This window comes from Janthinobacterium sp. NKUCC08_JDC (assembly GCF_019345575.1).
GTDB classification, from domain to species: domain Bacteria; phylum Pseudomonadota; class Gammaproteobacteria; order Burkholderiales; family Burkholderiaceae_D; genus Janthinobacterium; species Janthinobacterium aestuarii.
Genome location: NZ_JAHKQW010000018.1, coordinates 1 through 55,217 on the forward strand (window position 1 = coordinate 1; position 55,217 = coordinate 55,217).

At 59.7% G+C, this 55,217-nt stretch carries 61 protein-coding genes and 1 pseudogene (1 of these 62 running past the window's edge); 57 read left to right on the plus strand and 5 right to left on the minus strand.

The window, feature by feature from the left end; translation table 11 throughout:
- The 4 genes from KO538_RS26430 to KO538_RS26445 form a co-directional block, all read left to right on the plus strand.
- Positions 1-667, plus strand: a 667-nt coding sequence (locus KO538_RS26430) for an EF-Tu/IF-2/RF-3 family GTPase (protein WP_257620602.1), incomplete at its 5' end; no start/stop codon positions are given.
- A gap of 179 nt (positions 668-846) precedes the next feature.
- Positions 847-1,164 (plus strand): 30S ribosomal protein S10, encoded by a 318-nt coding sequence (gene rpsJ / locus KO538_RS26435; protein WP_010394389.1) that lies wholly within the window; start codon positions 847-849, stop codon positions 1,162-1,164.
- A gap of 474 nt (positions 1,165-1,638) precedes the next feature.
- Complete coding sequence (locus tag KO538_RS26440) at positions 1,639-4,374, plus strand: TonB-dependent siderophore receptor (protein ID WP_235194247.1); 2,736 nt, start codon at positions 1,639-1,641, stop codon at positions 4,372-4,374.
- A 144-nt stretch (positions 4,375-4,518) separates the two neighbouring features.
- Positions 4,519-5,364, plus strand: a complete 846-nt coding sequence (locus KO538_RS26445; protein WP_219330154.1) for a DUF817 domain-containing protein — start codon at positions 4,519-4,521, stop codon at positions 5,362-5,364.
- Positions 5,365-5,385: 21 nt separating this feature from the next.
- Here KO538_RS26445 and KO538_RS26450 read toward each other — a convergent pair whose 3' ends face one another.
- Positions 5,386-5,931, minus strand: coding sequence for a tetratricopeptide repeat protein (locus KO538_RS26450; RefSeq protein ID WP_219330155.1), 546 nt, complete (start codon positions 5,929-5,931; stop codon positions 5,386-5,388).
- Positions 5,932-6,097: 166 nt separating this feature from the next.
- On the opposite strand from KO538_RS26450, the gene creB reads away from it, so the two are divergent.
- From creB to dsbD, 33 genes are all read left to right on the plus strand, one after another.
- On the plus strand, positions 6,098-6,829 hold the full coding sequence (creB, locus tag KO538_RS26455) for a two-component system response regulator CreB (protein ID WP_219330156.1): 732 nt from the start codon (positions 6,098-6,100) through the stop codon (positions 6,827-6,829).
- Complete coding sequence (gene creC, locus KO538_RS26460) at positions 6,826-8,247, plus strand: two-component system sensor histidine kinase CreC (RefSeq protein WP_219330157.1); 1,422 nt, start codon at positions 6,826-6,828, stop codon at positions 8,245-8,247. The genes creB and creC overlap by 4 nt, the downstream gene beginning before the upstream one ends.
- An 86-nt stretch (positions 8,248-8,333) precedes the next feature.
- A complete protein-coding gene (creD, locus tag KO538_RS26465) occupies positions 8,334-9,725 on the plus strand; it encodes a cell envelope integrity protein CreD (RefSeq protein WP_219330158.1) in 1,392 nt (463 codons plus the stop codon).
- Between the two features lie 242 nt (positions 9,726-9,967).
- Entirely contained in the window at positions 9,968-10,156 is a 189-nt protein-coding gene (locus KO538_RS26470) for a hypothetical protein (protein WP_070305273.1), read from the plus strand.
- A gap of 325 nt (positions 10,157-10,481) precedes the next feature.
- A complete protein-coding gene (gene rplC, locus KO538_RS26475) occupies positions 10,482-11,138 on the plus strand; it encodes a 50S ribosomal protein L3 (RefSeq protein WP_010394393.1) in 657 nt (218 codons plus the stop codon).
- Between the two features lie 3 nt (positions 11,139-11,141).
- Positions 11,142-11,762: a 50S ribosomal protein L4 gene (gene rplD / locus KO538_RS26480; RefSeq protein ID WP_034753197.1), complete on the plus strand. Its 621-nt coding sequence runs from the start codon at positions 11,142-11,144 to the stop codon at positions 11,760-11,762.
- A complete protein-coding gene (rplW, locus tag KO538_RS26485; RefSeq protein ID WP_010394398.1) occupies positions 11,759-12,076 on the plus strand; it encodes a 50S ribosomal protein L23 in 318 nt (105 codons plus the stop codon). The genes rplD and rplW overlap by 4 nt, the downstream gene beginning before the upstream one ends.
- On the plus strand, positions 12,076-12,903 hold the full coding sequence (rplB, locus tag KO538_RS26490; RefSeq protein ID WP_034753198.1) for a 50S ribosomal protein L2: 828 nt from the start codon (positions 12,076-12,078) through the stop codon (positions 12,901-12,903). The genes rplW and rplB overlap by 1 nt, the downstream gene beginning before the upstream one ends.
- Positions 12,904-12,913: 10 nt before the next feature.
- Positions 12,914-13,189: a 30S ribosomal protein S19 gene (gene rpsS / locus KO538_RS26495; protein ID WP_008444295.1), complete on the plus strand. Its 276-nt coding sequence runs from the start codon at positions 12,914-12,916 to the stop codon at positions 13,187-13,189.
- Positions 13,186-13,518, plus strand: a complete 333-nt coding sequence (gene rplV, locus KO538_RS26500) for a 50S ribosomal protein L22 (protein ID WP_170840583.1) — start codon at positions 13,186-13,188, stop codon at positions 13,516-13,518. The genes rpsS and rplV overlap by 4 nt, the downstream gene beginning before the upstream one ends.
- A gap of 9 nt (positions 13,519-13,527) precedes the next feature.
- Entirely contained in the window at positions 13,528-14,352 is an 825-nt protein-coding gene (gene rpsC, locus KO538_RS26505; RefSeq protein WP_034753199.1) for a 30S ribosomal protein S3, read from the plus strand.
- A gap of 2 nt (positions 14,353-14,354) precedes the next feature.
- Entirely contained in the window at positions 14,355-14,774 is a 420-nt protein-coding gene (gene rplP / locus KO538_RS26510) for a 50S ribosomal protein L16 (RefSeq protein WP_034753201.1), read from the plus strand.
- A gap of 12 nt (positions 14,775-14,786) precedes the next feature.
- Positions 14,787-14,978 (plus strand): 50S ribosomal protein L29, encoded by a 192-nt coding sequence (gene rpmC, locus KO538_RS26515; protein WP_010394412.1) that lies wholly within the window; start codon positions 14,787-14,789, stop codon positions 14,976-14,978.
- Positions 14,975-15,247: a 30S ribosomal protein S17 gene (gene rpsQ, locus KO538_RS26520; protein WP_010394415.1), complete on the plus strand. Its 273-nt coding sequence runs from the start codon at positions 14,975-14,977 to the stop codon at positions 15,245-15,247. The genes rpmC and rpsQ overlap by 4 nt, the downstream gene beginning before the upstream one ends.
- Positions 15,248-15,500: 253 nt before the next feature.
- Positions 15,501-15,869: a 50S ribosomal protein L14 gene (gene rplN, locus KO538_RS26525; RefSeq protein WP_008444317.1), complete on the plus strand. Its 369-nt coding sequence runs from the start codon at positions 15,501-15,503 to the stop codon at positions 15,867-15,869.
- Between the two features lie 9 nt (positions 15,870-15,878).
- On the plus strand, positions 15,879-16,193 hold the full coding sequence (rplX, locus tag KO538_RS26530; protein WP_034753204.1) for a 50S ribosomal protein L24: 315 nt from the start codon (positions 15,879-15,881) through the stop codon (positions 16,191-16,193).
- Positions 16,194-16,199: 6 nt separating this feature from the next.
- The gene (gene rplE / locus KO538_RS26535; protein ID WP_010394421.1) at positions 16,200-16,739 is read left to right on the plus strand and encodes a 50S ribosomal protein L5; all 540 of its coding nucleotides are present in this window, start codon (positions 16,200-16,202) and stop codon (positions 16,737-16,739) included.
- 2 nt (positions 16,740-16,741) lie between these two features.
- Positions 16,742-17,047, plus strand: coding sequence for a 30S ribosomal protein S14 (rpsN, locus tag KO538_RS26540; protein ID WP_010394423.1), 306 nt, complete (start codon positions 16,742-16,744; stop codon positions 17,045-17,047).
- A 14-nt stretch (positions 17,048-17,061) separates the two neighbouring features.
- Positions 17,062-17,457 carry a 30S ribosomal protein S8 gene (rpsH, locus tag KO538_RS26545; protein ID WP_034753208.1) on the plus strand — a complete coding sequence of 132 codons (396 nt, stop codon included), beginning with the start codon at positions 17,062-17,064 and terminating at the stop codon, positions 17,455-17,457.
- Positions 17,458-17,467: 10 nt separating this feature from the next.
- Positions 17,468-18,001: a 50S ribosomal protein L6 gene (gene rplF / locus KO538_RS26550; protein WP_034778281.1), complete on the plus strand. Its 534-nt coding sequence runs from the start codon at positions 17,468-17,470 to the stop codon at positions 17,999-18,001.
- A 13-nt stretch (positions 18,002-18,014) separates the two neighbouring features.
- Entirely contained in the window at positions 18,015-18,377 is a 363-nt protein-coding gene (gene rplR / locus KO538_RS26555) for a 50S ribosomal protein L18 (RefSeq protein ID WP_010394431.1), read from the plus strand.
- A 9-nt stretch (positions 18,378-18,386) separates the two neighbouring features.
- Positions 18,387-18,905 carry a 30S ribosomal protein S5 gene (gene rpsE, locus KO538_RS26560; RefSeq protein WP_010394433.1) on the plus strand — a complete coding sequence of 173 codons (519 nt, stop codon included), beginning with the start codon at positions 18,387-18,389 and terminating at the stop codon, positions 18,903-18,905.
- Positions 18,906-18,915: 10 nt separating this feature from the next.
- Complete coding sequence (gene rpmD, locus KO538_RS26565) at positions 18,916-19,095, plus strand: 50S ribosomal protein L30 (RefSeq protein ID WP_010394435.1); 180 nt, start codon at positions 18,916-18,918, stop codon at positions 19,093-19,095.
- Between the two features lie 30 nt (positions 19,096-19,125).
- Complete coding sequence (rplO, locus tag KO538_RS26570; protein WP_034753211.1) at positions 19,126-19,557, plus strand: 50S ribosomal protein L15; 432 nt, start codon at positions 19,126-19,128, stop codon at positions 19,555-19,557.
- 32 nt (positions 19,558-19,589) lie between these two features.
- The gene (secY, locus tag KO538_RS26575; RefSeq protein WP_010394438.1) at positions 19,590-20,924 is read left to right on the plus strand and encodes a preprotein translocase subunit SecY; all 1,335 of its coding nucleotides are present in this window, start codon (positions 19,590-19,592) and stop codon (positions 20,922-20,924) included.
- A gap of 18 nt (positions 20,925-20,942) precedes the next feature.
- A complete protein-coding gene (gene infA / locus KO538_RS26580) occupies positions 20,943-21,161 on the plus strand; it encodes a translation initiation factor IF-1 (protein WP_005663428.1) in 219 nt (72 codons plus the stop codon).
- A 42-nt stretch (positions 21,162-21,203) separates the two neighbouring features.
- The gene (gene rpmJ / locus KO538_RS26585; RefSeq protein ID WP_010394471.1) at positions 21,204-21,317 is read left to right on the plus strand and encodes a 50S ribosomal protein L36; all 114 of its coding nucleotides are present in this window, start codon (positions 21,204-21,206) and stop codon (positions 21,315-21,317) included.
- Positions 21,318-21,331: 14 nt separating this feature from the next.
- Positions 21,332-21,697 carry a 30S ribosomal protein S13 gene (rpsM, locus tag KO538_RS26590; RefSeq protein ID WP_046681666.1) on the plus strand — a complete coding sequence of 122 codons (366 nt, stop codon included), beginning with the start codon at positions 21,332-21,334 and terminating at the stop codon, positions 21,695-21,697.
- 17 nt (positions 21,698-21,714) lie between these two features.
- Complete coding sequence (gene rpsK, locus KO538_RS26595; protein WP_010394475.1) at positions 21,715-22,119, plus strand: 30S ribosomal protein S11; 405 nt, start codon at positions 21,715-21,717, stop codon at positions 22,117-22,119.
- Positions 22,120-22,377: 258 nt separating this feature from the next.
- Entirely contained in the window at positions 22,378-23,001 is a 624-nt protein-coding gene (rpsD, locus tag KO538_RS26600) for a 30S ribosomal protein S4 (RefSeq protein WP_010394478.1), read from the plus strand.
- Between the two features lie 111 nt (positions 23,002-23,112).
- Positions 23,113-24,090, plus strand: coding sequence for a DNA-directed RNA polymerase subunit alpha (locus KO538_RS26605; protein WP_008444343.1), 978 nt, complete (start codon positions 23,113-23,115; stop codon positions 24,088-24,090).
- A 135-nt stretch (positions 24,091-24,225) separates the two neighbouring features.
- Complete coding sequence (gene rplQ / locus KO538_RS26610) at positions 24,226-24,618, plus strand: 50S ribosomal protein L17 (RefSeq protein WP_034753219.1); 393 nt, start codon at positions 24,226-24,228, stop codon at positions 24,616-24,618.
- Between the two features lie 171 nt (positions 24,619-24,789).
- Positions 24,790-26,736, plus strand: a complete 1,947-nt coding sequence (dsbD, locus tag KO538_RS26615; RefSeq protein WP_257620603.1) for a protein-disulfide reductase DsbD — start codon at positions 24,790-24,792, stop codon at positions 26,734-26,736.
- Between the two features lie 95 nt (positions 26,737-26,831).
- Here the strand turns inward: dsbD and KO538_RS26620 are convergent, their stop codons facing one another.
- The gene (locus tag KO538_RS26620) at positions 26,832-27,365 is read right to left on the minus strand and encodes a Spy/CpxP family protein refolding chaperone (protein ID WP_161781502.1); all 534 of its coding nucleotides are present in this window, start codon (positions 27,363-27,365) and stop codon (positions 26,832-26,834) included.
- 185 nt (positions 27,366-27,550) lie between these two features.
- Here KO538_RS26620 and KO538_RS26625 point away from each other — a divergent pair, with 185 nt between their 5' ends.
- The 5 genes from KO538_RS26625 to KO538_RS26645 all read left to right on the plus strand — a co-directional run bounded on the left by KO538_RS26625 (position 27,551) and on the right by KO538_RS26645 (position 35,172).
- On the plus strand, positions 27,551-28,279 hold the full coding sequence (locus KO538_RS26625) for a response regulator (protein ID WP_034753223.1): 729 nt from the start codon (positions 27,551-27,553) through the stop codon (positions 28,277-28,279).
- Positions 28,276-29,634 (plus strand): ATP-binding protein, encoded by a 1,359-nt coding sequence (locus KO538_RS26630; protein WP_034753225.1) that lies wholly within the window; start codon positions 28,276-28,278, stop codon positions 29,632-29,634. The genes KO538_RS26625 and KO538_RS26630 overlap by 4 nt, the downstream gene beginning before the upstream one ends.
- 90 nt (positions 29,635-29,724) lie before the next feature.
- Entirely contained in the window at positions 29,725-30,897 is a 1,173-nt protein-coding gene (locus KO538_RS26635) for an efflux RND transporter periplasmic adaptor subunit (protein WP_219330159.1), read from the plus strand.
- Positions 30,894-34,004 carry an efflux RND transporter permease subunit gene (locus tag KO538_RS26640; RefSeq protein WP_219330160.1) on the plus strand — a complete coding sequence of 1,037 codons (3,111 nt, stop codon included), beginning with the start codon at positions 30,894-30,896 and terminating at the stop codon, positions 34,002-34,004. The genes KO538_RS26635 and KO538_RS26640 overlap by 4 nt, the downstream gene beginning before the upstream one ends.
- Before the next feature lie 280 nt (positions 34,005-34,284).
- Positions 34,285-35,172 (plus strand): hypothetical protein, encoded by an 888-nt coding sequence (locus tag KO538_RS26645; protein ID WP_235194248.1) that lies wholly within the window; start codon positions 34,285-34,287, stop codon positions 35,170-35,172.
- A gap of 76 nt (positions 35,173-35,248) precedes the next feature.
- Here the strand turns inward: KO538_RS26645 and yihA are convergent, their stop codons facing one another.
- Positions 35,249-35,992, minus strand: a complete 744-nt coding sequence (gene yihA / locus KO538_RS26650) for a ribosome biogenesis GTP-binding protein YihA/YsxC (RefSeq protein ID WP_034753234.1) — start codon at positions 35,990-35,992, stop codon at positions 35,249-35,251.
- Positions 35,993-36,178: 186 nt separating this feature from the next.
- Between yihA and KO538_RS26655 the strand changes: the two genes are divergently transcribed.
- From KO538_RS26655 to KO538_RS26675, 5 genes are all read left to right on the plus strand, one after another.
- Entirely contained in the window at positions 36,179-36,850 is a 672-nt protein-coding gene (locus KO538_RS26655) for a cytochrome c (RefSeq protein ID WP_219330161.1), read from the plus strand.
- A gap of 184 nt (positions 36,851-37,034) precedes the next feature.
- Positions 37,035-39,131 (plus strand): cytochrome c biogenesis protein ResB, encoded by a 2,097-nt coding sequence (locus tag KO538_RS26660; RefSeq protein ID WP_219330162.1) that lies wholly within the window; start codon positions 37,035-37,037, stop codon positions 39,129-39,131.
- A 64-nt stretch (positions 39,132-39,195) separates the two neighbouring features.
- Positions 39,196-40,347 (plus strand): c-type cytochrome biogenesis protein CcsB, encoded by a 1,152-nt coding sequence (ccsB, locus tag KO538_RS26665; RefSeq protein WP_070305283.1) that lies wholly within the window; start codon positions 39,196-39,198, stop codon positions 40,345-40,347.
- 192 nt (positions 40,348-40,539) lie between these two features.
- On the plus strand, positions 40,540-41,517 hold the full coding sequence (gene msrP, locus KO538_RS26670) for a protein-methionine-sulfoxide reductase catalytic subunit MsrP (protein WP_219330163.1): 978 nt from the start codon (positions 40,540-40,542) through the stop codon (positions 41,515-41,517).
- Positions 41,518-41,526: 9 nt separating this feature from the next.
- Positions 41,527-42,180, plus strand: coding sequence for a sulfite oxidase heme-binding subunit YedZ (locus tag KO538_RS26675; RefSeq protein WP_219330164.1), 654 nt, complete (start codon positions 41,527-41,529; stop codon positions 42,178-42,180).
- Here the strand turns inward: KO538_RS26675 and KO538_RS26680 are convergent.
- Positions 42,177-42,359, minus strand: coding sequence for a lipoprotein (locus KO538_RS26680; protein ID WP_034753244.1), 183 nt, complete (start codon positions 42,357-42,359; stop codon positions 42,177-42,179). The genes KO538_RS26675 and KO538_RS26680 overlap by 4 nt on opposite strands.
- A gap of 40 nt (positions 42,360-42,399) precedes the next feature.
- On the opposite strand from KO538_RS26680, the gene cyaY reads away from it, so the two are divergent.
- Positions 42,400-42,729, plus strand: coding sequence for an iron donor protein CyaY (gene cyaY, locus KO538_RS26685; RefSeq protein ID WP_034753246.1), 330 nt, complete (start codon positions 42,400-42,402; stop codon positions 42,727-42,729).
- 66 nt (positions 42,730-42,795) lie between these two features.
- On the opposite strand, the gene KO538_RS26690 is transcribed toward cyaY, so the two are convergent.
- Entirely contained in the window at positions 42,796-45,141 is a 2,346-nt protein-coding gene (locus KO538_RS26690; RefSeq protein ID WP_219330165.1) for a penicillin-binding protein 1A, read from the minus strand.
- A gap of 303 nt (positions 45,142-45,444) precedes the next feature.
- Between KO538_RS26690 and pilM the strand changes: the two genes are divergently transcribed.
- The 9 genes and pseudogenes from pilM to nrfD form a co-directional block, all read left to right on the plus strand.
- Entirely contained in the window at positions 45,445-46,077 is a 633-nt protein-coding gene (gene pilM / locus KO538_RS26695; protein WP_070305287.1) for a pilus assembly protein PilM, read from the plus strand.
- Positions 46,078-46,082: 5 nt separating this feature from the next.
- On the plus strand, positions 46,083-46,634 hold the full coding sequence (locus KO538_RS29780; RefSeq protein WP_219330166.1) for a PilN domain-containing protein: 552 nt from the start codon (positions 46,083-46,085) through the stop codon (positions 46,632-46,634).
- Between the two features lie 15 nt (positions 46,635-46,649).
- Complete coding sequence (locus KO538_RS26705) at positions 46,650-47,687, plus strand: pilus assembly protein PilP (protein ID WP_219330167.1); 1,038 nt, start codon at positions 46,650-46,652, stop codon at positions 47,685-47,687.
- Positions 47,688-47,779: 92 nt separating this feature from the next.
- A pseudogene (locus KO538_RS26710) lies at positions 47,780-49,105 on the plus strand (type IV pilus secretin PilQ); the annotation flags it as partial.
- 70 nt (positions 49,106-49,175) lie between these two features.
- Positions 49,176-51,395 (plus strand): Ig-like domain-containing protein, encoded by a 2,220-nt coding sequence (locus tag KO538_RS26715; RefSeq protein WP_257620604.1) that lies wholly within the window; start codon positions 49,176-49,178, stop codon positions 51,393-51,395.
- Positions 51,396-51,434: 39 nt separating this feature from the next.
- The gene (gene aroKB / locus KO538_RS26720) at positions 51,435-53,054 is read left to right on the plus strand and encodes a bifunctional shikimate kinase/3-dehydroquinate synthase AroKB (protein ID WP_166446223.1); all 1,620 of its coding nucleotides are present in this window, start codon (positions 51,435-51,437) and stop codon (positions 53,052-53,054) included.
- Between the two features lies 1 nt (position 53,055).
- Positions 53,056-54,192 (plus strand): deoxyguanosinetriphosphate triphosphohydrolase, encoded by a 1,137-nt coding sequence (locus KO538_RS26725; protein ID WP_034753254.1) that lies wholly within the window; start codon positions 53,056-53,058, stop codon positions 54,190-54,192.
- 218 nt (positions 54,193-54,410) lie between these two features.
- Complete coding sequence (gene dsrO / locus KO538_RS26730; RefSeq protein WP_219330169.1) at positions 54,411-55,121, plus strand: sulfate reduction electron transfer complex DsrMKJOP subunit DsrO; 711 nt, start codon at positions 54,411-54,413, stop codon at positions 55,119-55,121.
- Positions 55,122-55,124: 3 nt separating this feature from the next.
- Positions 55,125-55,217, plus strand: the beginning of a protein-coding gene (gene nrfD, locus KO538_RS26735) for an NrfD/PsrC family molybdoenzyme membrane anchor subunit (RefSeq protein WP_219330170.1). The gene runs 1,014 nt beyond the window's last position; 93 of the gene's 1,107 nt are visible here — the first part of the coding sequence; it begins with the start codon at positions 55,125-55,127; its stop codon lies off the right edge, out of view.

Sequence of the window (55,217 nt, forward strand, 5' to 3'; positions counted from 1 at the left end):
ACGTATGGCGCTGGAAGGCAAAGAAGGCGAAATGGGCGTTGACGCAGTGCTGCGTCTGGCCGATGCGCTGGATGCTTACATCCCAACGCCAGAGCGCGCTGTTGACGGTGCATTCCTGATGCCAGTGGAAGACGTGTTCTCGATCTCGGGTCGTGGTACCGTTGTGACCGGTCGTATCGAGCGCGGCATTGTCAAAGTCGGCGAAGAGATCGAAATCGTCGGTATCACCGATACCGTCAAAACGACTTGCACCGGCGTGGAAATGTTCCGCAAGCTGCTGGACCAAGGTCAAGCTGGCGACAACGTTGGTCTGCTGCTGCGCGGCACCAAGCGTGAAGACGTGCAACGTGGTCAAGTTCTGGCCAAGCCAGGCTCGATCAAGCCGCATGCCCACTTCACCGGCGAGATCTATGTTCTGTCGAAAGACGAAGGCGGCCGTCATACGCCATTCTTCAACAACTATCGTCCACAGTTCTACTTCCGTACGACGGACGTAACTGGTTCGATCGAGTTGCCAGCAGACAAAGAAATGGTCATGCCAGGCGATAACGTGTCGATCACCGTCAAGCTGATCAACCCGATCGCGATGGAAGAAGGTCTGCGCTTCGCTATCCGCGAAGGCGGCCGTACCGTCGGCGCTGGTGTTGTTGCAAAAATCCTGGCTTAATTCTTAAGCCTGCATAAAAGAAGACGCGTCGTCGCCCGGCGCCCTTCTTTTTATTCAACTGCCGGGGTTGGCAAGCATTTTGGTGCTATCATGTCGACCCTGACGGTTGTTGCGTCAGAAATTCCCGTATGACCTCATTGCCGTGCAAACCGCGCGGTTCGTTCTTTTAAGGAAATATCATGTCGGCACCAAACCAAAAAATCCGTATCCGCCTGAAAGCTTTCGATTACAAACTGATCGACCAGTCCGCTCTGGAAATCGTTGAAACCGCGAAGCGCACCGGCGCTGTCGTCAAAGGCCCAGTACCACTGCCTACCCGTATTCAACGTTTCGATGTGCTGCGTTCCCCGCACGTCAACAAAACTTCGCGCGATCAGTTCGAGATCCGTACGCACCAACGCCTGATGGACATCGTTGACCCAACGGACAAAACCGTTGACGCGCTGATGAAGCTGGACCTGCCAGCTGGTGTTGATGTCGAAATCAAACTGCAATAATCGGTTTTAAGAAGGCTGGCGGGGTATCCCGCCGCCTGATGATGGGGCCGGGCCTGCTCACGATCGTGAGTGCGCCCGGCCCCATTGCTATTGGTGCCATGCCTTTGGCGGGGGCTTCCGTCCTGTCTTCATCCTACTCCATCCCATTTTCTTCTTTTCACCTCTCATCACCGGGATTGCCTGCCAGCGCAATGCGCGCCAGCTTGATTCCAGCAAAGAGCTCGGTCTATAAAGTGGGGTTAAAACAACAATTGTTAATTGTTTTCTTTCGCGTGCGCGTCGAATGTGAGAAATTTGTAACATGCGTGAGAATGTGTGATTATTTTACAAAAATGATCAGTGCAACGCATCGATTTATAAAACGAAAACAATATTTGAGGAGTAGTTTTGAAAAGTACAGTGATGAGCAATACCCCCCGTTTGAAGAAAAGCACCCTTGCAATAGCATTGACACTGGCCTTCTCCCAATACGCTGTGGCACAAGAAGCTGCCGCACCTGCAGAAAAGCTGCAACGCGTCGAAGTCACCGGCAGCAGCATCAAGCGCACCGAAGCTGAAACAGCTGGCGCACTGCAAGTGCTGACCCGCGATGACATCGAGCGCACCGGCCAGACCACGGCGCTGGGCATCTTGAGTTCCTCCTCCGCCATCAGCACCTCGATCGATTCGTCGAGCAGCAGCTCCGGCAGCTTCGCCACGGGTTCCTCGGGCGTGGGCATGCGCGGCCTGGGCAAGGTCGCGACCCTGGTGCTGGTCAACGGCCGTCGCATTGCACAATACGGCCTGGCCGATGGCGCACAACAGAATTTCACCAACCTAGACGCGATCCCGGCTGCCGCCATCGAGCGCATCGAAATCCTGAAAGATGGCGCATCGGCAATCTACGGTTCCGACGCCATCGCTGGCGTGATCAACATCATCCTGCTGAAAAACTTCGAAGGCGCCAAGATCACTGGCAACTACAAGGAAACGGACCGTTTCAAAGACCAGCGCAGCCGCAACGTGTCGGGCATCGTCGGTTACGGCGATATCGACAAGGATGGTTTCAACACCTATCTGACGTACGAATCCTACAAGAACGACGGTTACACCGCTGGCGACCTGCGCGGCCACTACCCTGAATGGCACCGCCAGACCCCGGGCCGTTCGACCTGGGACGCCATGAGCGCGTTCTCGCCAACCGGCAACTACTTCCTGAGCAGCACGAACATCGTTGCCGCGCCAGGCTGCCCGGCCGACAAGATCGATGCCAAGGACAAGCTGTGCAAGATGGATATCTTGCCGTACACGGGCTTGACCACCAATGCCAAGCGCTATGCGGTGGCCAGCAACACGCACTTCCGCATTGGCAAGAGCATCGACGCCAACTTCGAGATCACCAATGCCGGCGCCAGCAACGATTATATCGTTGCTCCGTTCAACGTCAGCAATGGCAGCGCCACCACGTCGTCGAGCACCTGGTACGACGCGATCAACGGTAAGATGGTTGGTCCATACTTCTATCCAAAATTACCTGTTGGCCACGCCAACAACCCTTACGGCGTACCGGTGGAATACCGCGCCCGCATGATGGACACCGGCGACGGCTTCAACTTCAACCGCACCGAATCCGATCAGACGCGCGTCATGCTGAGTCTGAACGGCGACATCGGCAATTTCGATTGGAAATCCGCCGTCGGCTACATGAACTCGAAAGCCAACAAGGCCACCCGTGCCGTGAGCGCTACTGGTTACACCAATGCCATCGTCAACGGCACCTACAAGTTCGGCCAGCAAAACGATGCCGCGCTGCTGGAATCGATGTTCCCGGTACGTACCACCAAGGGTGAATCGAAAATCACCTTCGTCGACGCGACCGTGTCCGGTGAAGTGGCGCAATTGCCAGCCGGTCCTTTGAGCGTGGCGTTCGGTACCGACATTCGTCGCGAAAAGTATGAAATGGCCAGCTCGGACAACGTGCTGAGTGGCGACCTGGTCGGCATCGCCGGCCTGCAAGTCAAAGACACCATGGATCACTACGCGCTGTTCGCCGAAGCGACCATCCCGGTGGTCAAGCGTGTGGAAGTGAGTGCCGCAGTGCGTGCCGACAAGTCCACCAACAGCGACGTGCACTTCTCGCCAAAGCTCGGCTTGCGCGTCAACGCCACCGACACTCTGTTGCTGCGCGCCACGGCCGCTGGCGGCTTCCGTGCGCCTAACATCGTTGAAACCGGTAACGGCCTGGGCCGCAGCTCGTTTGCCACCGATGTCAGCGATCCACGTCGTTGCGCAACCGCCAGTGCCTTGAACAAGCTGGTGCAGAACAATCCGGCCGCCACCAGCGTCGACAAGGCTCAGGGCAATACCTTCCAGAACAGTGATTGCAAAGGCGGCGTGCCTAGCTTCGTGTCGGCGAACAAGGACCTGAAACCGGAAACCTCGCGTTCGATCACCGCTGGTTTCGTTTTCGAACCGGTCAAGAACTGGACCGTGGCACTGGACTACTACCATATCGAACGCAAGGACGAAATCGGTACCCGTGGCGTGGCTGATATCCTGCGCGGCGAAGCTGGCCTGCCAGCCGGACAGCTGGTGCGTGTCGATAACTCGGCTTCCGATGCGCAATTCCTGGCACTGGTAAAAAAATACGCACCTGGCAATACCACCAACTTCGGCGGCGTTGGCGCGATCGGCCTGCTGTACAACCCATATGTCAACAGCGGCAAGACCCGTGCTTCGGGCTTCGACTTTGATGCGGGTGGCCGTTTCAACACCGGCATCGGCCAGGTTCGCCTGAAACTGGAAGGTACTTACCTGTGGAAATACCAGGAATTCAGCGTGACCGACAATGCCTATGACACCAACCTGGCAGGTAACTATGACATGGGTTCGCGTCTGAAAGCCAAGCTGCGCGCCAGCCTGAAGGCCGGCTCGTTTGACCACGGCATGACCCTGAACTACGCCAGTGGTTTCAGCAACGACAGCCAGACTTCGCCGACCTACTGCGTTACCAACAAGGTTTCGGCTGAGAACATGGATGCTTGCTCGCGCGTAGGCAGCAACACCACGGTCGATTACAACCTGTCATTCAGCGGTATCAAAAATACCCGTCTGAGCCTTTACATCGACAATCTGTTCGACAAGGCCGCACCGGTGCAGTGGCGCAGAGGCTACGCCGAATCGTTCCAGTTCCGTCGTATTGGCGTATCGGCCAGCTACACCTTCCTCTGATCATCGTCAGTTGATACCCCCACCGTCCGGCAGCAATGCCCGACGTGTCAAAGACCAGGCCGCGTGCCTGGTTTTTTTTGCCCCGCCATCGATGCATGGGGGATATCGCTTTACAGTGCCGCGGCCGGCCGATAAAGTTGCTGCATGCTTAACGCCCTCGATACCCATCTGTTAAATGCCGCTCCCCGTGAGCGCCTGCGCGGCTGGCCGCGCTTCCTGACCGAATTCTTGTATTTCGGCATCAAGGAGGCGAGGTCGTGCCTGTTTGTGGGGCTGTTTTTTGCCGCCGTCTTCCTGGTGCCGCGCGTTGGCCTGTTCGGCCTGCCGCGCTATGACGTGCTGCTGCTGGTGGCGCTGGCGATCCAGGGCGCGATGCTCTGGAGCGGGCTCGAGACGTGGGATGAATTGAAAGCCATCTGCCTGTTTCATGCGGTCGGCTTCGCGCTGGAAGTGTTCAAGGTGTCGGGGACGATCCAGTCGTGGAGCTATCCCGACTTCGCCTACACCAAGGTGTTCGGCGTACCCCTGTTTTCCGGCTTCATGTATGCGGCCGTCGGCAGCTATATCATCCAGACCTGGCGCCTGCTCGACATGCGGATCCGCCACCATCCACCGTACTGGATGGCGGTGCTGATCGCGCTGCTGATCTACGCCAACTTCTTTACTCACCACTACATCGGCGACTACCGCTGGTATCTGGCCGCCTGTGCGCTGGGCCTGTACGCGCGCACCACCGTGGTGTTCCGCCCGCTCGACCGCGACCGCAGCATGCCCTTGCTGCTCGGTTTCGTGCTGGTCGGCTTCTTCATCTGGCTGGCTGAAAACATCAGCACCTTCTGGGGCGTGTGGCGCTATCCGAACCAGCTAGGCGCGTGGTCGGTCGTGCACGTCAGCAAATGGAGCTCATGGTCGCTGCTGGTGGTGATGACGTTCACCATCGTGGCGCACCTCAAGCACATCAAGGCCAGCATCCACGTCGCCCAGCCTTAGGCCGGGCTTCGGGACGGCTTGCTACAAGCTGGCCGCCACCACGTCGAAGCGCGCGCCCAGCGCCGCTTGCGGGCCGCCTTGCAGTTGCTTCGCGTATTGGCGCAGCACTTCCGCCGAATACGTGCGCGAGGCGGGCGACAGCTTCGGCAGCAGCGGCAGCACGCGTTCCAGATAGCCCGTGCCTTCCTGCCACTTGCCTTGCGCGGCCAGGGCCGACGCCAGTTCCACCATGCGGCGGCCGACGCGCGCATCGCTGCGCGGCTGCGCCGCTTCTTCCGTGGCCAGCGCTTGCCGGTACAGTTGCTCCGCCTCCGCATTCTTGCCCTGCAGGCGCTTGATGCGGCCCAGGTTGTACTGGCGCTGCGAGAGGATGTCCGCGCTGGCCCCGGCCTGCTCGGCACTGCGCAGCGCCTGTACGCAAGCCAGTTCCGCTTCGCCAAACTGGCCTTTGAGTTCGGCCGCGTTGCAGGCATCCTGCTGTTCATTGGAGGTGGTGAGCGTCGCTGGTGCCGCGCAGGCGGCCAGCAGGCTGGCGGCGCATAGCAGGCTGATGGTATGGGTCTTCATAGTCTCCTCGGACGGGTGTCAAACACGGTGTATCGGTGGAGTCATGCCGTAATAAATATACTATAAGTTTTTTGGGGTAGGGTGGCTTTTCGCCAGCCCGCGCGATTGACGCCGCTTGCGTGCTTCAGGGATACTCCGGGCTTGTCCATTAATGCGTGCCGCCGCCATGTCCAAGACTGTCCTGATCGTGGAAGATGAACAGGCGATTGCCGACAGCATCGCCTATGCCTTGCGCACGGACGGCTTTACGCCGCGCCATGTGATGCTGGGCGAGCACGCCCTGGCCGCGCTGCGCCCCATGCCCGGCGAAGCGGCGCAGATGCCCGTTCTCGTGGTGCTCGACGTGGGCTTGCCCGACATGAGCGGGCTGGAAGTGTGCCGCCAACTGCGCCAGTTTTCCGACGTGCCGGTGATCTTCCTGACGGCCCGCAGCGACGAGATCGACCGCATCGTCGGTCTGGAAATCGGCGCTGACGATTACGTCACCAAACCGTTTTCGCCGCGCGAACTGGTGGCGCGCATCCGCGTCATCCTGCGCCGCACGGGTGTCGCTCAAGTGCCGCGCGAGACTGGCATGACGATAGCCGCGCCTGTCGCCGCGACCGCGCCGGCGCGCTTCGAGTTGCGCGCGCTTGAGGCGCGGGTGCTGTTCCACGGCCAGCCGCTGGACCTGACCCGCTATGAATACCTGCTGCTGAAAACCCTGCTCGAGCATCCGGGCCACGTGCTGTCGCGCGCGCAACTGATGGAGCGCGTGTGGAGCGGGGCGCCCGACACGCTCGAGCGCACCGTCGACGCGCACGTCAAATCGCTGCGCGCCAAGCTGCGCGCCGTCGATGCGCAGGTCGACCCCATCCACACCCACCGTGGCCTCGGCTACAGCCTGGCCGGCGCATGAAGATCGGCCTGCGCATCCTGCTCGGCTACTTCCTGATCGTCGGGCTGGCCGCGTGGTTCCTGCTGAATGTCTTCATGGAGCAGGTCAAGCCGGGCGTGCGCTCGACCCTGGAAGACACGCTGGTCGATACCTCGCAGCTGCTGGCCAGCCTGGTGGCGCCCGACGTGAAGGCGGGCACGCTGGCGCAGTCGCCCGTGGCCGAGCGCATGCAGGATTACGCGCGCCATGGCGTGGACGTCAATATCAATGGCGTGCGCAAGCGCACGCTCGATTACCGCATCACTATCACGGACCGGCACGGCATCGTGCTGTTCGATTCCAGCGGGCGCGACGTGGGGCGCGACTATTCGCGCTGGAATGACGTGTACCTGACCCTGCAGGGCAAGTATGGCGCGCGCAGCACGCGCAGCCAGCCGGACGACGAGATGTCGACGGTGATGCACGTGGCCGCGCCGATTCGCGACGGCAATGAGGTGATCGGCGTGCTGACGGTGGCCAAGCCGAATGCCAGCGTGCAAGCGTTTGTTGAGCGCAGCCAGCGCAAGATATTGCAGCGTGGCGCCATCCTGTTGCTGCTGTCGCTGCTGATCGGCCTGGCATTCGCCTGGTGGCTGCACCATGCGCTGGGCAAGCTGATGCATTACATCGGCGACGTGGAGGCAGGGCGCAAGGTGGCGCTGCCGGCGCTGGGCAAGAACGAGATCGGTACCCTAGGGCGGGCGCTGGAGGCGATGCGCACGCGCCTGGAAGGCAAGGAATACGTGGAGCAACTGATGCACACCCTGGCGCATGAATTGAAAAGCCCGATCGCCGCCATCCAGGCCTCGGCCGAGCTGCTGCAGGAAGACATGCCGCCGGCCGAGCGCCGCCAGTTCCTGGCCAGTATCCTGGAACAGAATGCGCGCCAGCGGCAACTGATCGACAAGCTGCTGGCCCTCGTGCGCGTGGAAAAGCAGCAACGGCTGGATCACCCCGAGCGCATCGCGCTGGCGCCCCTGCTGGTGCAAGTGGCGCAGGACGCGGCTGCCACCCTGGCGGCGCGCGGCGTGCGCCTGCAACTCGATACCGACGAGCTGCTTGTCGCCGGCGATGCCTTGCTGCTGCGCCAGGCGCTGGGCAATTTGCTCGACAACGCGGCCGGCTTTGCGCCACCGGGCAGTTGCATCGACCTGACGGCGCGGCGCCACGGCAGTCAGGTGGAAATTGCCGTGCGCGACCGTGGCGCGGGCATCCCCGCGTATGCGCTGGAACGCGTCTTCGAGCGCTTTTATTCCCTGCCGCGCCCGAGCGCCGGCAAAAGCACGGGCCTGGGCCTGCCCTTCGTGCGCGAGGTCGCCTCCCTGCATGGCGGCACGGTCGAGGTGCTCAATCATGCGGAGGGCGGCGCCTGCGCGCGCCTGTCCCTGCCGCTAGCCTAGCGCACTTTATTTGTCCGCTTCACACAGACTGCATCGTCAGCGCATACAGCTTTTTTACACTGGCCGCCTTACTTCAAGGATGCGCCATGCAAAAAAACCTCTTAGTCAAAGCGTTGATCGTGTTCGGCCTGATGTTGCTGATCGGCCTGCCTCTGCTGATGATTCAGGAAACGATCAAGGAGCGGATGGAATTCCGCCAGGAAGCCGTCAACAGCATCGCCGCCGATTCGGTGCGCGAACAAACCATCATCGGTCCCATCCTCGTGATCCCGTATGTGGAGCAATATGACGAGCGGGTCGAGATCGCCGTCGACAAGGAGCAGAAAGGCAGCGTGCCGGCGCAGACGCAGGTGCAGCGCCGCGTCATGCAGCGCCGCTTGCTGGTGTACCCGAACCTCTTGCTGCAGGAAGGCACCATCGAGACCGACCGCCGCTACCGTGGCATCCACCAGGTGCTGGTGTACAGCGGCCAGCATGCGTTCAAGGGCGACTTCACGGTGCCCAGTCTTGAGCAGTTGCCGCGCAAGACGCCGGACGCGCGCGTGACCCTGGGCGAGCCGTTTGTTGCCTTGTCCATCGAGGACGTGCGCGGCATCCGCAACATCCCGAAAATCGACTGGGGCGGGCGCCAGATCGAATTCGAACAGGGCACCGACCTGTTTGCCTTCCGCAGCGGCCTGCATGCACCCCTGGGCGCCATGCCGCTGGCGCAAGCGCAGCAGGTGAAATTCAGTTTTGAGCTGGGACTGGATGGCATCGAACGCCAGCATTTCGTGCCGGTGGCGAAAAACAGCCAGATCAGCATCAAGTCGAACTGGCCCCATCCGCAGTTTGGCGGGCGCTTCCTGCCGTCGCCGAAACACCGCCAGATCAATGCCGATGGCTTTCAGGTCGAGTGGAATATCTCGTCGCTGGCCAGCAATGCGCAAACGCAGCTGAGCACGATCGAGGGCGAGTTCAAGGTGCCCGACAGCGCACCGCTGGGCCAGGTGGACCGTTTCAGCGTCGGCTTCATCGAGCCGATCAATGTGTATTCGCAGTCGGACCGGGCCACCAAGTATGGCTTGCTGTTTGTGGCGCTGACGTTTGCCGCCTTCTTCATCTTCGAGATCCTGAAGAGTCTGCCGATCCATCCCGTGCAATATCTGCTGGTGGGCCTGTCGCTGGTGATCTTCTTCCTGCTGCTGGTGGGCCTGGCCGAGCACATCGCCTTCCTGGCCGCCTACCTGATCGCCAGCGCCGCCTGTATCGCGCTGACCAGTTTTTACCTGGCGCATGTATTGCACAACGCCTGGCGCGGCATCGGCTTCGGCGTGGCGCTGACCATGCTCTATGGCGCCCTGTACGGATTGCTGAACTCGGAAAACAATGCGCTGGTGATGGGCAGCATCCTGTTGTTCGCCGTGCTGGCCGTCATCATGGTGGCAACGCGCAAGGTGGACTGGTATCAGATTGGCAAAGGAGCACCGCAAGAGTAAGGACCAGCCAGGCGCCATGCGCCGCCTTACAGCCAGCCCGGACGGTGATTTGTCCGGGCTGGCTTTTTTTATTTGATTGGCAGGCACGCGGCATCGTTAATTGGTAGTTGGTTGGTATTGTTTACGGTATTCTATTGGCATTGCTTTTTAAGTAATGGCGGACGCCCTGGCGTCTGCCCGGGGCGGTGCGAGGATGGCGTGGCGTCCTGGTTGTTCTTCCATCTGATAAACGGAGATGAAATATGATCAAGAAGACGATGGCTTTCCTGTTTGCGCTGGGCCTGAGCGCCTCGTATGCGTTTGCTGCCGGCGATGTCACGCAGTGCTATAGCGAGTGCGGACAAAAAGTGGCCAATTGCCGGGCGCACCTCGGTGGCAGCCCCATCTGCGAGGACCTGTACCAGCATTGCCTGATCAACTGCCAGCAATAAGCTTTTTCGGGCGGCACGCCCGGGATGAGAAGAGCAGGGCGCGCCTACCATGGCGCGCCCTGTGTGTTTCTGCCATCGCCCGCCAGGCCGCATGCCGCCGTGCTTTGCGCCCGCCAAGTTGCCTTGCGGCAGCGTTTTTCAGGCGCGCCGACAACTCCCGCAGGGGCGCCGCGCAACACTTTGACATACCTCGTGTTAACTTGTTGCGTCAAGGGTTTTTGTGCTATATACTAGCCGGCTTCGGTATGGATTCGTCTTTTTTGAGTCCTACGTTACTTTGTAGTTAAACAAGCCCCGCCCAATCGCAGGTGGGAATGGAGAAAAAATGAGCCTAGGCCTTCTCGGTCGCAAGGTTGGTATGATGCGCATTTTCACGGATGAAGGGGATTCGATCCCGGTCACCGTGTTGGACGTATCGAACAACCGTGTTGCGCAAATCAAAACCCCTGAAACAGATGGTTACTCCGCTGTTCAGGTCGCATTCGGTCAACGTCGCGCTTCCCGCGTGACCAAAGCTGTTGCTGGTCATCACGCTAAAGCTGGTGTTGAAGCCGGTACTCTGTTGAAAGAGTTCCGTGTCGACGCTGCCAAAGCCGCTGAACTGAAAGCTGGCGATGTTGTCGCTGCTTCCCTGTTCGAAGTCGGTCAAAAGATCGACGTGCAAGGCGTTACCATTGGTAAAGGCTATGCAGGCGTTATCAAACGTTACCACTTCGCTTCTGGCCGTGCAACGCACGGTAACTCGCGTTCGCATAACGTTCCAGGTTCCATCGGTATGGCACAAGATCCAGGTCGCGTTTTCCCTGGTAAGCGCATGACCGGTCATCTGGGTGACGTTAACCGTACGATCCAGAACCTCGTGATCGCCCGTATCGATGCCGACCGTCAGCTGCTGCTGGTCAAAGGCGCGATTCCAGGTGCGAAAAATGGCCAGGTAGTTGTCTCGCCAGCCATCAAAACCAAAGCCAAGAAGGGAGCTTAAACGATGGAACTCAAGCTTCTGAATGCGCAAGGTCAAGCCGCCTCGAACGTTGCTGCAGCCGATACGATTTTCGGCCGTGACTACAATGAAGCGCTGATCCACCAAGTCGTCATCGCTTATCAAGCGAATGCACGTAGTGGTAACCGCAAGCAAAAAGACCGTGAAGAAGTTCACCACACGACGAAAAAGCCATGGCGCCAAAAAGGTACCGGCCGCGCTCGTGCTGGTATGTCGTCGTCGCCACTGTGGCGCGGCGGTGGTCGGATTTTCCCGAACTCGCCTGACGAAAACTTCACCCACAAAGTGAATAAAAAAATGTATCGCGCAGGTATCTGCTCGATCCTGTCGCAGCTGGCTCGCGAAGAGCGCCTGATCGTCATCGACGATCTGACGATCGACGCGCCAAAAACCAAGCTGTTGTCGCAAAAATTGAACGGCCTGGGCTTTGATTCGGTTCTGATCATCACCGACGTTCTGAACGAAAACCTGGAACTGGCATCGCGCAACCTGCCTAACGTACTCGTCGTTGAGCCACGTCACGCAGACCCGATGTCCCTGGTGTTCTACAAGAAGATCCTGGTCACCAAAGCTGCATTGGCCAAGATTGAGGAGATGCTGGCATGAGCGCGATTTTGAAACATAGCGAAGAACGCTTGATGAAGGTGCTGTTGGCGCCCGTGATTTCCGAAAAGGCCACCATGGTCGCGGAAAAGAACGAGCAAATTGTATTCCGCGTACTGCCGGATGCAACCAAGCCTGAAATCAAGGCAGCGGTCGAACTGCTGTTCAAGGTTGAAGTTCTGTCCGTGCAAACTGCAAACCGCGAAGGTAAGCAAAAGCGCACCGGCAAGTTCAACGGTCGTCGTAACCATACCAAGCGTGCTTTCGTGTGCCTGAAGCCTGGCCAGGAAATCAACTTCTCCGAGGAGGCTGCATAATGGCACTCGTTAAGATGAAACCAACCTCGCCAGGCCGTCGCGGCATGGTGAAGGTGGTGAATGCCGACCTGTACAAAGGTCGTCCGTTCGCTGCCCTGGTTGAAAAGAAATCCAAGACCGCTGGTCGTAACAACAACGGTCACATCACCACCCGTCATATCGGTGGTGGTCATAAGCAACACTACCGCTTGATCGACTTCAAGCGCACCAAAGATGGTATTCCAGCGAAAGTGGAACGTATCGAATACGATCCAAACCGCACCGCGAATATCGCTCTGTTGTGCTACGCCGACGGCGAACGTCACTACATCATCGCAACCAAAGGCATGGCCGTTGGCGACAGCGTGATGAACGGTTCGGAAGCACCGATCAAATCGGGTAACTGCTTGCCAATCCGTAACATCCCAGTCGGTACCGTGATGCATTGCGTCGAAATGCTGCCAGGTAAAGGTGCCCAAATGGCACGTACCGCCGGCGCTGGCGTTGTGCTGATGGCACGTGAAGGTACCTACGCTCAAGTGCGTCTGCGCTCGGGTGAAGTACGTCGCGTGCACATCGAGTGCCGTGCAACGGTTGGTGAAGTCGGCAATGCCGAGCACAGCCTGCGTAAAATCGGTAAAGCTGGTGCGATGCGCTGGCGCGGTGTTCGTCCTACCGTTCGCGGTGTGGTCATGAACCCGGTCGATCACCCGCACGGTGGTGGTGAAGGTAAAACAGCAGCTGGTCGTCATCCAGTTTCGCCTTGGGGCCAACAGACTAAGGGTAAGAAGACACGCAGCAACAAGCGTACTACTTCCATGATCGTCTCGCGCCGCGGCAAGAAATAAGGGGTAGCACATGACACGTTCATTGAAAAAAGGGCCGTTCTGTGACGCCCACCTGGTGAAAAAAGTTGAAGCCGCGCAAGCAGCCAAAGACAAAAAGCCAATCAAAACCTGGTCGCGTCGTTCGACAATCATGCCTGACTTCATCGGCCTGACGATCGCGGTTCATAACGGCAAGCTGCACGTGCCGGTTTATGTTTCCGAAAACATGGTTGGTCACAAGCTCGGCGAATTCGCACTGACCCGTACGTTCAAGGGCCATGCAGCTGACAAAAAGGCTAAGAAATAATGGAAACTAAAGCTATCCTCAAAGGTGTGCGCCTGTCGGACCAAAAGGGCCGCCTGGTTGCTGACCTGATCCGTGGCAAGAAAGTTGACGCTGCACTCAACATCTTGCAATTCAGCCCGAAAAAAGGTGCTGCGATCATCAAACGCGTTCTGGAATCCGCTATTGCGAATGCCGAGCACAATGATGGTGCGGACATCGACGAATTGTTCGTGAAAACGATCTACGTCGAAAAGGGCCCCGTCCTGAAGCGCTTCACCGCGCGTGCAAAAGGCCGTGGCGACCGTATTTCGAAACAATCCTGTCACGTTTACGTGACTGTCGGTAACTAAGGAGCCACGATGGGTCAGAAAATTCATCCAACCGGTTTCCGTCTGGCGGTCACCCGTAACTGGGCTTCGCGCTGGTATGCAGGCAACGGTAATTTCGCTGCCATGCTGAACGAAGACTTGAAAGCACGTGCTTACCTGAAAAAGAAACTGAAGAACGCATCCGTTGGCCGCATCGTTATCGAGCGCCCAGCCAAGAACGCGCGCTTCACGATCTACAGCTCGCGTCCAGGCGTGGTCATTGGTAAAAAAGGCGAAGACATCGAAGTACTGAAGTCGGCGCTGACCAAGATCATGGGCGTACCTGTTCACGTGAACATCGAAGAAATTCGCAAGCCAGAAATCGACTCGCAACTGATCGCCGATTCGATCGCTCAGCAGCTGGAAAAACGGATCATGTTCCGCCGCGCCATGAAGCGTGCAATGCAAAATGCAATGCGCCTGGGTGCTCTCGGTATCAAGATCATGTCCTCCGGCCGTCTGAACGGTATCGAAATCGCACGTAAAGAGTGGTACCGCGAAGGCCGCGTGCCTCTGCATACCCTGCGCGCCGATATCGACTACGGTACCAGCGAAGCGTCGACCACCTACGGCATCATCGGTGTCAAGGTGTGGGTATACAAAGGTGACCGCGCGCCTAACGGCGATGCACCAGTCATCGATACCCCAGCTGACGAGAAGAAAAGCCGCGGCCCACGCCGTGACGATGGCAAGCCAGCTGGCCGTCCACGTCCAGCCGGTGCCGGTGCGAAACCATCCACAGCACCAGGTGCACGTGTGCGTACCGCCGCTAAACCGGCCGCCGCAGCAGCACCAGCTGAGAAAGCAGGAGAATAATCATGCTGCAACCAGCACGCAGAAAGTATCGTAAAGAGCAGAAAGGCCGTAATACCGGTATTTCGCACAGCCGCGGCACCGCCGTGTCGTTTGGCGAATTCGGTCTGAAGGCAGTTGCGCGCGGTCGTATCACTGCGCGTCAAATTGAAGCGGCGCGTCGTGCAATGACGCGTCACATCAAGCGCGGTGGCCGTATCTGGATCCGTATCTTCCCGGACAAACCGATTTCGAACAAACCGGCTGAAGTCCGTATGGGTAACGGTAAAGGTAATCCTGAGTACTACGTCGCTGAAATTCAGCCAGGCAAAGTACTGTACGAAATGGATGGCGTTGATGAAGCGCTGGCACGGGAAGCATTCCGTCTTGCCGCCGCTAAACTGCCACTGGCGACGACGTTTGTCATCCGCCAAGTCGGCCAATAATTGGAGTTGTATATGAAAGCATCTGAACTCCGCGGCAAGGACCAGCCAGCTCTGCAAAAAGAGCTGAATGACCTGTTGAAGGCACAGTTCGGCCTGCGCATGCAAATCGCTACGCAGCAGCTGAGCAACACTTCGCAGCTCAAGAAGGTACGCCGCGATATCGCGCGTGTGAAGACGGTAATGAATCTGAAGGAAGCCAAATGAACGAACCAGTGAAACAGTCGCTCAAGCGCACGCTGATCGGTAAAGTGGTTTCGGACAAGATGGACAAGACCGTTACCGTTCTGATCGAGCGCCACGTAAAACATCCTTTGTATGGCAAGATCATCATGCGCTCGAACAAGTATCACGCGCATGACGAGACCAACCAAGTCAAGGCCGGTGACACGGTCGAGATCCAGGAAGGTCGCCCGATCTCCAAAACGAAGGCATGGACGGTGACACGTGTGGTTCAAGCCGCACCAACCGTTTAAATAAAAACCACCGTTTCGGCGGTGGGTTTTAATTAGTACTTGCAGGCCCGCAAATTGTATGTAATACTTGCGGGCTTCGTTCATGTAACGCCGCAAAGTGTCTGGCCACAGACAGTAGCATTCGCGGTCAGTTGATGTATGAAGGTCATGCACCCAAACAGTGAAGCCCAGCAGGGCGGCTCTGGCGGGACCAAGACTGACCGTGGGTCTACATTGTGTGGATTCTTCGGCTTAAGTTGGGAAAGAGAATACTATGATTCAAACTGAAAGCCGGCTCGAAGTGGCTGACAATACCGGTGCCAAAGAAGTAATGTGCATCAAGGTATTGGGCGGCTCCAAGCGCCGTTATGCTGGCATTGGCGATGTGATCAAGGTAACCGTTAAGGTTGCTGCGCCACGTGGCCGTGTCAAAAAAGGTGAAATTTATAACGCCGTGGTTGTGCGCACCGCTAAAGGTGTTCGCCGCCAAGACGGTTCCCTGGTGAAGTTCGACGGCAACGCCGCCGTTCTGTTGAACGCCAAGCTGGAACCGATCGGTACCCGTATTTTTGGACCTGTCACACGCGAACTGCGTACTGAGAAGTTCATGAAAATCGTGTCCCTGGCACCGGAAGTCCTGTAAGGAGTCGTAATGGATAAGATTCGTAAAAACGACGAAGTCATCGTTCTGACCGGGAAAGACAAGGGCAAACGTGGTGTGGTACAGCAGCGTATCGATGCTGAACATATCGTGGTTGACGGCATTAACATCGCTAAAAAAGCGACTAAGCCAAACCCGATGACTGGCGTAACTGGTGGTATCGTCGATAAGACCATGCCAATTCACGTGTCCAACGTTGCATTGTTTAATGCAGCGACTGGCAAGGCAGATCGCGTGGGTTTCAAAGAAGTGGACGGCAAGAAAGTTCGCATCTTTAAATCCTCCGGCGAAGTAGTGAAGGCTTAAGAAATCATGGCACGTCTCCAAGAATTCTATAAAGAAAAAGTCGTTGCCGACCTGACCAGCAAGTTTGGTTACAAGTCGGTAATGGAAGTTCCACGCCTGACCAAGATCACCCTGAACATGGGTGTTGGTGAGGCTATCGCGGATAAAAAAGTTCTCGAGCACGCAGTTGCTGACTTGACCAAGATCGCCGGCCAGAAGCCAGTGACCACCAAGTCCCGCAAAGCGATCGCAGGCTTCAAAATCCGTGAAGGTTACCCGATCGGTACGATGGTCACCCTGCGCGGCGCTCGCATGTACGAGTTCCTGGATCGCTTCATTACCGTGGCTCTGCCGCGCGTACGCGATTTCCGTGGTGTGAACGGCCGTGCATTTGATGGTCGTGGCAACTACAACATCGGTGTCAAGGAACAGATCATTTTCCCTGAAATCGAATACGACAAGATTGACGCGTTGCGCGGTATGAATATCAGCATCACGACAACCGCTAAGACCGATGACGAAGCCAAAGCTTTGCTCGCCGCCTTTAAATTCCCTTTCAGGAACTGATCATGGCCAAACTGTCACTGATTAATCGTGAGATCAAGCGTGCTGACCTGGTGGCGAAATTCGCCCCTAAGCGCGAAGCTCTCAAGGCCATCGTCGATGACCAATCGAAATCGGAAGAAGAGCGCTACGAAGCTCGCCTGAAACTGCAGGCGCTGCCACGTAACTCGAACCCGACGCGTCAACGTAACCGTTGCGCCATCACTGGTCGTCCGCGCGGCACATTCCGTAAATTCGGTCTGGGTCGTATCAAGCTCCGTGAATTCGCCATGCGTGGTGAAATTCCGGGTATGACAAAAGCAAGCTGGTAATAGGAGAATATGCAATGAGTATGAGCGATCCTATCGCCGATATGCTGACCCGCATTCGCAATGCACAAGGCGTGCAAAAGACGACCGTGGCCATGCCATCGTCGAAAGTCAAAATTGCGATTGCCAGCGTCCTGAAGGACGAGGGTTACATTGAAGATTTCGCTGTTGCCGAAGCTGGTGGCAAAGCGGAACTGAAAATCGGTTTGAAGTATTATGTTGGCCGTCCCGTCATTGAGCGCTTGGAGCGCGTGTCCCGTCCGGGTCTGCGCGTCTACAAGGGTAAAGACGAGATCCCTGTTGTGATGAATGGCTTGGGTGTGGCGATCGTGTCGACTCCGCAAGGCGTCATGACTGACCGCAAAGCACGCGCTACCGGTGTCGGCGGCGAAGTTATTTGCTACGTGGCTTAAGGAGTTACACATGTCTCGAGTAGCTAAAATGCCTATCGTAGTGCCAGCTGGCGCCGAAGTCGCCATCTCCGCACAAGCGATCACCGTAAAAGGCCCGCTGGGCGTACTTTCCCAGGCCCTCACCGGCCAGGTCAAAGTGGAAAACAATGCAGGAACCCTGAGTTTCGACGTGGCGAACGACAGCCGCGAAGCCAATGCCATGTCCGGCACGCTGCGCGCACTGGTCAACAACATGGTTGTTGGCGTCACCAAGGGTTTCGAGAAAAAGCTGAACCTGGTAGGCGTGGGTTACAAGGCGCAAGCTCAAGGCGACAAGTTGAATCTGTCCCTGGGTTTCTCGCACCCTGTAGTGCATGACATGCCAGCTGGCGTTACCTGCGCAACACCAACCCCGACCGAGATCCTGATTAAAGGTATCGACCGTCAACAGGTTGGCCAGGTAGCCGCTGAAGTTCGTGCTTACCGCGCTCCTGAGCCTTATAAAGGCAAGGGCGTTCGCTATGCGGACGAAGTGGTTAAGCTTAAAGAAACCAAGAAGAAGTAATTAGGGGCTGACGATGGATAAGAAAGAATCACGGCTTCGCCGCGGACGCCAAACCCGCATCAAGATTGCGGAATTGAAAGTAAATCGCTTGTCGGTGCATCGCACCAACCTGCACATTTACGCCAACCTGATCAGCCCGGACGCTAAAGTCCTGGTTTCGGCCTCGACGGCTGAAGCGGAAGTTCGCGCTGAACTGGCAGGCCAATCCGGCAAAGGCGGCAATGCCGCTGCTGCAGCCTTGATCGGCAAGCGCGTCGCTGAAAAAGCGTTGAAAGCAGGGATTACCGAAGTTGCGTTTGACCGCTCCGGTTTCCGTTACCACGGCCGTGTGAAAGCGTTGGCAGAAGCCGCACGCGAAGCCGGTCTGAAGTTCTAAGGATCAATCATGGCAAAAATGCAAGCAAAAATGCAAAGCGACAAGCCGGATGATGGCATGCGCGAAAAAATGATCGCGATCAACCGCGTGACCAAAGTGGTCAAGGGTGGTCGTATCATGGGTTTCGCCGCGCTGACCGTAGTTGGTGATGGCGATGGCCGCGTCGGCATGGGCAAGGGCAAATCGAAAGAAGTGCCAGTTGGCGTGCAGAAGGCAATGGAAGAAGCCCGTCGCAACCTGATCAAAGTACCGCTCAAAAACGGCACCTTGCATCACACGGTTGTTGGTCGTCACGGCGCCTCCAAGGTCCTGATGAACCCAGCTAAGCCTGGTACTGGCGTTATCGCTGGTGGCGCAATGCGCGCTATCTTCGAAGTGATGGGCGTGACGGACGTGGTGGCGAAATCCACCGGTTCGAACAACCCATACAACCTGGTACGCGCTACGCTGGACGGCCTGTCGAAAATGAGCACTGCTTCCGATATCGCTGCCAAACGCGGCAAGTCGGTCGAAGACATTCTGGCTTAAGGTGGACAAAATGACAAACACAGTCAAAGTGCAATTGGTCAAGGGCTTGATCGGTACGCGCGAATCGCATCGCGCTACCGTGCGCGGTCTGGGTCTGCGTCGTGTAAATTCGGTTTCCGAATTGCAAGACACCCCATCCGTACGCGGCATGATCAATAAAGTATCGTATCTCGTTAAAGTTGTCGGGTAAGCCTTCGGGCTTACACGAACGGAGCAAATCATGGAATTGAATACTATTGCACCAGCCGAAGGCGCTAAGCACTACAAGCGTCGCGTCGGTCGCGGTATCGGCTCCGGCCTGGGTAAAACCTCGGGTCGTGGTCACAAAGGTCAGAAATCGCGTTCGGGCGGCTTTCATAAAGTCGGTTTCGAAGGCGGTCAGATGCCTCTGCAACGCCGTCTGCCTAAGCGCGGTTTCAAATCGATGCACGCAACCTTCAAAGCTGAAGTGCGCCTGTCCGATCTGAACAACCTGGCTGTTGGCGATGTCGACATTCTGGTCTTGAAGCAAGCTGGCGTTCTGGGCGTGTTGGCCCGTGACGTGCGCGTGATCTTGTCCGGCGAAATCACCAAAGCGGTGAATTTGAAGGGCTTGAAAGTGTCCGCTGGCGCGAAAGCAGCCATCGAAGCAGCCGGCGGCTCGGTAGCCTGAGTTGACCGCTAACAGCTTGATCGGAGCGAAAATTGGCGACTAATCCACAACTTGCTAAAAGTGCAGCGGCCGGTTTCCCTTGGGGACGGCTCTGGTTTTTGCTTGGCGCATTGGTGGTTTATCGTATCGGTGCTCACGTCCCGGTTCCCGGGATTGACCCGACACAATTAGCCTCGCTGTTCAAGGAGCACGAAGGCGGCGTCCTGGGCATGTTCAACATGTTCTCGGGCGGTGCCTTGTCTCGTTTTACAGTGTTTGCGCTGGGTATCATGCCTTATATCTCGGCCTCGATCATCATGCAATTGCTGTCGATCGTGTCACCGCAGATGGAAGCGTTGAAAAAAGAAGGCGAAGCAGGTCGTCGCAAGATCACCCAGTACACCCGGTATTTCACGGTTGCCCTGGCACTGTTCCAAGCGTTAGGCATTGCAGTCGCACTGGAGTCGCAAGCTGGTCTGGTGTTGGAACCTGGTCTTGCATTCCGCTTCGTGACGGTCGTCACTTTGTTGACCGGAACAATGTTTTTGATGTGGTTGGGTGAGCAAATTACCGAGCGTGGCTTGGGGAATGGCATCTCGATCATCATTTTTGCCGGGATTGCAGCAGGTCTGCCGTCGGCGTTGGGTGGCTTGTTCACTCAGGTGTCGAATGGTTCGATCGGCAGCTTCAGCGCGATTTTCATCGTGATCCTGGTAGCACTGGTAACGTACTTCGTTGTATTCGTCGAACGTGGTCAGCGCAAAATATTGGTCAATTACGCGAAGCGCCAGGTAGGCAACAAGATTTATGGCGGTCAAACCAGCCATTTGCCGTTGAAGCTGAACATGGCCGGCGTGATCCCGCCGATCTTTGCTTCTTCGATCATCTTGTTCCCGGCCACTATCGTGGACTGGTTTTCAAAGGGCGCCGACAACGCTAACCCTGCGGTGCGGTTCTTGAAAGATTTGGCAGCATCGATGGGGCCTGGTGAGCCTATCCATGCGCTGTTGTACGCAGTGGCGATCGTGTTTTTCTGTTTCTTCTATACAGCGCTGGTCTTTAACAGCAAGGAAACAGCGGATAACTTGAAGAAAAGCGGTGCGTTCATTCCCGGGATTCGTCCAGGCGAGCAGACAGCCCGTTACATCGACAAGATCCTGACACGCTTGACACTTGCCGGCGCAGTCTACATCACCCTGGTGTGTTTATTGCCGGAATTTATGCAAGCCCAGTGGAAAGTACCATTCTATTTCGGCGGTACTTCTTTATTGATTATTGTAGTTGTCACCATGGATTTCATGGCGCAAGTACAGAACTACGTGATGTCGCAGCAATATGATTCACTGCTGCGCAAAGCAAATTTCAAGGGCGGAATTCCGACGCGTTAAGCGCGGTAAACATACCGAATGGCAAAAGACGACGTCATACAGATGCAGGGCGAGATTCTTGAGAATCTCCCAAATGCAACATTTCGAGTGAAGCTGGAGAACGGACACGTGGTGCTCGGGCATATTTCAGGTAAAATGCGGATGAACTATATTCGCATTCTCCCTGGAGACAAGGTGACGGTGGAGTTAACGCCGTACGACCTGAGCCGAGCCCGCATTGTGTTCCGTACCAAGTAACACACTGAATCAAACCAAAGAAGCGAAAGAAAGAGCCCAAAAATGAAAGTTCTCGCATCAGTCAAGCGGATCTGCCGCAACTGCAAGATCATCAAGCGCAAAGGCGTAGTCCGCGTTATCTGCGTGGAACCACGTCACAAGCAGCGTCAAGGTTAATCGAGGAATAACAAATGGCACGTATTGCAGGGGTTAATATCCCAAATCATCAGCATACCGTTATCGGCCTGACGGCCATCTACGGTGTGGGCCGTCCACGCGCAGAGAAAATCTGTGCATCGACCGGTGTAGCAACCAACAAAAAGATCAAAGATCTGGATGACAGCGAACTGGAAAAGCTGCGCGATGAAGTAGGTAAATTCATCGTCGAAGGCGATCTGCGTCGTGAACTGTCCATGAACATCAAGCGTTTGATGGATCTGGGTTGCTACCGCGGCATGCGTCATCGTAAGGGTCTGCCTTGCCGTGGCCAGCGTACGCGTACGAACGCACGTACCCGCAAGGGACCGCGTAAAGCCGCTCAATCGCTGAAAAAATAATCCGCTAGGGAATAATTATGGCTAAGTCGCAAAATAACGCCGCATCAGCACGCGTGCGTAAAAAAGTTAAAAAGAACGTCGCTGAAGGCATCGCACATGTCCACGCATCGTTCAATAACACCATCATTACCATCACCGATCGTCAAGGCAATGCCTTGTCGTGGGCTACCTCCGGCGGTGCAGGCTTCAAGGGTTCGCGTAAATCGACCCCATTCGCAGCGCAGGTCGCCGCGGAAGCCGCTGGTAAAGTGGCTGTTGAGTGTGGCGTCAAGAACCTGGAAGTACGTATCAAGGGCCCAGGTCCTGGTCGTGAATCCGCCGTTCGCGCGCTGAACAACCTGGGCATCAAGATCACCGAGATCCAGGACGTGACGCCGGTACCGCACAACGGTTGCCGTCCACCGAAACGTCGTCGTATCTAAGATAGTGTTGCAGAGGGCGCTTCGGCGCCAGCTGCTTTGCTGTCTGTTGTAACTCAGTACAGTTGTGTGAAAACGCTGGAGCAGGGAGCCGGAAACGGTTATACTGCCCGGCTGTTCTTGCCTGTCAAATTCTGTTTGACGGGTTTTTCGTTTTCAGCCACCGTCTGATTGAAACCAAATCAGACTAGCGCCTAACCGCATCAGTGTGTTTGATCATGCATGTGGCTGGGGCGTTATCATTTAAAAAAAGGAAGTATCGTGGCACGTTATATCGGACCTAAAGCAAAACTTTCCCGCCGTGAAGGTACAGACCTGTTCCTGAAGAGCGCACGTCGCTCGCTGGACAGCAAGTGCAAACTGGACGTCAAGCCAGGCCAGCACGGTGTCAAATCCGGCGCCCGCACCTCGGACTACGGTAACCAACTGCGCGAAAAGCAAAAAGTCAAGCGCATGTACGGCGTGCTGGAACGTCAATTCCGCCGCTACTTCGCTGAAGCAGACCGTCGTAAAGGCAACACCGGCGAAACGCTGTTGAAGTTGCTGGAAACGCGTCTGGACAACGTTTGCTACCGCATGGGCTTTGGCTCGACCCGCGCTGAAGCGCGTCAATTGGTCAGCCACAAAGCGTTCACCGTGAACGGTATCGTTGTGAACATCGCTTCTTACGCAGTCAAAGTTGGCGACATCGTTGCTGTTCGTGAAAAATCGAAAAAGCAAGTGCGTATCGTTGAAGCACTGTCGCTGGCTGAACAAGTTGGTATGCCTAGCTGGGTTTCGGTTGATGCCAAGAAAATGGAAGGTACCTTCAAGTCCCTGCCAGAGCGTAACGAAATCGCTAACGACGTCAACGAATCGCTGATCGTCGAGCTGTACTCGCGTTAATAGTAGTCAGTAGCAAGATCTCCGCCCACTTTGCTTTTGTAAAGTGGGCGTTTCACTAATGCCATCAGCCTTATCGGTGTAATGAGCCGAGGGTATTGAAAAGGACATTTCATGCAAAACAGTTTGTTGAAGCCACGTATTATCGATGTTGAAGCTCTCGGTGCAGGTCACGCCAAAGTCGTGATGGAACCGTTCGAGCGCGGCTATGGCCACACATTGGGTAACGCGTTGCGCCGCGTTCTGCTGTCGTCGATGGTAGGCTACGCGCCGACCGAAGTGACGATCGCTGGCGTCGTCCACGAATATTCCTCCCTCGATGGCGTGCAAGAAGACGTCGTCGATCTGTTGCTGAACTTGAAGGGTGTGGTTTTCAAAGTCCACAACCGCGATTCGGTAACCCTGACCCTGAAAAAAGAAGGCGAAGGCGCGATCCTGGCCTCCGACATCGACCTGCCGCATGACGTCGAACTGATCAACCCTGACCACGTGATCGCCCACCTGACCGCTGGTGGCAAGCTGGACATGCAGATCAAGGTTGAAAAAGGCCGCGGCTACGTTCCTGGTAACGTGCGTCGCCTGTCGGAAGACACGAACAAGACCATCGGCCGCATCATTCTGGATGCGTCGTTCTCGCCAGTGCGCCGTGTATCGTACTTCGTTGAATCGGCCCGCGTTGAACAGCGTACCGACCTGGACAAGCTGATCATCAACATCGAAACCAACGGCGTGATCTCGCCGGAAGAAGCGATCCGCCAGTCGGCCCGCGTTCTGGTGGACCAGTTGAATGTGTTCGCTGCCCTGGAAGGCACGGAAGCCGCCGCCGAAGCGCCATCGCGCGCTCCGCTGGTCGATCCTATCCTGTTGCGTCCAGTCGACGATCTGGAGTTGACCGTGCGTTCGGCGAACTGCCTGAAAGCGGAAAACATCTACTACATCGGCGACCTGATCCAACGTTCGGAAAACGAACTGCTGAAAACGCCAAATCTGGGCCGCAAGTCCCTGAACGAAATCAAGGAAGTGCTGGCATCGCGCGGCTTGACCTTGGGCATGAAGCTGGAAAACTGGCCGCCTGCCGGCCTGGAAAAGTAATTCGAAGTTTGTAGCAAACTGCCTGGGACAGGTGTCCCAGGCTTTTATTTTTGAAGTACCAAACCGGTCCGCGATGAAACCCTGGTTTCATTGATCGAAGAACTGGATTTAAACTCACTACCGAAAGGATTTACCATGCGTCACGGTCACGGCCTCCGTAAACTGAATCGTACCTCGTCCCACCGTCTGGCAATGCTGCGCAACATGACAGTATCGCTGCTGCGTCACGAAGCGATCAAAACCACCCTGCCAAAAGCAAAAGAACTGCGCCGCGTTGTCGAGCCAATTCTGACCCTGGGCAAAACCGACTCCCTGGCAAACAAGCGTCTGGCCTTCAACCGCCTGCGCGACCGTGAAATGGTCGTCAAACTGTTCGCTGAACTGGGCCCACGTTTCGCCAACCGTAACGGTGGTTATGTACGTATCCTGAAAATGGGTTTCCGCGTCGGCGATAACGCTCCTATGGCGTTCGTTGAACTGATGGATCGTCCAGATACGACCGAAGCAGTTGAAGTTGCTGGCGAGTAATCCCAGTAGCCGCTTCAAGAAAAGCCAGGCTTAGCCTGGCTTTTTTGTTTTCTGCTGCAGCTATCCTTGCTGCGGTGTACTATTCTTCTTTCGCGCCGGCCCTGCAGCCACTGCACGCCCCGCGCGTCTCTTGTTGAATGGCACAGCTGATGCCGCAGAAAAAGGTCGTTCATGTCCCGTTTCCCCTCCAGCGCCACCGCGCGCGCCGCTCCCCTACGTCAACTGTTGCTGTGGTTTGCCACCAGCTTGCTGCTGGCCATGGCCGTCTTTGGCGCCAATCATGCCCGTGCCGACGATGAATTCCTCGATCCCGAGCTGGCCTTCAAGTTTTCCGCCCGCATGCAGGATCCGTCCACCATCGCCGTCACCTATGTGATTGCCGATGGCTACTATATGTACCACGAGCGCTTCAAGTTCGAGGCCGTGGGCGCCAAGCTGGGCACGCCCGTGTATCCGGCTGGAAAGGTCAAGTTTGACGATACTTTCCAGAAGAACGTGGAAACGTTCCGCAAGACGATGACCATCACGATTCCCGTGGAAGCGGCCGGCGCGTTCACCCTGAAGGCGACGGGCCAGGGCTGCTCCGACAAGGGCCTGTGTTATGCGCCGCAGGATGCCACGGCCCAGCTGGTGGGCGGTGGCGGCGGCCAGAGCATGGCGCCGGGCGGCTTGCCATCGAAATTCGCCTTGCCGGCAGCTCCCGCAGTCGACACGGCGGCTGTCAATGGTCCGCAGGCGCAAGCGTCGCCTGGCGTGTCCGTGATGAGCATTCCCCAAGCGGACATCACCAGCACGCCCGAGCCGGTGGCGGCGGCCCCCGCGGTGGCAAGCGCCGCGCCTGCGCAAAGCGAAATGGGCAAGATCGAAGCGGCACTGAAGGGCGGCAAGCTGCTCGTCATCGTGCCCCTGTTCATGTTGCTGGGCCTGGGCCTGGCCTTTACGCCGTGCGTGCTGCCGATGGTGCCGATCTTGTCGTCGATCATCATCGGCGACGGCGCCAAGGTCAGCCGCTCGCGCGGTTTGCTGCTGTCGCTGACGTACGCGTTGGGCATGGCCATCGTCTACACGGCGCTGGGCGTGGCGGCCGGTCTGGCGGGCGAAGGCCTGGCCGCGCAACTGCAAAACCCGTGGGTGCTCGGTTTCTTTGCCTTGCTGATGGCGGGCCTGGCCCTGTCGATGTTCGGTTTTTATGAGCTGCAAGTACCGGCTTTCCTGCAAGGCAAGCTGACGTCCGTGTCGAACCAGCAATCGTCGGGCCGCCTGGCGGGCGTGTTCGTCATGGGCGCCATTTCCGCCCTGATCGTGGGGCCATGCGTGGCCGCGCCGCTGGCTGGCGCCTTGCTGTACATCAGCCAGACGCGCGACGTCGTCATCGGCGGCAGCGCCCTGTTCGCCATGGCCGTGGGCATGAGCGTGCCGCTGCTGCTGGTGGGCGTGTCGGCCGGTACCTTGTTGCCGCGCGCTGGCGCGTGGATGGATGCCGTCAAGCGCTTCTTTGGCGTGCTTCAGCTGGGCGTGGCCTGGTGGCTGGTCTCGCCCGTGCTGCCGGGCGCCGTGCAGATGCTGGGCTGGACGGTCTTGTTTGTTGGCTATGGCATGTATCTGCTGGTGGGCAAGAGCGGCGCGAAGAACGCCTGGGTGGCCAAGGCCTTCGGCCTCGTCTTTGCCGTGCTGGGCGCGATGCAACTGGTTGGCGTGGCCAGCGGTGGCCGCGACCCGCTGGCGCCGCTGGCGCACCTCGGTGGTGGCCAAGTGCACGCGCAACCATTTACGCGTGTAAAGACAGTGGCGCAGCTCGATGCGGCGTTGGCACAGCTGAACGGCAAGCCGGCCTTGCTGGACTTTTATGCGGACTGGTGCGTGTCGTGCATCGAGATGGAAAAACTGACCTTCGTCGACCCCGCCGTGCGCGAGAAGATGGGGCAAGCCGTGCTGCTGCAAGTGGACGTGACGGCCAATGATGCGGACGACAAGGCCATGCTGAAACGTTTCCAGCTGTTCGGCCCGCCGGGCATCATCATGTTCAATCCGCAGGGACAGGAAATCGCCCAGTCGCGCGTGATCGGCTTCCAGAACGCGGCCACTTTCCTGACCTCGTTGCGCAAGCTGGAGGAGTAGGTCGGGTTAGCCCGCCAGGGCGTAACCCGACACCACCGCACACGTCAACAAGGTTGTCGGATTACGCGGCGTTCCGCCGCTAATCCGACCTGCGCTCAGCCTGCTTTATGGTGCGCACCATGACCACGATGGTGGCCGCGCATTCCACCATCTTTGCCGCCAGGCACGCTGTCATCAAACACTTTCTTTTGCTCCGGCGTCAGCACGGCGTAGAACGTTTTCAGCGAGGCCAATCGGCTTTCCTGGTCGGCGATGCGTTCCTTCGACATGGCGATCCATTGTTCCATGCGTTCCGGCGCCGACAGCTTGGCCATCGCTTCGCGCTTGGCTTTCCAGTCGCCCATCGGCTTTTTCGGTGCGTTGGCGGCCGTGAACGTGGCCCAGGCCGGTTCCTGGGCGGCCGTCAGCTTCAGCTTGTCGTGCAGGCGGGCCTGGTACTTGGCCATGCGTTCGGCGGGATTGCCTCCGCGGTGCTGGCCGCGCTGGCCTTCATGTTGCATCTTGGTGCTGGCGGCAGGCGCGCTGGCGGCCGCTTCCTGGGCGTGGACGGTCAGCGATGCCGCACCCATGCCGAGTACGCTCATGGCGATGATCAAATTCTTGCGTAAAGTCTTCATTGAGGCGTTCATCTGGATTCCTTTGTAAAGTGAGGGATGTACATGTTGCTGCACATGAATCCATGTTGGACTCGCCATGTTTCCCCGAAGTGTCCGCTGCCAGACAGTTTGTATCTATATGTTTCTTCGGGTCTTCTATATACAAGACGATACAAATGCGTTGTGCAAGGCCGGGGGAAGTGGGGATAATTCGTACCATGGAACCCACTTCTACAATTCTCATCGTCGACGATGACCGCGATATCCGCAGCTTGCTGGCGGACTACCTGGAAACGAACGCCTACCGCACCCTGGGCGCGGCAGATGGCACGGCCATGTGGAAAATCCTCGATGAAACGCGGCCCGATTTGATCGTGCTCGACTTGAACCTGCCCGGTGACGACGGCCTGACCTTGTGCCGCAAGCTGCGCGCCCAATCGACGGTGCCGGTGATCATGCTGACGGCGCGCAATGAACCGCTGGACCGCATCCTGGGCCTGGAAATGGGCGCCGACGATTACTTGCCGAAACCGTTCGAGCCGCGCGAATTGCTGGCGCGCATACGCAGCGTGCTGCGCCGCAGCCATGCCATGCCGTCGAACGTGCCGTCGGACAAGGCGCAGCAAATCCGCTTTTCCGGCTGGACCCTGGACTTGACGGCGCGCCACCTGCTCAATCCCAGTGGCCTGGTGATCATGCTGTCGGGCGCGGAATTCCGCCTGCTGCGCGTCTTCCTCGAGCACCCGAACCGCGTGCTCAACCGCGACCAGCTGCTGAACCTGACGCAGGGCCGCGACGCCGATCCGTTCGACCGCTCGATCGATATCCAGATCAGCCGCCTGCGGCAAAAACTCGGCGAAGATGCCCGCTTGCCGCAAATCATCAAGACCGTGCGCAACGGCGGCTACGTGCTGGCCGGCCAGGTCAATGTGGAGCCGCACGCGTGAAGGCCTTCCTGGGCTCGATGACGGGCAGAGTCTTCGTGTTTTTGCTGATCGGCATCGTCGCTTCGGCCGCGCTGACGCAGTGGCTGGCCGTGGGCGAACGCCAGCGCGCCATCGAGCAATACCGCGATTACCACGCCGTCGAGCGGGCCGAGCAGCTGGTGATGGCGGCCGACGTGGTGCCGCTGGCCTCGCGCGCCGCCTACCTGAAGGTGGCCAACAAGGGCAGCGTGCGCCTGGAATTGCGTCCCGATGTCGAGCATGTACCGGGCAAGCCGACGGAATTTTCCACCGCCCTGCAAGCCAAACTGGGTGAAGGTTTCAAGGTCAGCGCGCTGGCCGAACGCCCGGCCGCCTGTATCGAACCGCGCAAATCACCGGGCATGTTTTCCGCCAAGCCATGGGGCGGCACCTGCGAAAACCTCGACGTGCGCATGCAGGATGGCCACGTGCTGCGCCTGATGGTCTTGCCGCCGCGCCAGCAGCCGCCATTCAATGAACATAACGACTGGATGACCTTGCTGCCTTTCCTGATCAGCATTGCCATCCTCGCCTACCTGGTCACGCGCATGACCATGCGCCCGCTCAAGCAGCTGGCGCAGGCGGCGAAAGACCTGGGCAACGACATCAACCATCCGCCGCTGACCCTGTCTGGCGCCAGCGAAATCCGCCAGGCCAGCGCCGCCTTCAACGCCATGCAGGCGCGCATCCGCCAGCACATTTCCCAGCGTACACAGATGCTGGCCGCCATTACGCATGACTTGCAGACGCCGCTCACGCGCTTGCGCTTGCGTCTGGAAAAAGTGGCCGATACGGAATTGTATGACCGCCTCGTGGGCGACCTGTCTGCCATGCAGAGCATGGTCAAGGAAGGACTGGACCTGGCCCGCTCGATGGACAGCACGGAAGCGATGCAGGCGCTCGATCTCGATTCCCTGTTGGACAGCGTCTGCTCCGACGCGGCCGATGCCGGCCAGAATGTCACCTTGGCCGGGCAAGCCAGTATGGCCTTGATGGCGCGCCCGATCGCCATGCGGCGCTGCCTGGTGAACCTGATCGACAATGCCGTCAAATATGGCCAGTACGCGCAAGTCACCGTCGAGCGCATCCCCGGTGCCGCGCGCATCCGCATCCGTGATGGCGGGCCGGGCATTGCGCCAGATCAGCTGGCCAAGGTGTTCGAACCGTTTTACCGTATCGAGACCTCGCGTTCGCGCGAGTCGGGCGGCACGGGCCTGGGCCTGACCATCGCGCGCAATATCGCCGAGCAGCACGGCGCCACGGTTTTGCTGTCCAATCACGTCGACGGTGGACTGGAAGTCACCCTCATCGTGCCAGAGTATTACGCAGGAAAGTGAGCATTTCCGTGCGACAATATTGTGCTTTATGCCCCCTGGCAACTACTACATTCAACCTGCAGCCCTGCGCTGCGACAGCGTGACAGAACAATGAAAAAGACTAGTCTGGCAATCCTCGTGGCTGCGGCCCTGTGTATCGGTGGCGGCATCTGGTATTTCACTCATCCGTCCGGCGCGGCGGCCGGTGGGCAGGATGGCAAAGGGGGCAAGGGCGGGCAGGCGCCGACGACGGTGAGCGTGGTCGCGCCAGTGCGCCAGGATGTGCCGATGGTGCTGCAAGCCAATGGCAGCGTGATGCCGATCAGCAGCGTCGACTTGCACCCGCAGACGACCAGCACGATTAGCAAGGTGCATATACGCGAAGGCCAGTTCGTCAAGCAGGGCGAGCTGATGTTTACGCTGGACGCGCGCAGCGAGCATGCGAATGTCGACAAGGCACAGGCGCAGGTCTTGCGCGACCGCGCCTCGGTGCAGGACTTCGAGCGCCAGCTCAAGCGCAACCAGGATTTGCTGAGCAAGAATTTCATTGCCCAGGGCGCTGTCGATACCCTGCAAAGCCAGCTCGACGCGGCACGTGCCTTGCTGGCCGCCGACCAGGCCGCCTTGCGCGCCGCCCAGGTCGATTCCAGCTACACCGTCCTGCGCGCGCCGCAGGCGGGCAGGGTGGGCGCCATCAATGTCTATGCGGGCAGCCTGGTGCAGCCGACCACGTCGCTGACCAGCATCACCCAGCTCGACCCGATCGACGTGGTCTTCACCTTGCCGGAAAGCAGCTTGTCCGGCTTGCTGGCGGCGCAAAAGGCGGGCGAGGTGCCTGTCACGGCGCTGTTGTCGGACGCGGGCGGCAAGCGGCTCGACGGCAAGCTGAACTTTATCGACAATGCCGTCGATCCCGCCACGGGCGTGATCAAGATCAAGGCCCGTTTCAATAATGGCGGCACCGACCTGTGGCCTGGCCAGTACGTGAATACGCAGCTGACCGTGCGCACCCTCAAGGATGCGCTGGTGATCCCGCAAAATGCCATCATCACGAGTACCGCCGGCACTTTTGTGTACTCGATGGAAGCGGACAGCACGGCCAAGATGCGCAAGATTGCCCGCGTGTATGCATTCGGGCCGAACGCCGTCGTTACCGGCCTGGCGGGTGATGAAAAAGTCATTGTCGATGGCAAGCAGAACTTGCGTCCGGGTAGCAAGGTGCGCCTGGCGGAAAAAAACAAGGCTGCCGATGGCGCCACCGCAGCGCAGGGCAAGCCAGCATGAACCTGTCCGAACTGAGCATTCGCCGCCCCGTCATGGTGGTGCTGCTGTCCCTCTCCATCATCTTGGCCGGCGTGCTGGCCTACCTGCAAATTCCCGTGGCGGCCTTGCCGAGCTACAACACGCCCGTCATCAACGTGAGCGCCGACCTGGCCGGTGCCAGCCCGGAAACCATGGCCTCGTCGGTGGCCTTGCCGCTGGAAAAACAGTTCTCCACCATTTCCGGCCTCAGCCTGATCACGTCCACGAGTACGCTGGGCAATACCTCGCTGACCCTGGAGTTTGACGCCAGCATCAATGTCAACGAGGCGGCCGTCGACGTGCAGGCGGCCCTGCTGCGCGCGCAGCGCCAGTTGCCGACGGAAATGACGGACTTGCCGTCCTACCGCAAGGTCAATCCGGCCGATGCGCCCGTGCTGTTCATCCAGATGACGTCGCCTTCGTTGAACTTGTCGGACCTCAACGATTATGCGGAAAACCTGATCGCGCCGAGCCTGTCGACCCTGCCCGGCGTCGCCCAGGTCATCGTCAATGGCCAGAAGCGCTTTGCCGTGCGTGTGCGCGCCCGTGCCGACCTGATGAATGCACGCAACCTGACGATGGACGAGCTGGCCATTGCCTTGCGCACCTCGAACACGAATTCCCCGCTGGGCATCCTTGACGGCCCCAGCCAGACCCTGACCATCCAGGGCAATCCGCAAATGATGAAAGCGGCCGATTTTGCCGAGCTGATCGTCGCCAGCCGCAACGGCCAGCCCGTGCGCCTGAAAGACGTGGCCGAGGTGGAAGACAGCTTTCAATCGATCAAGGCCGTCGGCAGTTTCAATGGCGAGCGCTCGATCAGCCTGATGGTGCAGCGCCAACCGGACGCCAACACCGTGCAAGTGGTCGATGGCGTGCGCCGATTGCTGCCGGGCTTCAAGGAGCAATTGCCGCAGTCGATACAGATCAGCCTGGTCAACGACCGTTCGCTGTCGATCCGCGAAGCCATCCACGACGTGAATCTGACCCTGGCCCTGACGGTGGTGCTGGTGGTGCTGGTGATCTTTTTGTTCCTGCACCGCGCTGCCGCCACCTTCATTCCGGCCGTCACCATGCCGATCTCGCTGCTCGGCGCGCTGGCCCTGCTGTACTGGCTCGGCTACAGCCTCGACAACGTTTCCCTGCTGGGCATTACCCTGGCTGTGGGCCTCGTCGTCGACGATGCCATCGTGGTGCTGGAAAACATCGTGCGCCATATCGAGATGGGCAAGAAACCGATACGCGCAGCCCTCGAAGGGGCGAAAGAGATGGGCTTTACCATCATTTCGATTTCCGTCTCGCTGGTAGCCGTGTTCATCCCCATCTTCTTCATGCCGGGCGTGATCGGCTTGCTGTTCCATGAGTTCGCCGTCGTCGTCTCGCTGGCCGTGCTGGTGTCCGCCATTGTGTCGCTGACCCTGGTGCCGATGCTGGCCAGCCGCTTCCTGCCGGCCGACTCGCGCGAGCACGATGACAGCGACCCGAGCCATGGCGAGAAAACCTTTATCGGCCGCCATTTCGAAGCGGGTTTCACGGCATTGCGCAACGGCTATGTGCATCTGCTCGACAAGGCCCTGGCGCACCGCAACGTGGTGCTGTTCGTTGCCGTGTGCACCTTTGCGCTGACGGTGCTGCTGTACGCGACCATTCCGAAAGGATTCTTCCCCGAGGAAGACCTGGGCCAGATCCAGGTGAATACGGAAGCGTCGGAAGACATCTCCTCTGCGGCGCTGCAGGATTTGCAAGCGCGCGTGGCGGCCGTGCTCAAGGCGGACCCGAGCGTACAGGACGTGACGTCGTTCGTCGGCGGCGGTAACACGGGCCGCATGTTCATGGTCTTGAAGCCGCGCAGCGAGCGGCCGAAAATGCCCGTGGTGCTGGAAAACCTGCGCCGCGCGGCGGGCACCGTGCCCGGCATGGCCGTGTATTTCCGTCCCGTGCAAAACTTGCAGCTGGGCGGGCGCCAGAGCAAGAGCCGCTACCAGTACACCTTGCAAAGCGTCAGTCCCGACGCCCTGAATGACTGGGCGGAAAAGTTTATTGCCGGCATGCGCACGGATCCCGCCTTCCGCGACGTCACCAGCGATTCGCAGATCAAGGGCTTGCAGGCCTCGCTGAGGATCGACCGCGACAAGGCCAATCTGCTGGGCGTGCAAATGTCCGATATCCGCACGGCCCTGTACAGCGCCTTTGGCGAGCGACAAGTGTCGACCATCTATTCATCGGCTGCCAGCTATTACGTGATCCTGGAGGCGGCCACGGCCGACCGCCAGTATGACGATGCGCTCACGCGCGTGTCCGTGCGCAGCAAGACGGGCGAACTGGTGAAACTGTCGAGTATTGCCTACGTGGAACGCACGATCGGGCCCACGTCCGTCAATCACCAAGGGCAGTTGCAGGCCGTCACCATCGCCTTCAACCTGGCGCCGGACGTGCCGCTGGGCATCGCCACGGGCAAGATCGACGCGATGGCCAAGGACATGAGCTTGCCGGCCTCCATCATCACGCGCTATGGCGGCGACGCGGCCGTGTTCCAGAGCTCGCAGGCTAGTCAGATCATCCTCATCATTGCCGCGCTGGTCGTGATCTATGTGCTGCTCGGCGTGCTGTATGAAAGCTATATCCACCCGCTGACCATCCTGGCTGGCTTGCCATCGGCGGCCGTGGGCGCGCTGCTGACCCTGCGCCTGTTCGGCATGGACCTGACCATGATCGCCATCATCGGTATCCTGATGCTGATCGGTATCGTCAAGAAAAACGCCATCATGATGATCGACTTCGCCCTGCATGCGCAGCGCAATGAAGGCATGAGCCCACCTGAGGCCATCCGCCAGGCGTGCATTTTGCGTTTCCGTCCCATCATGATGACGACGGCGGCAGCCCTGATGGGCGCCTTGCCGATCGCCCTGGGCCTGGGCGCCGGCGCCGAGCTGCGCCAGCCGCTGGGCCTGGCCGTGGTCGGCGGATTGCTGTTCTCGCAAGTGATTACCCTGTTCATCACTCCCGTCATCTATTTGTTCCTGGACAAGTACAGCGGCACGGGGCCGATGACCGACGAGCAACTGGTGGCGCTCGACAACAAGGCTTGAGTACGTGAGCACTTGCGTGACCCGTGACCGGCGTCTCCTTCCTGCGTGAATGGGGCGCCGGTTTTGTATGGGCAGTGATACATACGGTAACAACCGTCAAGGGAGGGCTCGGGTACTCTGGTCAGCGCTGCAAGGAATGTCGCTATCCTGTACGCTTCGGGTTGGAAAGGCCGAGGAAGTGTTCCCAAAAGCAAGGGACTCTGGCACTATGGCTGCCCTGTAATGTTATTTCTTCGCTACACAGAAAGCACGATTCATTTTGCATGACACGACCCATTTGATGGCTGCCGATTCCGATGTTTGCCCCACGTGCGGGCAAGTGATCCAGCCACCACCGGCCTACGGGTCCAGGACCAGCACGACGCGCAAGGTGGCGCTCGGCGTGTCCGTCTTGCTGCACGTGCTGCTGGCGGCGTATGTCCTGTTGCGCAGCGACAAGATCGAAAAGATTCCGCCGCCGAAGAAGGAAAGCGCGATGGTCTACATCGCGCCGCTGAAAGACAAGCCGCAACCGAAGCCGCAACCGAAGCCCACACCGAAACCGAAGGACACGAAAGTCGCCAAGGTGAAACCGCCGCCGGCGCCGAGCAAGCGGGTGGTGACAAAAGACGTGCCGCGCGATAAGCCGAAACTGGAAACCTACACGCCGCCGCTGGTGTCGAAAGTGCCGTTGCCGCCGCCGCCGGCTGAAGACATGAGCTCGATGATCGAGCAGCGCCGCAAGCAGCGCGAGGCGCAAAACCCCACGCCGCCGGCCGAGGAAAGCGAAAACGACCGCGCCATGCGCGTGGCCAAGGCGAATATCGCCGGCGCCCAGGGGCGCAATTCCGGCAGCGACCGCGAGGATTCGGGCGGCGTGTTTTCCATCGTCAACCAGACCTCGTTCAGCGCGGAAGTCAAGTTCAAGGGCTGGAATGGCAACTTCAAGCGCAACTGGCTGAAGCAGGAAAAAGTCGAGCTGGGCAATGAACCCGATATCGAATCGGCCATCATCAAGAAGATGATCCAGCTGATCCGTGCTGAAAAACCTGGTGATTTCGTGTGGGAATCGCGGCGCCTGGGGCGCAACGTCAACTTGAGCGCCAGGGTGGAAGACACGGCCGAGCTGACGGCGTTCCTGCGCCAGGAATTCTTTTCCGAGAAGCGCTCTGGGCCGGGACGGCGCTAGGCGCCAGGACGCGCTGCAATAAAAAAAGGCTGCGCCGTGTGAACGGGCAGCCTTTTTTACGCAGCGTTGATCTCGATCAAGCCGGTTTGTCGGTTCCCGCTTCCGGCTCGACGTCGTCTTCCATCTCGATCAGTTCGACCATCTGGGCCGCGCCGTCTTCGCTGATGCCGGCCAGTTCCATGATCTTGTCATTGGCTTCGTCGATGCCGACTCTTTTCAGAGCCGAGAACAGTTGCACAGTGAACGGGAAGCCGACGCCGTCTTCATCCACGTAGCTGTCGAGCTTGGCTTTCGCCTGGCGCAAGGCATTCACGGATTCGTTGCGGTTGAGCTTATCGACTTTCGTCAGGATGCAGTGGATCGGTTTGCCCGTCGGGGCGAACCATTCCAGCATTTGAATGTCCAGGTCGGTGAACGGGCGGCGCGAATCCATGATCAGGATCAAACCTGCCAATTGCTCGCGGCGCTGCACGTAGTCGCCCAGCAGGCGCTGCCAGTGCAATTTGGCCGAGCCCGATACTTCCGCGTAGCCGTAGCCCGGCAAGTCGACCAGCAGGCATTCGATCTCTTCGACGATGGTGGCATCCTTGCGGTGCTGCGCCACGTGGGCGCCGCCGATGGAGAAGTAGTTGATGTGCTGGGTACGGCCAGGTGTCTTGGAGGCGAACGCCAAGCCTTTCTGATTACACAAGATGTTGATGGCGGTCGATTTACCGGCATTGGAGCGGCCGGCAAAAGCGATTTCCGGCACCGTGGTATCGGGCAGGTCACGCAATTGGTTGACGGTCGTAAAGAAGCGGGCTTGCCAGAGTTTTGACATGGGAGTAGTAAAGCAACAAAAGGGAGCGATAAGGGAGCGATAACGCCAAGAAGCTATTGTACAATAAGGGGTTGTTTATTGTTGCCGGCGTAGCAGCGATGCGGCTTGCGGCCCTGAAAATAAAGCAAAAATCCACAGGGCGCGGCAATGTCCACCACTAATTTCTCACTGTCTCAGGGTGCCTGAATGAATCGTGCGTTTTCACCGTTGTTCAAATCCATGCTGCTCGCTTTGCTGGCTGTATCGGCAACTGCCTCTGCGGTCGAAGCACCGAAACCGGCCGTCAAGGCTGACGCTGCCAAGGGCGCTACCCTGTACGCCGATGGCGATGCGGCGCGCGGTCTGCCTGCCTGCGTCTCCTGCCATGGCGCGGCCGGCAATTCGACCATCGCGGTCAATCCGAAGCTGGCCGGTCAGCACGAAAGCTATATCTACAAGCAATTGGTCGACTTCACGACGCCGCAGCGCAACCAGCCCGTCATGACGACGTACGCGAAGATGCTCAGCGACGCCGACAAGAAGAATATCGCTGCCTACCTGGGCACGCAGCTGTCCAAGCCGGGTGCCGCGAAAAACAAGGATACGATCGACCTGGGCAAGAAAATCTACCGTGGTGGCATTGCTTCCAAGCAAGTTGCAGCCTGCGCCAGCTGTCATGGCGCGACGGGCAATGGCATTCCCGTCCAGTATCCGCGCATCGCCGGCCAGCATCAGGATTACACGGTGGCCCAGTTGACGATGTTCCGCAGCACCAAGGCCGATGCCCGCAAGAACAGCGCGGAAATGCACACCATCGCCGCCCGCATGTCGGATGACGAGATCGCCGCCGTGGCCGATTATATCGCCGGCCTGAAGTAAGTTTTCATAGTGGCAAGAGATTGCCAGGCGCAGCAGCGCGCGTGAACAAGGGCGGCCGTCTCAACGGGCTGCCCTTTTTCATGGCAGGGGCCAAACAGGAGTATGCTGCCGCCTTGCGCGGAGAAACTATCTGCTCCATGCCACATTTTCTTGAAGATTGCATATCCCGTATGAGTATTCACGTATGAGCACAGGCACGACCGGAATCGAGTTAAAGACCCAACGCCGCAGCCTGGCTGAATTCGTCGAGCTGGTCTCGTCGATGCGCTTTGCCATCAGCCTGCTGACCCTGATCGCCGTCGCATCGATCATCGGCACCGTGCTCAAGCAAAACGAGCCCATGCCCAATTATGTGAACCAGTTCGGTCCGTTCTGGTTCGCCGTTTTCGACAAGCTGAGCCTGTATTCCGTGTATTCGGCCTGGTGGTTCCTCGTGATCATGGGTTTCCTCGTCGCCTCGACCTCGCTGTGCATCGTGCGCAATGCGCCGAAGATGCTCAAGGACATGCGTAGCTGGCGCGAAACCGTGCGCGAGCAATCGTTGCGCAATTTCCACCACAAGCTGGAATGGCAGGTGCCGCTGCCGCGCGCCGTGCTGGCCCAGCAGATGGTGATGCGCCTGAAAGACGCCGGCTATGCGGCCAAGGTGGTCGAGAAGGACAACGCCACCCTGGTGGCGGCCAAGCGTGGCGCGGCCAATAAATGGGGCTATATCTTTGCCCACGGCGCCATCGTCATCATCTGCGTGGGCGGCTTGCTCGACTCGGAAATGCCGATCCGTGTGCAACAGTGGTTCTTCGGCAAGACGCCATTTGCCGGCAGCGGCGTGATCGCCGACATTCCCGCCCAGCACCGTTTGAGCCTGTCGAATCCTACGTTCCGCGGCAATACCATGATTCCGGAAGGTTCGTCGAGCAACACGGCCATCATTCCCCAGGCCGACGGCGTGCTGATCCAGGATCTGCCCATCACCATCCTGCTGAAAAAATTCCACATCGATTTCTACAGCACGGGCATGCCGAAGCTGTTCGCAAGCGATGTGGTCGTCACCGATCATGAAACAGGGAAAAGTTTCCCAGCGACTATCAAAGTCAACCAGCCGCTGCTGTACAAGGGCCTGGCCCTGTACCAGTCCAGCTTTGAGGATGGCGGCAGCAAGCTCAAGTTGACGGGCTTTCCCATGACGGGCAAGACGACGAAACGTTTCGATATCGGCGGCGAAGTGGGCGGCAGCACGCCGCTCGAGCGCAGCGATGGCAATTCCTACACAGTGGAATGGTCGGGTTTCCGTCCGTTCAACGTGGAAAACCTCAGCGCGGGCCAGGATGTGCGCGCCGTCAGCAAGGCGGAAAGTTTCAACGAGAAATTCTCCGTCGGCCTGGACAAGCGCCTCGGTTCAGCCGCGAAGAACGCGAACAACAAGGATCTCAAGAACGTCGGCCCCTCGGTGCAATACAAATTGCGCGACAAGACAGGCCAGGCGCGCGAGTACCAGAACTACATGCAGCCCGTCACGGTCGATGGCACGACGGTGTTCCTGGCCGGCATGCGCGTCAACCCCAGCGATCCGTTCAGCTATCTGCGCATTCCCGCCGATGACAATTACAGCGTGAACGAATGGATGCGCTTGCGTGCCGCGCTGCAAGATCCGGAACTGCGCCAGCAGGCCGCAACGCGCTATGCGGCGCGGGCCATGCCACAGGCGGGCGCGGAAGCCTTGCGCGGCCAGTTGCAGGAATCGGCCGCGAAAAGCCTCGGCATCTTTGCCGGCAATGGGCAAGAGGGCGGTTTCCTCGCCATTTCGCGTTTCCTGGAGAAAATTCCTGCCGCCGAGCAAGAAAAAGCGGCTGATATCTTTATGAAAATCTTGAATGGCAGCCTGTGGGACTTGTGGCAGGCGGCGCGTGCCCAGGATGGCTTGAAAGCCATCGAGGCCGATGACAAGCATGGCCGCTTCCTGCAACTGGCCACGAATGCGCTGTCCGACAGCTTCTTCTATGGCGCGCCCGTGTATCTGCAACTCGACGACTTCACGGAAATCAAGGCATCCGTGCTGCAAGTGACGCGTTCGCCGGGCAAGAGCGTCGTCTACCTCGGTTGTCTGTTCCTCGTGATCGGCGTATTTTCCATGTTCTATATCCGCGAGCGCCGCCTGTGGGTGTGGATCAAGGATGGCGAGGGCGGCAGCGAGGCCTTGATGGCCATGAGCACGCAGCGCAAGACCCTGGATTTTGAAAAAGAATTTGAGAACTTGAAGGCAAAGCTGCCGCAATCGGCGTAAGCTGCGCTGAGTTGGATTGGCTGAGTTTCGGGACGCTGCGGCGCCGCCGGGAATGGAGAAAATGATGGAATTGGCAAACAAGCAAATATATACGCAGGAACCAGGATTTTTCAAGCGCCTGAGCCTGATCGATTGGCTGTATGGCGCCGGCTTGCTGGCGGCATCCCTGTTCGGCCTGATGCGCTTTGGCGAATTCATGGATATCTATGAAAAAGCCATCCTGCTGGCCGCGGCGCCCACGTTCGCGTGGCTGGGCTGGTACTGGAAGCCCGTGCGCTGGCTGATCCCCGTGGCGGCCGTGCTGTCGCTGTTCGCCATCGAGCTGTATGCGGGCCACCTGGAGATGGCGAACCAGAAATTCTTCCTGAAATATATCTTGTCGAGCCAGTCCGCCATACTCTGGATGGGCACGCTTTTCGTGCTGTCGACCCTGTTCTACTGGATCGGCCTGGTGGCGCGCTCGGAATTCGGCTCGTCCGTCGGTTCCCTGCTGTGCTGGGCCGGCGTCGTGCTGGGCCTGACGGGCATGCTGGTGCGCTGGTATGAGTCTTACCTGATCGGCGCCGACGTGGGCCACATCCCCGTATCGAACCTGTATGAAGTGTTCATCCTGTTTTCCCTGATCACGGCCATGTTCTACCTGTATTACGAGCAGCACTACGCGACGCGCCAGCTGGGCGCCTTCGTCATGCTGGTCATTTCGGCGGCCGTCGTGTTCCTGATGTGGTACACGGTCACGCGCGACGCGGCAGAAATCCAGCCGCTGGTGCCGGCCCTGCAAAGCTGGTGGATGAAGATCCACGTGCCGGCCAACTTCATCGGCTACGGCACCTTCGCCCTGTCGGCCATGGTGGCGGCGGCGTATCTGCTCAAGTCGAGCGGCTATCTGGTTGACCGTTTGCCGTCGCTGGAAGTGCTCGACGACGTCATGTACAAGGCTATTTCCGTCGGTTTCGCTTTCTTTACGGTAGCCACCATCCTGGGCGCCCTGTGGGCGGCCGAAGCATGGGGCGGCTACTGGTCGTGGGATCCGAAAGAAACGTGGGCGCTGATCGTCTGGCTCAACTATGCAGCCTGGCTGCACATGCGCCTGATGACGGGCTTGCGCGGCCGCGTCGCCTCGTGGTGGGCACTGGTGGGCTTGCTGGTGACGACGTTTGCTTTCCTGGGCGTCAACATGTTCCTGTCCGGCCTGCATTCTTACGGAAAACTGTAAAAGTACCCGAGAAAAAGCCCATGGCGGCGTTGCCTTGCCTTGTCGTACTATGCGTACTGCCTGCGGCAAGGCGCCTTGCCCTGAACTTTTTTCGGGCACTTTAGTAACGTTTTTTTTGCATGACAGAAGCGTCATGAACGGCCCGGAAAAACTGGTGTAAGGTATATCCAATCACCTTTTTCCGGAGCCGCCATGTTGATCAAGCGCAGTCCCAACGGCATTGAGTTGCCGTATTCTTCCGAAATCACGCCGCGCGCCGTATTCGAATCGCGCCGCAGCTTCATCAAGCAAGTGGCGCTGGGCTCCGTGTCCAGCGCGGCCTTGCTGGAAATGGCCAGCCGCGAAGCGTTCGCGCAAGCCACCAATCCCAAGCTGGCTGCCAAGCTCAATCCCGCCTATTCCGCGCTGGACAAGCAGACGGCCTATAAAGATGCCACCAGCTACAACAATTTCTACGAATTCGGCACGGACAAGAGCGATCCGGCGCAAAACGCGGGCACCCTGCGCACGCGGCCGTGGACGGTCAGCATCGAAGGCGAAGTCAAGAAGCCGATGACCCTGGACCTCGACGCGCTGCTGAAGCTGGCGCCGCTGGAAGAGCGCGTCTACCGCCTGCGCTGCGTGGAAGGCTGGTCGATGGTGATCCCGTGGGTTGGCTATTCCTTCTCGGAAATCATCAAGAAGGTCGAGCCGACGGGCAATGCCAAATACGTGGAATTCATCACCCTGGCCGACAAGAAACAGATGCCGGGCGTGGGCAGCCGCGTGCTGCAGTGGCCCTATACGGAAGGCTTGCGCATCGATGAGGCGAACCATCCGCTGGCGCTGCTGACCTTGGGCATGTATGGCGAAACCTTGCCGAACCAGAACGGTGCGCCCGTGCGTATGGTCTTGCCGTGGAAATATGGTTTCAAGTCAGCCAAATCCATCGTCAAGATCCGCTTCGTCAAGGAACAGCCGCGCACGTCCTGGAACCTGTCGGCGCCGTCCGAATACGGTTTTTACTCGAACGTGAATCCGAACGTCGATCATCCGCGCTGGTCGCAAGCTTCCGAGCGGCGCATCGGCGAAGACGGTTTTCTCGCGCGCAAGCGCAAGACCCTGATGTTCAACGGCTACAACGATGTCGCTTCCCTGTACGCGGGCATGGACCTGAAGAAGTTCTTTTAAGGAAAGACCATGGCCATCAATCCCACAGCCAGGCAGTTGTCGCTGCTGAAAAGCCTGATCTTTTTGCTGGCGCTGCTGCCGTTTGCACGCATGGTCTGGCTGACGTACACGGGGCAGCTGGTGGAGCCGCTGGAATTCATCACGCGCGGCACGGGCGACTGGACCCTGTATTTCCTGTGCATCAGCCTGGCGGTGACGCCCTTGCGCCGCTTCACGCAGTGGAATTGGCTGATCAAGCTGCGGCGCATGCTGGGCCTGTTCGCCTTTTTCTACGCGGTGCTGCACTTCACGACCTTTTTATGGTTCGATCACTTTTTCGATGTGCAGGAAATGTGGAAGGACGTGCTAAAGCGCCCGTTCATCACGGTAGGCTTTATCGCTTTCGTGCTGCTCATTCCGCTGGCCGTGACGAGCACGAACGGCATGGTCAAGCGACTGGGTGGCAAGCGCTGGCAGTGGCTGCACCGGCTGATCTACATCATCGCGCCGCTGGGCATCTTGCACTTCTGGTGGATGAAGGCGGGCAAGAATAATTTCGCGCAACCGATCGTGTTCGGCAGCATCGTCGCGCTACTGCTGTTAATCCGCGTTTATTTCGCCTGGAGCAAGCGGGAGAAAAGCGCCAGGGCGGCCAAGGCTGCCACCCCGGTACGCTCGGCTTAGGTTGCCGGCACGATCACCGGTGGCGGCGGCACGGGCGCCGGTTCGACGGGGCCTTTGGCTGGCGCGCCTTTGGCCGCGGGTGGCTTGGGCAGGTACAGGGGGCCGGTCTGGCCGCAGCCGGCCAGGACGCTAGAAACCACAATGGCGGTGCCGATATAAAACGCTGAGGATGACTTCACGATTAGAATCACGGTTTGATTAAGATCTTTGGAGTGTAGCATGAGCGAATCGGAATTCCTGGCCCTGGCCGAAGCCACCCTGACCCAGATCGAGGCGGCGCTGGACCGGCTGAACGATGAAGACGTGCTCGACGTCGAATGCAGCCGCAGCGGCAATGTGCTGGAAATCGAGTTCATCGACAACGGCACGAAAATCATCGTCAACAGCCAGGCCCCCATGCGCGAAATGTGGGTGGCCGCCCGTTCCGGCGGTTTCCACTACAAACGCGTGGGCGACGAGTGGATCAACACGCGCGACAGCTCCGAACTGTTCGCGGCCCTGTCGGCCATGGCCAGCGAGCAGGCGGGCGCGCCGGTGGTCCTGAAGTAATTCTGACTGCCGTGGCAATAAAAAAAGGGCAGCCTTTGCAGGCTGCCCTTTTTGCATGAGTACCGTTTAAAACAACTCGTTCTTCACGGCTTCTTTCGCTTTCTCTTCCTCCGGCGTGCCGCGCGCCGCGCCTTCCAGGCTGCCTACGCCCGTGCCCGGTGGATTTTCCGCATAGTAGTACTCGTCGCCCACGTGGATCAGGCCTTCCGGCACGGCGCGTTCCTCGACGGGAATGCTTTTCAGAGCTTTCGCCATGTAGCTGATCCAGATCGGCAAGGCCAGGCCGCCGCCCGTTTCGCGGTTGCCCAGGTTGCGCGGCTGGTCGTAGCCGATCCAGGCGATACCGACCAGCTTGGCCTGGTAGCCGGCAAACCACGCATCGATGGAATCGTTGGTCGTGCCCGTCTTGCCGGCCAGGTCCGGACGCTTCAGGGCCATGGCTTTATTGGCCGTGCCGAAGCGCACGACGTCGTTGAGCATGCTGTTCATCATGAAGGCATTGCGCTCGTCGATGACCCGGTTGGCTTCCTCGCCCGCCAGGTCCGGCTTGGCTTGCGACAAGACATTGCCATCGCTATCGGTGACCTTGGCGATCAGGTACGGGTTGACCTTGTAGCCGCCATTGGCGAACACGGCATAGGCGCCCGCCATCTGCAGCGGCGTCACGTTGCCGGCGCCCAGGGCCAGCGTCAGGTATGGCGGGTTCTTGTCCGCGTCAAAGCCGAAGCGCGTCGCGTATTCCTGGCCATACTTGGCGCCGATCTTGTGCAGGATGCGGATGGAAATCATGTTTTTCGATTTCATCAAGCCCTTGCGCATGGTCATCGGGCCATCGTATTTGCTGTCGTAGTTCTTCGGTTCCCATGCCTGGCCGCCCGTCTGGCCCGCGTCGAACGAGATCGGCGCATCGTTGATGATGGTGGCCGGCGACAGGCCCCGCTCCAGCGAAGCGGAATAGATGAAGGGCTTGAAGGCCGAACCGGGCTGGCGCCACGCCTGCGTGACGTGGTTGAACTTGTTGCGGTTGTAATCGAAGCCGCCCACCATGGCGCGGATGGCGCCGTCGGTGGTGCTGGCCGAGACGAACGCCGATTGCACTTCCGGCATCTGCGTCAAGACCCAGGCATTGCCTTCTTGCATGACGCGGATCACGGCGCCGCGCTTGATGCGGCGGTTCGGCGCCGCTTTTTCCGACAGCCAGGCCGCGCCGAAGGTCAGGCCGGGGCCGGTAATGGTGATTTCCTCGCCGGCCGAGGTGACGGCCTGCAGCGATTTTGGCGAGGCCTGCAGCACCATGGCTGCGATGATGTCGTCGCTGTCCGGATGGTCGGCCAGTTCCGTTTCGATCGCATCGTCCGCTTCGGCCTTGGTTTTCGGAATTTCGATATAGGCTTCGGGGCCGCGGTAGCCGTGGCGTTTCTCGTAATCCATCACGCCCTTGCGCAAGGCGATGTAGGCGGCGTCCTGGTCGGCCTTGGTAATGGTGGTATAGACGTTCAGGCCGCGCGTATAGGTGTCTTCCTTGAATTGCTCGTAGACGAGCTGGCGCGCCATTTCCGACACGTATTCTGCATGCACGCCAAAGGCGCTGCTGTCGGTTTTCACTTTCAGCTCTTCATTCTTGGCTTCCGTGTATTGCTCTGGCGTGATGTAGCCCAGCTGCGCCATGCGCTGCAGAATGTATTGCTGGCGCATGCGCGCGCGTTTCGGATTGACGACGGGGTTGTAGGCCGACGGCGCCTTCGGCAAGCCGGCCAGCATGGCCGCTTCGGCCACGGTCAGGTCCTGGATATTCTTGCCGAAATAGATTTGCGCGGCCGAGGCGAAGCCGTAGGCGCGCTGTCCCAGATAAATCTGGTTCATATACACTTCCAGGATCTGGTCCTTGCTGAGGTTTTTCTCGATCTTCCAGGCCAGCAAGACTTCATACGCCTTGCGTTTCAATGTCTGTTCACTGGACAGGAAGAAATTGCGTGCCACCTGCTGCGTGATGGTCGAGGCGCCTTGCTTGGCGCCGCCCGTCAGGTTGTGCAGGGCCGCGCGCGTGATGCCCTGGTAATCGACGCCGCCATGTTCATAGAAGCGGTCATCTTCGATGGCCAGCACGGCTTTCTTCATGACATCGGGAATATCCTTGATGTGCACCATGTTGCGCCGCTCTTCGCCGAACTCGCCGATCAGCACGCTGTCGGAGGTGAAAATGCGCAGCGGCATTTTCGGCTTGTAATCGGTCAGGGTATCGAGCGCCGGCAGGTTCGGATACGCCATGGCCAGGCCGAATACCACCAGCAGCACGCCGACGACGCCCAGGCCCAGGAACGATACCAGGGCCATCAGCAAAAAGCGTTTGGGTTTGCTGCCCTTCTGGGGCGGTTTCGAGCCAGCGTTGCCAGCGGATTTTGAAGATGTCATGCGTGTCATGTCTTTCAGTAAATTTATGCCGGTCAATTATAAGCGAGCTTGCCGGGGTGGCAGCGCGCTGTGGCGCTTGCCGGGGGAGACAGTCGAAACTTGCCGATACTCTATATAAGCGTGTATTGGCCCGCTGGCAACCAGGATTTGGTAACAATTATCCTGCGCCAGATCACGGCCCTGCCAGATAGGCGCCGCGCGCCGCAGACTCCAGCGTGAAATCCATTTACAAGCCAGCGCTGCCGGGACTAGGCTTTCGGATGGCAGGACCTCCTTCCACGCTGACTTTTCTCTATGAAAAACATGTCCATCAGCAGTTTTCTTGGCACCGGCTTGCTGGGCGTCGACATGGCGGACGATGCCGTGCGCGTGGTCGAGTTGAGGCGCCGGCGGGGGAAACTGTCGTGCCGGCATTACGGCAGTTCTGCGCTGGCCGCAGGAGTGATGTTTGAAGGCAATATCGAAGATCTGCAGGGCCTGGCCGATGCCGTGCGCCAGGCTTATCGCGACAGTGGCAGCGGCTGCACCCGCGTGGCGCTGGCCATGCCGGCCACGGCCCTGATCACGCATGCGATCCGCCTGCCTGCCGGATTGCCGGAGGAGCAGCTGGAAATCCTCGTGGAACTGGAAGCGGCGCAATACATGCCGTTTCCGCTGGAAGACGCCAGCCTGGATTTTGTCATGCTCGGCCCCGCGCCGCCGCTTGCCGGCCAGGCAGGCAGCGAGATCGACGTGCTGCTGGTGGCGGCGCGGCGCGCCAGCGTGCAGCACCGTCTCGATGCGGCCAAGGCGGCCGGCTTGACGCCGGTCATCATGGATAGCGAGGCGCTGGCCTTGCAGGCGGCGCTCGCGCAGGGCGGCTGGCAAGCCTTGTCCGACGGCGGCGTGGCGTACCAGTTGGCCTGGGGCCTGGCCATGCACCGGTACGCCCGATGAAGGCCGTGGCGGAAGTGCCATACATCAACCTTTTGCCGTATCGCCAGGCGGCGCGCCGCAAGCGCATTCAGTGGCTGCTGTGGCAACTGGCCGGCGGGGCGCTGCTGGGATTGCTGCTGGCCCTGGCGGCGGGCGCCTGGCTGCAGCAGCAGCTCGACGCGCAGTTGCGCCGCCAGGAGGACTGGCAACATCGCATGCAGCGAGTCAATGCCGTCCTCGCCGCGGGCAAGCGGGTGCAGGGCGAGACGGCGGCGCTGCTGCTGCGCCAGCAGGCCATTGCCAGTCTGCAAGAGCAGCGCAATGCCTGGGTGCGCATGCTGGCGGCCCTGGCCCAGGCGATGCCGGCTGGCGTGGCCTTGCACAGTGTGCGTCAGGAAACGGCGATGGTGCGCCTGCAAGGGCAGGCCGTGTCGCAGGACAAGGTTGCGGCATTGCTGTTGGCGCTGGCGCAGGCCGCGCCCGGGTCCCGCCCGGAAGTGCTGGAAGTGCGCGGCGCGGCCGATGGCGCCGTGGAATGGACGATACGGCTGGCTTTGGCACCTGCTGGGCAATCTTAGTCGTGGAGGTTGATCATGCTGAGCTTGAAGACCGCATCGCTGTGGCCGTTACCGGCGCGCCTCGCTTGCGCCGCCCTGGCCGGTGCGCTGGTGGCCGCGCTGCTGCACGCCGTGTGGCTGGCTGGAATGATGGCCGCCTTGCAGGCGGCGCAAGGCGAGGAGGGCCGCTTGCGCACCGATTATCTGGCGGCGCAGGCCAGGGCGAAGCAGTTGCCGCAGTGGCGTGCAGAGCAGCGCCAGGCCGGCGCCGAACTGGCCCTGCTGGAACAGCAATTGCCGGACCAGCAAGCAATGGCGGCGCTGTTGACGGACATTAACGCCGCCGGCCAGGCGCGCGGCCTGCAATTTTCACTGTTCAAGCCGGGTGCTGCGCGGCCGCAAGCGCCGTATGTCGCCTTGCCGATCGCCATACAGTTGCGTGGCGGCTACCACGCCATGGGCGCGCTGCTGGCGGACCTGGCGCGCTTGCCGCGCATCGTCACCGTGCATGCGCTGGCCTTGACCCTCGGCAAGGACCGCTTGCTGACCCTTGATGCCGTGCTGCAAGCGTATCGCTTGCCCGAAGCGGGGGAGCTGGCGGCGCAAGCGGCATTGGCGCCCAAGGCGGGCGCGCCCGCAGTGACACCAACTTGGCGTCCGCTCGCCGCTGTCGCGCCGCATCCCTACGAGGCCGCCGCCCTGGCCGACCCTTTTAACGCCTTGCCGCCGGTGTCCGTGTCCGGTCAGCAGGGCGGCGTGGCGGGGCCCGACCCGCGGCGGATGCGCGAACCGCTGGAAAGCGTGGCCTTGCCGGCCATCAGCATGGTTGGCAGCGTGCAACAGGACGGGCGCCTGAGCGCGCTGCTGCTGGCGGGCCAGCGCGTGTACCGGGTGGCGGTGGGCCAATATCTGGGACCGGACCACGGCCAGGTCACGCAAATCAGTGAACAGGCGCTGCAATACAAGGAGCTGCTGCAGGACGGGGGAGGCGGGTGGCGCGAGCGGCGCGGCAGCCTGGCCTTGCAGGTGGCGGGGGCTGCTCCGAAGGCCAGCCTGCCCGAGGCGGCGCCATGAGGCCCCACCGCATGCTCCTGGCCGTGATGCTGTGCCTGCATGCCGGCGGCCTTGCCCAGGAAGCCGTGGTGCAGGTGTCGGCGCCGCGCCTGTATGCGGGCGACAAAATCTCCGTCGATTTCCAGAACGTGGGCGTGCGCGCGGCCCTGCACATCCTGGCCGATGCGTCGGGGCAAAACATCATCGCCAGCGACAGCGTGGCGGGCAATGTGACCGTGCGCTTGCGCGACTTGCCGTGGGACCAGGCGCTCGACGTGCTGCTGCAGGCCAAGGGCCTCGACATGCGGCGCAACGGCAACGTGCTGTGGATCGCGCCGCGCGAGGAAATCCTCGCGCGCGAAAAGCTGGAACTGGAACAGCGCGCGCAGATCGCGGAACTCGAACCGTTGCAGTCAGCCATCTTCCAGCTCAATTACCAGAAGGCCGAAGCGTTCCGCACCGTGTTCGGCCTGGACGCGGGGGAAGGGCGCAGCCGGCTGCTGTCGCGCCGTGGCAGCGTGCTGATCGAGCCGCGCACGAATCAGCTGTTCGTCACCGACGTGCCGGCGCGCCTGGAACAGATCCGCCAGCTGATCGCCAAGACGGATATTGCAACGCGACAAGTGATGATCGAGGCGCGCATCGTCGAGGCGAACGACAGTTTCAGCCGCAACCTGGGCGCGCGCCTGGGTTTTACGGACCAGCGCCTGGCGGCAGGCCAGCTGCCAGGCTTTTCCCTGGGCGGCAGCGGACGCCGCGCGGCTGTCGGCGGCAGCTACCAGGGCGTGGGCGAGGCGACGGGGCAAACGGTGGCCGGCAGCGGCGCTTTCGTGCCGAACACGCAATTCGTCAACTTGCCGGCCGCCAGCATCAATGGCTTGCAGCCGGCCAGCTTCGCCCTGAGCCTGTTTTCGGCGGCCGCCAACCGCTTCCTGAACCTGGAATTGTCGGCGCTGGAAGCGGACGGCCGGGGCAAGATCATTTCCAGCCCCCGCGTGGTGACGGCCGACAAGGTACTGGCGCTGATCGAGCAGGGCATCGAGCTGCCCTACCAGGTGGCCACCAGCAGCGGCGCCACGTCGATCACGTTCCGCAAGGCGAATTTGCGCCTGGAAGTGACGCCACAGATCACGCCGGATGGCAACGTGGTGCTGGAAGTGGACGTCAACAAGGATAGCGTGGGCCAGGAAACCCGTTCCGGCTTCGCCATCGACACCAAGCATGTGCGCACGCAAGTGATGGTGGAAGACGGCGGCACGGTGGTGCTGGGCGGTATTTATCAGCAATCCGAACGGGGCACGGACAGCAAGGTGCCGATTCTTGGCGACATTCCCGTACTCGGTGTTTTTTTCCGCAGCACGGGCCGCAGTCAAGAAAAAACGGAACTAATGGTGTTTATTACGCCGAAAATAGTGGCAGATCGGCCAGCAACACGTTAATGTCACATCTTTACGTTTAAGTAACAATGCAAACGAAAGCGGACTGATGGCGACTATGCGGAATGTATCTTTGAGCAACACTTATTGGAGTCGGGTATCGAATTGGCTGGTCTTGCTGGCGCTGGGCGCCTTGCTGGCCGCATGTGGCGGCGGTGGCGGCGATCCGACCCTGGGTGTCAAGGATGGCGCGAATGCCGGTGTCGGCAGCGTGGTACTGGTGGCTGGCGCAACAACGATTGTGGCATCGGGCGCGGACGGGACGGAAGTCGTGCTGACGGCAGTGGTGAAAAATCCCGGCAATAATGCCATGACTGGCCAGACGGTGACCTTCACCGCCAGTTCCGGCACCATCAGCAACACCAACCGCGTGACAGATGCCAATGGCACGGTGACGGAAAAACTCAGCGTGAAGGGCGATGCGGGCTTGCGCGACATTACCATCAAGGCCAGCAGCGGCGGCGTCGAGTCGGCCCCCGTGGTGGTAAAAGTGGTGCCCGTCACCTCGGGTATTGCCAGCTTGCTGCTGACCTCTTCCGGCGGCACCCTGGCGTCGTCGGGCGGTACCGCCGTCAACATGATCGCCTTTGTCAAAGACGCCAACAATGCCGTTGTGCCCAATGCCAGCGTGACATTCAGTGCCGATTCGGGCGCGCTGGGTGCGACAAAGGTCAATACCAATGCGCAGGGACAGGCGCTGGTCAGCCTGAATACGGGGGGCGACGCCAGCTTGCGCACGATCAAGGTCACGGCCAGCGCAGGCGCGCAGACGGCCAGCACGGACATCGGCGTCAGCGGCACCCGGCTGGTCATCAGTGCCTTTTCGACGGTGAACCTGAAGACGAGCACCGACATGGTGGTCAAGCTGATCGATTCGAGCGGCAATCCCCTCGTTGGCAAACCGGTGACCTTCAGCGCCCGCAGCAATGCCATCACGGTCAAGGGCGGCGGCGCCAGTCCCGCGCTGACGGACAACAACGGCCAGCTGGTGTTGAGCTACAACGCCCAGGCGGGCAGCAGCGACAGCATCAGCGTCAAGGCGCAGGGTGACAGCGTCGTCTTGCCAATTGCAATCAATGCTTCGAACTTCACGATCAATGCCGTGTCGGGTGGCAATGTTGCCTTGACCACCCTGAACACGAACACCTGCTATGCGGTGACGGTGCATAGCGATGTGGCTGGCGTGCCACAAACGGGCAATGTGCGTTTCAGCACGTCGCGCGGCGCCATCTACCAGGACGCGGCCTGCGGCACGCTATTGCAGGCGCCGCTGGCGCTGGTGGGCGGCAATGCCATCGCTTACGTACAGGCCAGCGGCGCCGGCCTGACCGCCCTCACGGCGAAGTATGAAGACAGCGGCGCCTCGGTACAGTCGGAAGTGGAGTTCGTTGCACCACTGACGGCCCAGGCCACGATCAGCCTGCAAGCCGACCCGGCGGTCATCGGCGCCAATACGGCCGGCAGCACGGCGCAGCGCAGCGCCTTGCGCGCCATCGTGCGCGATGGCACGGCGGAAAACAACCTGGTCAAGAATGCACAGGTGAGCTTCTCGATCCAGACCGACGCCAGCAATGGTTCCCTGAGCTCGCCTTCGCTGGTTGCCACCGACAGCGATGGCGTGGCCACGGTCAGCTACATCGCGGGGCAGGGCACCACCGGTGTCGATGGCGTCGTTGTCAAAGCGCAACTGCAGGGTGTGTCGAGCAATGCGGCCACGGTCAAGCTGACGGTGACGAAAAAATCGCTGTTCATCAGCGCCGGCAGCGGCAACGCGCTGGACGCCTCCGACAGCAGCACCTACCGCAAGACGTATAGCGTGTTTGTGACGGACGCCGCCGGCAACCCCGTGCCGGACGTGATCATCACGGCAGCCGCCTGGCCACGCTATTATTACAAGGGTTATCTGCAATACTCTCAGGCTGCCCAGTCGTGGGTGGTGGCAGCCGCGTTGAAGTGCGACAATGAAGACCGGGACCGCAGCGGCACCTTCAATCCGAATAACGACCTCAATCTGAATGGCCGTCTGGACCCGGGCATTCCGCTCAATCTGTCGACCGGCGGCAAGACCGACAGCTCGGGAACGGCGCTCGTCACCCTGACTTATCCGCGTGACAGGGCCCACTGGCTGGACGTCGAATTGACGATTCGCGGCAATAGTTCCGGGACGGAGGCAACTTATGTCGGTTACACTTTGCTTCCGGGGCTGGCCACGGACTTTAACCGCGTGGATATTTCACCGCCAGGCGTCATTAGTCCGTATGGGCAAGCCACTGATTGTCGTAATCCAAATTAACTGTCGCAGCACATGCAAAATCTGTTTTTAGTAGGCCTCATGGGCGCAGGCAAAACCACGATCGGGCGCATCCTGGCCCGCAAGCTGGGCTTGCGCTTTGTCGATTCCGACCACGAAATCGAGGCACGCACGGGAGCGACCATCCCGTGGATCTTTGAAATCGAGGGCGAGGCCAGCTTTCGCCGGCGCGAAGCCGAGGTCATCCGCGACCTGAGCGCCCAGGAAGGCATCGTCATGGCCACCGGCGGCGGGGCCATCCTCAACGCCGACAGCCGCGCCTACCTGAAGGAGCGGGGCACGGTCGTCTACCTGCGCGCCAGCGTCAGCAACATCCTCGCGCGCACCAGCCACGACAAGAACCGCCCCCTGCTGCAGACGGCCGACCCGCGCAGGAAGCTCGAAGAGCTGACGGCGCAGCGCGAGCCCCATTACATGGAAGTGGCAGACATTGTGATCGACACGGGCCGTCCTAACGTACAATCGATGGTTCAGACCATCCTGATGCAGCTGGCCAGCCTCGAATGCGAGGCCTCGCCCAACTGCGTCATTCATGCAGAGCCTTCGATGAACGAGCAATCCAAAATGTTGTTGAGCGTAGACCTCGACGAACGCAGTTATCCGATCGCCATCGGTCCTGGTCTCCTGGCCGACGCCGATGCGCTGCTGCGCCATATCAGCGGCCACAAGGTGGCCATCGTCACCAATACCACCGTCGCGCCGCTGTACCTGGGCCGCCTGCAGGCGGCGCTGGCCAGCGATGGCCGCGAAGTGATCAGCATCGTCCTGCCGGACGGCGAAGAATATAAAAACTGGGCCAGCCTGATGCAGATCTTCGACGCGCTGCTGGCCAATAAATGCGACCGCAAGACCACCCTGGTGGCGCTGGGCGGCGGCGTGATCGGCGACCTGACCGGCTATGCGGCAGCGAGCTACATGCGCGGCATCGGCTTCGTGCAGGTGCCCACCACCCTGCTGGCGCAGGTTGATTCCTCCGTCGGCGGCAAGACGGGCATCAACCACCCGCTGGGCAAGAACATGATCGGCGCCTTCTACCAGCCGCGCGCCGTGATCGCCGATACCTCGACCCTGGAAACCCTGCCGGCGCGCGAGCTGTCGGCGGGCCTGGCCGAAGTGATCAAGCATGGCGCCATCATCGACGCCGCGTTTTTCGACTGGATCGAGGCGAACATGGCCAAGCTGATGGCGCGCGACAAGGGCGCCCTCGCGTATGCGATCGCCCGCTCGTGCGAAATCAAGGCCGACGTGGTGCGCCAGGACGAACGCGAAGGCGGCTTGCGCGCCATCCTGAACTTCGGCCACACCTTCGGCCACGCCATCGAGGCGGGCCTCGGTTACGGCCATTGGCTGCACGGCGAAGCCGTCGGCTGCGGCATGGTCATGGCGGCCGACCTGTCGTGCCGCATGGGCTATATCGACCAGGCTGCCGTCGAGCGTGTGCGCAAACTCGTCGCCGCCGCCGGCCTGCCGGTAAAGGCGCCGGACCTCGGCGTCGAGCGCTGGCTGGAATTGATGGAGGTCGACAAGAAGAACGAGGGCGGCGCCATCAAGTTCATCCTCTTGCAACCGCTGGGCAGCCCGAACATCACGTCCGCGCCCCACGAACTGGTGCTGGCCACCCTGGCCGCCGGAGTGCAATAACGTGCTGCCGGAAGACTTCCTTGCCCCTTATGCGGCCCACTCGGCACAGGGCCAGGGACGTCGTTTTGCCGAGGCGCCGCACGCCTCGCGCAGCCAGTTCCAGCGCGACCGCGACCGCATCATCCACTCCTCGGCCTTCCGCCGCCTCGAATACAAGACCCAGGTTTTCCTCAACCACGAGGGAGACCTGTTCCGCACGCGACTGACGCACAGCCTGGAAGTGGCGCAAGTGGGCCGTTCGATTGCGCGCAACCTGCGCCTCAATGAAGATCTGGTGGAAGCCATCGCGCTCGCGCATGACCTGGGCCACACGCCGTTCGGCCACGTGGGCCAGGACGTGCTCAATGAATGCATGCAGGAGCATGGCGGCTTCGAGCACAACCTGCAAAGCCTGCGCGTGGTCGACACGCTGGAAGAGCACTACGGCGCCTTCGATGGCTTGAACCTGATGTTCGAGACGCGCGAAGGCATCCTGAAACACTGCTCGCTGACGCATGCGCGCGAACTGGGTCCCGTGGCGCAGCGCTTCATCGACCGCACGCAACCGACCCTGGAAGCGCAGCTGACCAACCTGGCCGATGAAATCGCCTACAACAGCCACGATATCGATGACGGCCTGCGTTCCGGCCTGATCACCATCGCCCAACTGGAAGAGGTGGAATTCTTCGGCCGCCTGTGGCGCGACGTGCAGCAGGCGTTCCCCGGCCTGTCGGGCCGGCGCGCCATCTATGAAACCCTGCGCCGCCTGATCACGGCCCTGGCCGACGATCTGATCGTCACCTCGACCGGCCTGATTGCCGATGCCGCGCCGCGTGATGTGAACGAAGTGCGCGCCAGTGCCCCGCTGATCCGTTTTTCGGACGCCATGCGCAAGGATGCGACGGACCTGAAACGCTTTTTACGGGCGAACCTGTACCGCCACTATCAGGTCAACCGCATGCGCGTAAAGGCCAGCCGCGTCGTGCGCGAACTGTACGACAGCTTCATGGCCGAACCGGCCCTGCTGCCGCCCGACTACCAGCTCAAGGAGGGCGACATCACGCAGCAGGCGCGCAAGATCGCCGACTACATCGCCGGCATGACGGACCGCTACGCGATCCGCGAGCATCGCAGGCTGTATTCGCTCGACGAGCTGTAACCGTCATTTTGGGGTCAGACCCGCCGGGACTCGGCGTCCCCGTCCGCCCCCAGCATTTGCCGTTGGGTTATAAGCGCGTACACCCATCCGACATCCTCTGTCAATTGGCATGATCAACTAGGTCCCCGCACTATCACCCCAATACCCCCGCAGCACCTTCTTTTCTATCATGGCAGCAAGTCAACAAGGGCTTGCCGCCCATAGTCAAGGAGAGTGTCATGATTGAATCGCGCCGCAGTTTCTTGCGCGCCTTGCCAGCCGTAACCATCGGGGCGGCCATCGCGCCGCTGCCAAGCAAGGCGGCCACGAAGGGCGAAGGTGACCAGCGCTGGGCGATGGTGGTCGATGTGCAGAAGTGCATCGGCTGCCAGGCTTGCACGGTCTCCTGCATCATGGAAAACGCCGTGCCGGAAAACAGCTTCCGCACCGTCGTCTCGACCTATGAAGTCAAGGAAGAGAACCGTTGCGGCACCTACATGCTGCCGCGCCTGTGCAACCACTGCGCCAATCCTCCCTGCATTCCCGTCTGTCCCGTGGGCGCCACCTTCCAGCGCAAGGATGGCGTCGTCGTCGTCGATGGCGACCGCTGCGTGGGCTGCGCCTACTGCGTGCAAGCGTGTCCGTACGACGCGCGCTTCATCAACCACGAAACGGGCAAGGCTGACAAATGCACGTTCTGCGCACACCGCGTCGACGAAGGCTTGCTGCCGGCCTGCGTGGAAACCTGCGTGGGCGGCGCGCGCATCTTCGGCGACCTCAATGACCCGGAAAGCCTGGTGCACCAGCTGCTCACCGAGAACAAGGTGAAGGTACTGAAACCCGAGCAGGGCACCCAGCCCCACGTATTTTATTTGGGACTGGACACGCGCTTCGCCGGCCACGTCGAGGGCGAAGCGACTCTTTGGCAACCGAGCAAACACGGGAAATAAACCATGGACAGCCACATCACCGAAATTGTCAACGTCACGCGCGAAGCGGCATGGCTGCCGTGGGCGGTGCAGTATTTTTTCCTCATCGGCCTCAGT

What these genes read in the sequence shown, in the direction of transcription:
- rpsQ (WP_010394415.1), top strand. Translation starts at nt 14,975, where the DNA reads ATGAACGAACCAGTGAAACAGTCGCTCAAGCGCACGCTGATCGGTAAA.
- KO538_RS26470 (WP_070305273.1), top strand. Translation starts at nt 9,968, where the DNA reads ATGATCAAGAAGACGATGGCTTTCCTGTTTGCGCTGGGCCTGAGCGCC.
- rplW (WP_010394398.1), top strand. Translation starts at nt 11,759, where the DNA reads ATGAGCGCGATTTTGAAACATAGCGAAGAACGCTTGATGAAGGTGCTG.
- KO538_RS26450 (WP_219330155.1), bottom strand. Translation starts at nt 5,931, where the DNA reads ATGAAGACCCATACCATCAGCCTGCTATGCGCCGCCAGCCTGCTGGCC.
- rpsK (WP_010394475.1), top strand. Translation starts at nt 21,715, where the DNA reads ATGGCTAAGTCGCAAAATAACGCCGCATCAGCACGCGTGCGTAAAAAA.
- KO538_RS26660 (WP_219330162.1), top strand. Translation starts at nt 37,035, where the DNA reads ATGAGCACAGGCACGACCGGAATCGAGTTAAAGACCCAACGCCGCAGC.
- rplB (WP_034753198.1), top strand. Translation starts at nt 12,076, where the DNA reads ATGGCACTCGTTAAGATGAAACCAACCTCGCCAGGCCGTCGCGGCATG.
- cyaY (WP_034753246.1), top strand. Translation starts at nt 42,400, where the DNA reads ATGAGCGAATCGGAATTCCTGGCCCTGGCCGAAGCCACCCTGACCCAG.
- KO538_RS26705 (WP_219330167.1), top strand. Translation starts at nt 46,650, where the DNA reads ATGCTGAGCTTGAAGACCGCATCGCTGTGGCCGTTACCGGCGCGCCTC.
- rplQ (WP_034753219.1), top strand. Translation starts at nt 24,226, where the DNA reads ATGCGTCACGGTCACGGCCTCCGTAAACTGAATCGTACCTCGTCCCAC.
- rpsN (WP_010394423.1), top strand. Translation starts at nt 16,742, where the DNA reads ATGGCCAAACTGTCACTGATTAATCGTGAGATCAAGCGTGCTGACCTG.
- KO538_RS26690 (WP_219330165.1), bottom strand. Translation starts at nt 45,141, where the DNA reads ATGACATCTTCAAAATCCGCTGGCAACGCTGGCTCGAAACCGCCCCAG.
- pilM (WP_070305287.1), top strand. Translation starts at nt 45,445, where the DNA reads ATGTCCATCAGCAGTTTTCTTGGCACCGGCTTGCTGGGCGTCGACATG.
- msrP (WP_219330163.1), top strand. Translation starts at nt 40,540, where the DNA reads ATGTTGATCAAGCGCAGTCCCAACGGCATTGAGTTGCCGTATTCTTCC.
- KO538_RS26675 (WP_219330164.1), top strand. Translation starts at nt 41,527, where the DNA reads ATGGCCATCAATCCCACAGCCAGGCAGTTGTCGCTGCTGAAAAGCCTG.
- rplO (WP_034753211.1), top strand. Translation starts at nt 19,126, where the DNA reads ATGGAATTGAATACTATTGCACCAGCCGAAGGCGCTAAGCACTACAAG.
- KO538_RS26445 (WP_219330154.1), top strand. Translation starts at nt 4,519, where the DNA reads ATGCTTAACGCCCTCGATACCCATCTGTTAAATGCCGCTCCCCGTGAG.
- rplC (WP_010394393.1), top strand. Translation starts at nt 10,482, where the DNA reads ATGAGCCTAGGCCTTCTCGGTCGCAAGGTTGGTATGATGCGCATTTTC.
- creB (WP_219330156.1), top strand. Translation starts at nt 6,098, where the DNA reads ATGTCCAAGACTGTCCTGATCGTGGAAGATGAACAGGCGATTGCCGAC.
- aroKB (WP_166446223.1), top strand. Translation starts at nt 51,435, where the DNA reads ATGGGCGCAGGCAAAACCACGATCGGGCGCATCCTGGCCCGCAAGCTG.
- rpsS (WP_008444295.1), top strand. Translation starts at nt 12,914, where the DNA reads ATGACACGTTCATTGAAAAAAGGGCCGTTCTGTGACGCCCACCTGGTG.
- rpsH (WP_034753208.1), top strand. Translation starts at nt 17,062, where the DNA reads ATGAGTATGAGCGATCCTATCGCCGATATGCTGACCCGCATTCGCAAT.
- rplN (WP_008444317.1), top strand. Translation starts at nt 15,501, where the DNA reads ATGATTCAAACTGAAAGCCGGCTCGAAGTGGCTGACAATACCGGTGCC.
- rplE (WP_010394421.1), top strand. Translation starts at nt 16,200, where the DNA reads ATGGCACGTCTCCAAGAATTCTATAAAGAAAAAGTCGTTGCCGACCTG.
- rplP (WP_034753201.1), top strand. Translation starts at nt 14,355, where the DNA reads ATGCTGCAACCAGCACGCAGAAAGTATCGTAAAGAGCAGAAAGGCCGT.
- ccsB (WP_070305283.1), top strand. Translation starts at nt 39,196, where the DNA reads ATGGAATTGGCAAACAAGCAAATATATACGCAGGAACCAGGATTTTTC.
- KO538_RS26605 (WP_008444343.1), top strand. Translation starts at nt 23,113, where the DNA reads ATGCAAAACAGTTTGTTGAAGCCACGTATTATCGATGTTGAAGCTCTC.
- creC (WP_219330157.1), top strand. Translation starts at nt 6,826, where the DNA reads ATGAAGATCGGCCTGCGCATCCTGCTCGGCTACTTCCTGATCGTCGGG.
- rplF (WP_034778281.1), top strand. Translation starts at nt 17,468, where the DNA reads ATGTCTCGAGTAGCTAAAATGCCTATCGTAGTGCCAGCTGGCGCCGAA.
- rpsJ (WP_010394389.1), top strand. Translation starts at nt 847, where the DNA reads ATGTCGGCACCAAACCAAAAAATCCGTATCCGCCTGAAAGCTTTCGAT.
- infA (WP_005663428.1), top strand. Translation starts at nt 20,943, where the DNA reads ATGGCAAAAGACGACGTCATACAGATGCAGGGCGAGATTCTTGAGAAT.
- KO538_RS26635 (WP_219330159.1), top strand. Translation starts at nt 29,725, where the DNA reads ATGAAAAAGACTAGTCTGGCAATCCTCGTGGCTGCGGCCCTGTGTATC.
- KO538_RS26645 (WP_235194248.1), top strand. Translation starts at nt 34,285, where the DNA reads ATGGCTGCCGATTCCGATGTTTGCCCCACGTGCGGGCAAGTGATCCAG.
- KO538_RS26625 (WP_034753223.1), top strand. Translation starts at nt 27,551, where the DNA reads ATGGAACCCACTTCTACAATTCTCATCGTCGACGATGACCGCGATATC.
- rpmD (WP_010394435.1), top strand. Translation starts at nt 18,916, where the DNA reads ATGACAAACACAGTCAAAGTGCAATTGGTCAAGGGCTTGATCGGTACG.
- rpsM (WP_046681666.1), top strand. Translation starts at nt 21,332, where the DNA reads ATGGCACGTATTGCAGGGGTTAATATCCCAAATCATCAGCATACCGTT.
- KO538_RS26640 (WP_219330160.1), top strand. Translation starts at nt 30,894, where the DNA reads ATGAACCTGTCCGAACTGAGCATTCGCCGCCCCGTCATGGTGGTGCTG.
- rpsE (WP_010394433.1), top strand. Translation starts at nt 18,387, where the DNA reads ATGGCAAAAATGCAAGCAAAAATGCAAAGCGACAAGCCGGATGATGGC.
- rplD (WP_034753197.1), top strand. Translation starts at nt 11,142, where the DNA reads ATGGAACTCAAGCTTCTGAATGCGCAAGGTCAAGCCGCCTCGAACGTT.
- yihA (WP_034753234.1), bottom strand. Translation starts at nt 35,992, where the DNA reads ATGTCAAAACTCTGGCAAGCCCGCTTCTTTACGACCGTCAACCAATTG.
- rpmJ (WP_010394471.1), top strand. Translation starts at nt 21,204, where the DNA reads ATGAAAGTTCTCGCATCAGTCAAGCGGATCTGCCGCAACTGCAAGATC.
- rpsC (WP_034753199.1), top strand. Translation starts at nt 13,528, where the DNA reads ATGGGTCAGAAAATTCATCCAACCGGTTTCCGTCTGGCGGTCACCCGT.
- rplX (WP_034753204.1), top strand. Translation starts at nt 15,879, where the DNA reads ATGGATAAGATTCGTAAAAACGACGAAGTCATCGTTCTGACCGGGAAA.
- dsbD (WP_257620603.1), top strand. Translation starts at nt 24,790, where the DNA reads ATGTCCCGTTTCCCCTCCAGCGCCACCGCGCGCGCCGCTCCCCTACGT.
- creD (WP_219330158.1), top strand. Translation starts at nt 8,334, where the DNA reads ATGCAAAAAAACCTCTTAGTCAAAGCGTTGATCGTGTTCGGCCTGATG.
- KO538_RS26620 (WP_161781502.1), bottom strand. Translation starts at nt 27,365, where the DNA reads ATGAACGCCTCAATGAAGACTTTACGCAAGAATTTGATCATCGCCATG.
- KO538_RS26655 (WP_219330161.1), top strand. Translation starts at nt 36,179, where the DNA reads ATGAATCGTGCGTTTTCACCGTTGTTCAAATCCATGCTGCTCGCTTTG.
- dsrO (WP_219330169.1), top strand. Translation starts at nt 54,411, where the DNA reads ATGATTGAATCGCGCCGCAGTTTCTTGCGCGCCTTGCCAGCCGTAACC.
- rpmC (WP_010394412.1), top strand. Translation starts at nt 14,787, where the DNA reads ATGAAAGCATCTGAACTCCGCGGCAAGGACCAGCCAGCTCTGCAAAAA.
- rplR (WP_010394431.1), top strand. Translation starts at nt 18,015, where the DNA reads ATGGATAAGAAAGAATCACGGCTTCGCCGCGGACGCCAAACCCGCATC.